General features: G+C 60.9%; 59 protein-coding genes, 1 tRNA gene and 2 pseudogenes (1 of these 62 running past the window's edge). 13 read left to right on the top strand and 49 right to left on the bottom strand.

The genetic code is table 11. The features are described 5' to 3' along the window. Both P3C29_RS13400 and P3C29_RS13405 read left to right on the top strand, forming a co-directional pair. Window positions 1-192, top strand: a pseudogene (locus tag P3C29_RS13400) (peptide ABC transporter ATP-binding protein); the annotation flags it as partial. Window positions 193-218: 26 nt separating this feature from the next. Next, window positions 219-431, top strand: a pseudogene (locus tag P3C29_RS13405) (IS3 family transposase); the annotation flags it as partial. On the opposite strand, the gene P3C29_RS13410 reads toward P3C29_RS13405, so the two are convergent. Together P3C29_RS13410 and P3C29_RS13415 are read right to left on the bottom strand one after the other, a co-directional pair. Beyond that, window positions 367-735, bottom strand: a complete 369-nt coding sequence (locus P3C29_RS13410) for a hypothetical protein (RefSeq protein ID WP_275964797.1) — start codon at window positions 733-735, stop codon at window positions 367-369. The pseudogene P3C29_RS13405 and the gene P3C29_RS13410 sit on opposite strands and share 65 nt — an antisense overlap. A gap of 254 nt (window positions 736-989) precedes the next feature. Beyond that, window positions 990-1079: transfer RNA gene (locus tag P3C29_RS13415), tRNA-Ser, on the bottom strand. Window positions 1080-1412: 333 nt separating this feature from the next. On the opposite strand from P3C29_RS13415, the gene P3C29_RS13420 reads away from it, so the two are divergent. The 3 genes from P3C29_RS13420 (at window position 1413) to P3C29_RS13430 (ending at window position 4117) form a co-directional block, all read left to right on the top strand. Further along, a complete protein-coding gene (locus tag P3C29_RS13420; RefSeq protein WP_275964699.1) occupies window positions 1413-2102 on the top strand; it encodes a crotonase/enoyl-CoA hydratase family protein in 690 nt (229 codons plus the stop codon). A 215-nt stretch (window positions 2103-2317) separates the two neighbouring features. Beyond that, complete coding sequence (locus P3C29_RS13425; protein WP_275964700.1) at window positions 2318-3073, top strand: 1-acylglycerol-3-phosphate O-acyltransferase; 756 nt, start codon at window positions 2318-2320, stop codon at window positions 3071-3073. Window positions 3074-3145: 72 nt separating this feature from the next. Then, a complete protein-coding gene (locus tag P3C29_RS13430; RefSeq protein ID WP_169385988.1) occupies window positions 3146-4117 on the top strand; it encodes a magnesium and cobalt transport protein CorA in 972 nt (323 codons plus the stop codon). A gap of 151 nt (window positions 4118-4268) precedes the next feature. Here P3C29_RS13430 and P3C29_RS13435 read toward each other — a convergent pair whose 3' ends face one another. The 3 genes from P3C29_RS13435 to P3C29_RS13445 form a co-directional block, all read right to left on the bottom strand. Continuing rightward, window positions 4269-4997: an amidotransferase gene (locus P3C29_RS13435; RefSeq protein WP_275964701.1), complete on the bottom strand. Its 729-nt coding sequence runs from the start codon at window positions 4995-4997 to the stop codon at window positions 4269-4271. A gap of 95 nt (window positions 4998-5092) precedes the next feature. Further along, window positions 5093-7237, bottom strand: coding sequence for a 3-hydroxyacyl-CoA dehydrogenase NAD-binding domain-containing protein (locus tag P3C29_RS13440; protein WP_275964702.1), 2145 nt, complete (start codon window positions 7235-7237; stop codon window positions 5093-5095). 16 nt (window positions 7238-7253) lie between these two features. Continuing rightward, window positions 7254-8459, bottom strand: coding sequence for an acetyl-CoA C-acetyltransferase (locus tag P3C29_RS13445; RefSeq protein WP_169385991.1), 1206 nt, complete (start codon window positions 8457-8459; stop codon window positions 7254-7256). Between the two features lie 681 nt (window positions 8460-9140). On the opposite strand from P3C29_RS13445, the gene P3C29_RS13450 reads away from it, so the two are divergent. Further along, window positions 9141-9944 carry a cytochrome c gene (locus P3C29_RS13450; protein ID WP_275964703.1) on the top strand — a complete coding sequence of 268 codons (804 nt, stop codon included), beginning with the start codon at window positions 9141-9143 and terminating at the stop codon, window positions 9942-9944. 207 nt (window positions 9945-10151) lie between these two features. Here the strand turns inward: P3C29_RS13450 and P3C29_RS13455 are convergent, their stop codons facing one another. From P3C29_RS13455 to P3C29_RS13520, 14 genes are all read right to left on the bottom strand, one after another. Beyond that, window positions 10152-10955, bottom strand: coding sequence for a transglutaminase family protein (locus P3C29_RS13455; protein ID WP_010165966.1), 804 nt, complete (start codon window positions 10953-10955; stop codon window positions 10152-10154). After that, complete coding sequence (locus P3C29_RS13460) at window positions 10952-11902, bottom strand: alpha-E domain-containing protein (protein ID WP_010165965.1); 951 nt, start codon at window positions 11900-11902, stop codon at window positions 10952-10954. The genes P3C29_RS13455 and P3C29_RS13460 overlap by 4 nt, the downstream gene beginning before the upstream one ends. A gap of 3 nt (window positions 11903-11905) precedes the next feature. Continuing rightward, window positions 11906-13315, bottom strand: coding sequence for a circularly permuted type 2 ATP-grasp protein (locus P3C29_RS13465; RefSeq protein WP_010165963.1), 1410 nt, complete (start codon window positions 13313-13315; stop codon window positions 11906-11908). A 425-nt stretch (window positions 13316-13740) separates the two neighbouring features. Further along, entirely contained in the window at window positions 13741-14082 is a 342-nt protein-coding gene (locus tag P3C29_RS13470) for a ribonuclease E inhibitor RraB (RefSeq protein WP_003193463.1), read from the bottom strand. Between the two features lie 213 nt (window positions 14083-14295). Beyond that, window positions 14296-14532: a hypothetical protein gene (locus P3C29_RS13475; RefSeq protein ID WP_029615722.1), complete on the bottom strand. Its 237-nt coding sequence runs from the start codon at window positions 14530-14532 to the stop codon at window positions 14296-14298. A 103-nt stretch (window positions 14533-14635) separates the two neighbouring features. Then, window positions 14636-15241: an START domain-containing protein gene (locus P3C29_RS13480; RefSeq protein WP_275964704.1), complete on the bottom strand. Its 606-nt coding sequence runs from the start codon at window positions 15239-15241 to the stop codon at window positions 14636-14638. A 44-nt stretch (window positions 15242-15285) separates the two neighbouring features. Beyond that, window positions 15286-15540: a YkgJ family cysteine cluster protein gene (locus P3C29_RS13485; protein ID WP_201125060.1), complete on the bottom strand. Its 255-nt coding sequence runs from the start codon at window positions 15538-15540 to the stop codon at window positions 15286-15288. Window positions 15541-15702: 162 nt separating this feature from the next. Next, window positions 15703-16203, bottom strand: a complete 501-nt coding sequence (locus P3C29_RS13490) for a translation initiation factor 2 (protein ID WP_275964705.1) — start codon at window positions 16201-16203, stop codon at window positions 15703-15705. A gap of 104 nt (window positions 16204-16307) precedes the next feature. After that, window positions 16308-17747, bottom strand: a complete 1440-nt coding sequence (locus P3C29_RS13495; RefSeq protein WP_008434911.1) for a PLP-dependent aminotransferase family protein — start codon at window positions 17745-17747, stop codon at window positions 16308-16310. Window positions 17748-17938: 191 nt separating this feature from the next. Next, the gene (locus tag P3C29_RS13500; RefSeq protein WP_201125061.1) at window positions 17939-18751 is read right to left on the bottom strand and encodes an OmpA family protein; all 813 of its coding nucleotides are present in this window, start codon (window positions 18749-18751) and stop codon (window positions 17939-17941) included. Continuing rightward, window positions 18748-19110 (bottom strand): DUF4398 domain-containing protein, encoded by a 363-nt coding sequence (locus P3C29_RS13505; protein ID WP_010165943.1) that lies wholly within the window; start codon window positions 19108-19110, stop codon window positions 18748-18750. Before P3C29_RS13505 ends, P3C29_RS13500 begins: the two co-directional genes overlap by 4 nt. A gap of 9 nt (window positions 19111-19119) precedes the next feature. Beyond that, on the bottom strand, window positions 19120-19935 hold the full coding sequence (locus tag P3C29_RS13510) for a transporter substrate-binding domain-containing protein (protein ID WP_201125062.1): 816 nt from the start codon (window positions 19933-19935) through the stop codon (window positions 19120-19122). A gap of 83 nt (window positions 19936-20018) precedes the next feature. Next, window positions 20019-20948, bottom strand: a complete 930-nt coding sequence (locus tag P3C29_RS13515) for an FAD-binding protein (protein WP_169385996.1) — start codon at window positions 20946-20948, stop codon at window positions 20019-20021. A gap of 2 nt (window positions 20949-20950) precedes the next feature. Continuing rightward, window positions 20951-21700, bottom strand: coding sequence for an electron transfer flavoprotein subunit beta/FixA family protein (locus P3C29_RS13520; protein ID WP_004371224.1), 750 nt, complete (start codon window positions 21698-21700; stop codon window positions 20951-20953). Window positions 21701-22232: 532 nt separating this feature from the next. On the opposite strand from P3C29_RS13520, the gene P3C29_RS13525 reads away from it, so the two are divergent. After that, window positions 22233-23897, top strand: a complete 1665-nt coding sequence (locus tag P3C29_RS13525) for an electron transfer flavoprotein-ubiquinone oxidoreductase (RefSeq protein ID WP_008434918.1) — start codon at window positions 22233-22235, stop codon at window positions 23895-23897. A 54-nt stretch (window positions 23898-23951) separates the two neighbouring features. Here P3C29_RS13525 and P3C29_RS13530 read toward each other — a convergent pair whose 3' ends face one another. After that, window positions 23952-24842 carry an AraC family transcriptional regulator gene (locus P3C29_RS13530; RefSeq protein WP_201125063.1) on the bottom strand — a complete coding sequence of 297 codons (891 nt, stop codon included), beginning with the start codon at window positions 24840-24842 and terminating at the stop codon, window positions 23952-23954. 181 nt (window positions 24843-25023) lie between these two features. Here P3C29_RS13530 and P3C29_RS13535 point away from each other — a divergent pair, with 181 nt between their 5' ends. Further along, complete coding sequence (locus P3C29_RS13535) at window positions 25024-26076, top strand: NAD(P)-dependent alcohol dehydrogenase (protein ID WP_201126224.1); 1053 nt, start codon at window positions 25024-25026, stop codon at window positions 26074-26076. On the opposite strand, the gene P3C29_RS13540 is transcribed toward P3C29_RS13535, so the two are convergent. From P3C29_RS13540 to P3C29_RS13565, 6 genes are all read right to left on the bottom strand, one after another. Then, window positions 26077-26880 (bottom strand): IclR family transcriptional regulator, encoded by an 804-nt coding sequence (locus P3C29_RS13540; protein ID WP_010165930.1) that lies wholly within the window; start codon window positions 26878-26880, stop codon window positions 26077-26079. It abuts the gene before it with no gap. 240 nt (window positions 26881-27120) lie between these two features. Continuing rightward, complete coding sequence (gene araH / locus P3C29_RS13545) at window positions 27121-28086, bottom strand: L-arabinose ABC transporter permease AraH (protein ID WP_169385998.1); 966 nt, start codon at window positions 28084-28086, stop codon at window positions 27121-27123. A gap of 19 nt (window positions 28087-28105) precedes the next feature. Then, a complete protein-coding gene (gene araG, locus P3C29_RS13550; protein ID WP_275964792.1) occupies window positions 28106-29614 on the bottom strand; it encodes an L-arabinose ABC transporter ATP-binding protein AraG in 1509 nt (502 codons plus the stop codon). Continuing rightward, window positions 29611-30600 (bottom strand): substrate-binding domain-containing protein, encoded by a 990-nt coding sequence (locus P3C29_RS13555; RefSeq protein ID WP_275964706.1) that lies wholly within the window; start codon window positions 30598-30600, stop codon window positions 29611-29613. The genes araG and P3C29_RS13555 overlap by 4 nt, the downstream gene beginning before the upstream one ends. A gap of 36 nt (window positions 30601-30636) precedes the next feature. Then, window positions 30637-31458 (bottom strand): SDR family oxidoreductase, encoded by an 822-nt coding sequence (locus P3C29_RS13560; RefSeq protein ID WP_201125065.1) that lies wholly within the window; start codon window positions 31456-31458, stop codon window positions 30637-30639. Between the two features lie 149 nt (window positions 31459-31607). Continuing rightward, the gene (locus P3C29_RS13565) at window positions 31608-32087 is read right to left on the bottom strand and encodes a GNAT family N-acetyltransferase (RefSeq protein WP_275964707.1); all 480 of its coding nucleotides are present in this window, start codon (window positions 32085-32087) and stop codon (window positions 31608-31610) included. A gap of 112 nt (window positions 32088-32199) precedes the next feature. On the opposite strand from P3C29_RS13565, the gene P3C29_RS13570 reads away from it, so the two are divergent. From P3C29_RS13570 to P3C29_RS13585, 4 genes are all read left to right on the top strand, one after another. After that, window positions 32200-32844, top strand: coding sequence for an HD domain-containing protein (locus tag P3C29_RS13570; RefSeq protein WP_275964708.1), 645 nt, complete (start codon window positions 32200-32202; stop codon window positions 32842-32844). Window positions 32845-32957: 113 nt separating this feature from the next. Further along, window positions 32958-34151 carry an MFS transporter gene (locus P3C29_RS13575; protein WP_275964709.1) on the top strand — a complete coding sequence of 398 codons (1194 nt, stop codon included), beginning with the start codon at window positions 32958-32960 and terminating at the stop codon, window positions 34149-34151. Window positions 34152-34236: 85 nt separating this feature from the next. Then, complete coding sequence (locus tag P3C29_RS13580) at window positions 34237-34584, top strand: hypothetical protein (RefSeq protein WP_010165919.1); 348 nt, start codon at window positions 34237-34239, stop codon at window positions 34582-34584. 48 nt (window positions 34585-34632) lie between these two features. Then, complete coding sequence (locus tag P3C29_RS13585; protein WP_017475797.1) at window positions 34633-34899, top strand: hypothetical protein; 267 nt, start codon at window positions 34633-34635, stop codon at window positions 34897-34899. A gap of 5 nt (window positions 34900-34904) precedes the next feature. Here P3C29_RS13585 and P3C29_RS13590 read toward each other — a convergent pair whose 3' ends face one another. The 21 genes from P3C29_RS13590 to P3C29_RS13690 form a co-directional block, all read right to left on the bottom strand. Then, the gene (locus tag P3C29_RS13590; protein WP_275964710.1) at window positions 34905-35633 is read right to left on the bottom strand and encodes a class I SAM-dependent methyltransferase; all 729 of its coding nucleotides are present in this window, start codon (window positions 35631-35633) and stop codon (window positions 34905-34907) included. A 38-nt stretch (window positions 35634-35671) separates the two neighbouring features. After that, window positions 35672-36592, bottom strand: coding sequence for a PfkB family carbohydrate kinase (locus tag P3C29_RS13595; protein WP_275964711.1), 921 nt, complete (start codon window positions 36590-36592; stop codon window positions 35672-35674). After that, window positions 36585-38051 (bottom strand): cytosine permease, encoded by a 1467-nt coding sequence (locus P3C29_RS13600; protein ID WP_010165912.1) that lies wholly within the window; start codon window positions 38049-38051, stop codon window positions 36585-36587. Before P3C29_RS13600 ends, P3C29_RS13595 begins: the two co-directional genes overlap by 8 nt. 108 nt (window positions 38052-38159) lie before the next feature. After that, window positions 38160-39161: an ADP-ribosylglycohydrolase family protein gene (locus tag P3C29_RS13605; RefSeq protein WP_275964712.1), complete on the bottom strand. Its 1002-nt coding sequence runs from the start codon at window positions 39159-39161 to the stop codon at window positions 38160-38162. Continuing rightward, window positions 39158-39871 carry a GntR family transcriptional regulator gene (locus tag P3C29_RS13610; protein WP_201125070.1) on the bottom strand — a complete coding sequence of 238 codons (714 nt, stop codon included), beginning with the start codon at window positions 39869-39871 and terminating at the stop codon, window positions 39158-39160. Before P3C29_RS13610 ends, P3C29_RS13605 begins: the two co-directional genes overlap by 4 nt. Window positions 39872-39941: 70 nt before the next feature. Then, window positions 39942-40502 (bottom strand): DUF1285 domain-containing protein, encoded by a 561-nt coding sequence (locus tag P3C29_RS13615; protein WP_201125071.1) that lies wholly within the window; start codon window positions 40500-40502, stop codon window positions 39942-39944. Between the two features lie 17 nt (window positions 40503-40519). Then, on the bottom strand, window positions 40520-41125 hold the full coding sequence (locus P3C29_RS13620) for a DUF4823 domain-containing protein (RefSeq protein WP_010165905.1): 606 nt from the start codon (window positions 41123-41125) through the stop codon (window positions 40520-40522). A gap of 75 nt (window positions 41126-41200) precedes the next feature. Then, complete coding sequence (locus P3C29_RS13625; protein WP_010165903.1) at window positions 41201-42169, bottom strand: radical SAM protein; 969 nt, start codon at window positions 42167-42169, stop codon at window positions 41201-41203. Window positions 42170-42283: 114 nt separating this feature from the next. Then, window positions 42284-42940 (bottom strand): TetR/AcrR family transcriptional regulator, encoded by a 657-nt coding sequence (locus tag P3C29_RS13630; RefSeq protein WP_010165901.1) that lies wholly within the window; start codon window positions 42938-42940, stop codon window positions 42284-42286. Between the two features lie 437 nt (window positions 42941-43377). Then, entirely contained in the window at window positions 43378-44163 is a 786-nt protein-coding gene (locus P3C29_RS13635; protein ID WP_017475806.1) for a TatD family hydrolase, read from the bottom strand. A 63-nt stretch (window positions 44164-44226) separates the two neighbouring features. Next, complete coding sequence (locus P3C29_RS13640; protein ID WP_275964714.1) at window positions 44227-45216, bottom strand: DNA polymerase III subunit delta'; 990 nt, start codon at window positions 45214-45216, stop codon at window positions 44227-44229. Beyond that, complete coding sequence (gene tmk, locus P3C29_RS13645) at window positions 45209-45841, bottom strand: dTMP kinase (protein ID WP_275964715.1); 633 nt, start codon at window positions 45839-45841, stop codon at window positions 45209-45211. The genes P3C29_RS13640 and tmk overlap by 8 nt, the downstream gene beginning before the upstream one ends. Before the next feature lie 19 nt (window positions 45842-45860). Next, window positions 45861-46985 (bottom strand): endolytic transglycosylase MltG, encoded by a 1125-nt coding sequence (gene mltG / locus P3C29_RS13650; protein ID WP_275964716.1) that lies wholly within the window; start codon window positions 46983-46985, stop codon window positions 45861-45863. A gap of 1 nt (window position 46986) precedes the next feature. Next, window positions 46987-47802, bottom strand: a complete 816-nt coding sequence (gene pabC / locus P3C29_RS13655) for an aminodeoxychorismate lyase (RefSeq protein ID WP_275964717.1) — start codon at window positions 47800-47802, stop codon at window positions 46987-46989. Then, window positions 47802-49046: a beta-ketoacyl-ACP synthase II gene (gene fabF, locus P3C29_RS13660; RefSeq protein WP_010165889.1), complete on the bottom strand. Its 1245-nt coding sequence runs from the start codon at window positions 49044-49046 to the stop codon at window positions 47802-47804. Before fabF ends, pabC begins: the two co-directional genes overlap by 1 nt. Before the next feature lie 110 nt (window positions 49047-49156). Then, window positions 49157-49393, bottom strand: coding sequence for an acyl carrier protein (gene acpP, locus P3C29_RS13665; protein ID WP_010165887.1), 237 nt, complete (start codon window positions 49391-49393; stop codon window positions 49157-49159). A 192-nt stretch (window positions 49394-49585) separates the two neighbouring features. Beyond that, the gene (gene fabG, locus P3C29_RS13670) at window positions 49586-50329 is read right to left on the bottom strand and encodes a 3-oxoacyl-ACP reductase FabG (protein ID WP_004371297.1); all 744 of its coding nucleotides are present in this window, start codon (window positions 50327-50329) and stop codon (window positions 49586-49588) included. Window positions 50330-50356: 27 nt separating this feature from the next. Continuing rightward, entirely contained in the window at window positions 50357-51295 is a 939-nt protein-coding gene (gene fabD, locus P3C29_RS13675) for an ACP S-malonyltransferase (protein ID WP_177131013.1), read from the bottom strand. 126 nt (window positions 51296-51421) lie between these two features. Then, a complete protein-coding gene (gene plsX / locus P3C29_RS13680; protein ID WP_081480041.1) occupies window positions 51422-52432 on the bottom strand; it encodes a phosphate acyltransferase PlsX in 1011 nt (336 codons plus the stop codon). Window positions 52433-52436: 4 nt separating this feature from the next. Continuing rightward, window positions 52437-52619 carry a 50S ribosomal protein L32 gene (gene rpmF, locus P3C29_RS13685; RefSeq protein WP_004371305.1) on the bottom strand — a complete coding sequence of 61 codons (183 nt, stop codon included), beginning with the start codon at window positions 52617-52619 and terminating at the stop codon, window positions 52437-52439. A 13-nt stretch (window positions 52620-52632) separates the two neighbouring features. Continuing rightward, window positions 52633-53160, bottom strand: coding sequence for a YceD family protein (locus tag P3C29_RS13690; RefSeq protein WP_010165880.1), 528 nt, complete (start codon window positions 53158-53160; stop codon window positions 52633-52635). A 105-nt stretch (window positions 53161-53265) separates the two neighbouring features. On the opposite strand from P3C29_RS13690, the gene P3C29_RS13695 reads away from it, so the two are divergent. Continuing rightward, on the top strand, window positions 53266-53844 hold the full coding sequence (locus P3C29_RS13695; protein ID WP_275964718.1) for a nucleoside triphosphate pyrophosphatase: 579 nt from the start codon (window positions 53266-53268) through the stop codon (window positions 53842-53844). Window positions 53845-53974: 130 nt separating this feature from the next. Here P3C29_RS13695 and P3C29_RS13700 read toward each other — a convergent pair whose 3' ends face one another. Together P3C29_RS13700 and P3C29_RS13705 are read right to left on the bottom strand one after the other, a co-directional pair. Further along, window positions 53975-54967, bottom strand: a complete 993-nt coding sequence (locus P3C29_RS13700) for a S49 family peptidase (protein WP_010165876.1) — start codon at window positions 54965-54967, stop codon at window positions 53975-53977. A 21-nt stretch (window positions 54968-54988) separates the two neighbouring features. Further along, window positions 54989-55415 carry the 3' portion of an HAD-IA family hydrolase gene (locus P3C29_RS13705; protein WP_275964719.1) on the bottom strand. The gene runs 236 nt beyond the window's last position, so the window shows 427 of its 663 coding nt (coding positions 237-663); its start codon lies off the right edge, out of view; it ends in the stop codon at window positions 54989-54991.

Genomic DNA, 55415 nt, shown 5'->3' on the forward strand with positions numbered 1-55415 from the left:
GTAATGAAGACCCTGGCCCTGGAAGGCATGACCATGGTCTGCGTCACCCATGAAATGGGCTTCGCCCGGGAAGTGGCGGATCGGGTGCTGTTCTTCGATCACGGCAAACTGCTGGAAGACGCCGCCCCGGCACAATTCTTCGATGCGCCGAAGGATCCCCGGGCCCAAGCCTTTCTGCGTCAGGTTCTATAAAACGCTTCTTGTGGCGAGGGAGCTACTGTCATGACAACGCCGTGGCCGAGAGCTTTTTCCAGCTTCTGAAACGGGAACGGATCAAGCGAAAAATCTACACCACGAGGGAAGATGCTCTGAGTGATGTGTTTGATTACATCGAGATGTTCTACAACGTAAAACGCCGCCATGGTTTCAACAATCAGCTGTCACCGGTAGAGTTTGAAAAGCGTTACGCAATGAGCTTGCAAGGTGTCTAGAGAATCCGGGGCGATTCAATAACACCAGAGAAAGCACAGCAAGAAGCCCACAGAGCGCATACAACCTGGGCGGTAGCTTCGGGGAAAGCGTGGACCAAAGCCCAAAAAAACCTGCATAGCCCGCTACTAAGATGAGATTGATATAGGTTCCTGCACTAGCCATCTGCCTTTCGTGCATCTCCATCAGTGCGTTAGCGCCCTTATCTCTTTCCAAATGAAGCTGAAAATCTTTGAGTTCATCAATAGCTTCCGAATGCGTATTCACCACGGTTTCCACCTGCTCATTCCATCGCTGCTGATTCATCTCGCTCCGCTCCATTAGAGAGTTTTTACAGCTGAGGCCCGTGGACGCACATATCGACCGGCGTCGAGCTCAATATGCGCTAGATGATTTGACGTGAAAACCACCCTAAGCTCCCGGGCGCCGCACGCTCAGTTTTTCGCACCAATATAGAGCACCAGTCCCATGGTGGTCCCATGAAGCTATTTTTTTGGATACCAAAAACCACAAACCCCCGGCTTTCTCTAGGAAAACCGGGGGTTTGTGTTTACTTAATGTGGCGGTGAAGGAGAGATTCGAACTCTCGATACAATTTCTTGTATACACACTTTCCAGGCGTGCTCCTTAAGCCACTCGGACACTTCACCGTATCTCGTCAAACTGATTCAGTCTGTCGAGGCGCGCTAATGTAGTCGAAAGCTTTTCCGATGGCAAAGGTTTTTTTCAGAATTTTCATGCGCTTAGGCGGTTATGCCGTTACAGCCCTCTGCGGCGCCATGCGCACCACGGCGATTCTGCCATTCTCGGGCACTCGCGGCGGTTGTCTATAGTAGCTGCTGCGCCGTGCCGAAGGCCGCCTGCGGGTGGGCATGCGGGAAAAGTCTGACTGGGTAGTCAGTCACGGCGCTTTACCAGGGCGGGCGCGGTGGGTAACGTCTGCCGCCTGTCCTTCTATTACAAGCATTACAAGGAATCGCGTCATGAGTGAGTTGATTGCCTACCACCTCGAAGACGGTATCGCGACCCTGACCCTGAGCAACGGCAAGGTGAATGCCATTTCGCCGGCAGTGGTCAGTGCGTTTAATCAAGCGCTGGATCAGGCCGAGAAGGATCGGGCGGTGGTGATCATCACGGGCACGCCGGGGATTTTGTCCGGTGGCTATGATTTGAAGGTGATGACCGCCGGCCCTAAAGAAGCAGTGAGTCTGGTGACGTCGGGTTCCACCCTCGCCTGCCGCCTGTTGTCGCACCCGTTCCCGGTGATCGTGGCGTGCCCAGGGCACGCGGTGGCCAAGGGTGCGTTCCTGTTGCTGTCGGCGGATTACCGGATTGGTGTGGACGGGCCGTTCAGCATTGGCCTGAATGAAGTGATGATCGGCATGACCATGCACCACGCCGGGATCGAGCTGGCACGGGATCGTCTGCGCAAGTCGGCGTTCCAACGTTCGGTGATCAATGCCGAGATGTTTAACCCGCAGGACGCATTGGGCGCCGGGTTCCTGGACAAGGTGGTCGCACCGGAAGAGTTGCAGGCCGCAGCGCTGGAAGCGGCTCGCCAGTTGAAGAAGATCAATATGAACGCCCACAAGCACACCAAGCTGAAGGTGCGTAAGGCGCTGCTGGAAGCTCTGGATGACGCGATCATTCAGGATCAGGGTCACTTGGGTTAATCAAACCTGCGCCTGCTGAATCGAAGCCCGACCTTGAGTCGGGCTTTTTCTTACAAAGAATTCTGGATTGCCTACAACCGCTCTAGACAGTGTCTGTCACGTCTTGTTGAAACATGCGCTTAAACATCGCCTATCTCCTGACTCTATAGGGGCAATTGCCGAATACAGTGCACATCCGTACACTGCGCCACCTTTTGTCCCGATGGGCTGTGTCGATGCTTTTTTTGTTACGCATGTTGTTGATGGGCCTGCATTTTATGATTGCGGGCGTGCTGGGCGTGCTGCTGGGGATCTGCCGGCCGTTCAATCCGGACAACAGCCGTTACTGTGCGCGCCTGTATGCCGTGCCGGCGATGTGGCTGTTGCGCCTGCGGGTGAAGGCTGATGTCGACTCGCTGCGCAACAAACCCAGCAGTTGCGTGATCATTGCCAACCATCAGTCCAACTATGACCTGTTTGTGTTCGGCACCGTGGTGCCGTACCGCACGGTGTGTATCGGCAAGAAGAGCCTGAAGTGGGTGCCGTTGTTCGGCCAGTTGTTCTGGCTGGCGGGCAATGTGTTGATCGACCGGGGCAACGCGCACAAGGCCCGGCGCTCGATGCTGACCACCACCCACACGTTGCAACACGCAGACACCTCGATCTGGGTGTTCCCCGAAGGCACGCGTAACTTCGGTGAGACGTTGCTGCCGTTCAAGAAGGGCGCGTTCCAGATGGCAATCGCCGCAGGCGTGCCGATTGTGCAGGTGTGTGTCAGCACCTACGTGAAGCAGATGAAGCTCAACCGCTGGAACAGTGGCGATATTCTGATTCGCTCGTTGCCGCCGATTCCTACGAAGGGGCTGACGATGGATGACATGCCGCTGTTAATGCAGACCTGCCGCGAGCAAATGCGCGACTGCATCGAGGCGATGGATCGCGAGTTGCAAACCACACCTGCAGTCACGGCTGAACCCCGCCGAATTTGCTGACTCTGATTGGGCAGGGCAGGCTAAGCTGCCTGACAGTTGTCATCTGCCATTCAAGAAGAAGCGATCAGCACTATGGGTAGAGTTGTTGCGGCCGCCGTCTATAGCGCCGGAAAGAAAGTCACCGATATCACCCTCGACGAAGGCGCCGCCTGGGCCGCCAAGCCGGACCACTTTGTGTGGATCGGCCTGGAAGAGCCCAGCGCCCTGGAACTGGCCAACCTGCAGCGCCAGTTCAACCTGCACGAACTGGCCATCGAAGATGCCCTGGAAAAACACAGCCGGCCCAAGCTTGAAACCTTCGGCGATGCGCTGTTTATCGTGACCTATTCGCCGGTGCGCGATAACGGCAAGCTGGAGTTTATCGAGACCCATATCTTTGCCGGCAACGGCTACATCATTACTGCCCGCAACGGCCATTCGGCGTCCTACGGCTATGTGCGCCAGCGCTGTGAGGCGCGGCCGCTGCTGCTGGAGCATGGGGAAGATTTCGTACTCTATGCGCTGCTGGATTTCGTCACCGAGAACTACCAGCCCGTGAGCGAGGCGATTCATGCCGAGGTCGATGAGTTGGAGCGCAATGTGCTGTGCAACTCCCTGAATGAACATGACATCCAAAAACTCCACGGCCTGCGCCGCGATGTGCTGCGGCTGAAGCGTTATGTGGCGCCGATGGTGGAGATCAGTCAGGAGCTGCAGAAGCTGAGTTTTCCGTTTATTGACAAGAACATGCGTCCGTACTTTCGCGACGTGCAGATTCACGTCACCCGGCAGATGGAAGACCTGACCACCCTGCGGGATATCGCCAGCCAGACCATCGAGATTGGGGTGTTGCTGGAAGCCCAGCGCCAAAGCGTGGTGCAGCGCAAGTTTGCCGCGTGGGCGGCGATTCTGGCGTTCCCGACGGCAGTGGCCGGGATTTACGGGATGAACTTCCAGAACATGCCGGAGCTGCAATGGCACTACGGCTATTTTGCGGTACTGGGGTTTATTGCGGTGGGGTGTTCGGGGTTGTGGGCCAGTTTCAAGCGCTCAGGCTGGCTGTAGAAAACTGCTCTTGTGGCGATTGCTGTTGTGGCGAGGGAGCTTGCTCCCGTTCGGCTACGCAGCAGTCGTGCTTTTAAAAGCGGGGGCGCTTCGCACCCCAGCGGGAGCAAGCTCCCTCGCCACAAAAAGCTAATCAATCAACCCGAATTGATTAGGCCACGTCCGCTTCTGGTTTGTGCGCCACAAACCGCATCATCCATTCCGCCACGGTGACGCCGTGGTGGTCTCGTTCCAGGCTGGCCACGCCATTGGTGTAGACCTTTTCCCCCAGGGTTGTCTGAAGAATCTCCAGCAACTCGCGGGAATAGTCGTGGATAAATTCCGGGTGGCCCTGGAAGCACAGCACCTGGTCTTCGATGTGGTACGCCGCAAACGGGCAGAACTCGCTGGAAGCAATCACCGTGGCGTTTTCCGGCAAGGTGGTGACCTGGTCCTGATGGCTGATCAACAGCGTCAGTTCTTCCACCACCGGGCTCATCCACGGGGCCTTGGCGTTCAGTTTGTAGTCATGGATGCCCATGCCCCAGCCTTTGGTCGCCCGCTCTGTCTTGCCGCCCAGCAGCAGTGCCAGCAACTGATGGCCGAAGCAGATGCCGATCAGCTTGTCGCCGCGTGCATGGCGGTCCAGCAGGTAGGTCTTGAGGGTCTGGATCCATGGATCGGTGCCAAAGGAGTCGGCCTTGCTGCCCGTCACCAGGTAGGCGTCGAACACTTCGTCATCCGTCGGGTATTCACCCTGCACCACGTTATAGACGACGAACTCGGCGGCAATCGGCTGCTTGGAGAACAGGCGCTTGAACATCTGCCCGTACCCTTGGTACTGATCGATCAGCCCGGGACGCAGGATATCGGTTTCCAGGATGCACACGCGTAACGACATAAAAAATACCTGACACGGCGATGGGAATAATGAACACCCCCAGAGCCTGCCTTGAAATACCCTTCCAAGGCAAGCCCCGCACATGCCCAAACCCGTCAGAAGGTCGCGTTCTGTGCAGCGTTCTCCAACAACAGAGCCGGAGGCGTGAAGCGCTCACCATATTGCTCGGCCAGGTAACGCGCCCGGGCGATGAAGTCGTTCAGGCCGTACTGGTTGATGAACTGCAGCGCCCCGCCGCTCCAGGCGGCAAAGCCGATACCGAAGATCGAGCCGACGTTGGCATCGGCCGTCGACATCAACACGCCCTCCTCCACACAACGCACGGTTTCGATGGCCTGAATAAACAGCAGACGGTCGCGCACGTCCTGCGCCGAGATCCGTTGGCCGGGCCTTTCAAAGCGGCTTTTCAGTTGCGGCCACAGGTGTTTCTGCCCGCCCGCCGGGTAATCGTAGAAGCCCCCCCCCGCCGCCTTGCCCGGACGCTTGTATTCGTTGAGCAACAGGTCGATTACGGCAAACGCCGGATGCTGGGGTAACGGCTTGCCCTCGGCCTGCAGGTCCTTGGCCGTCTGCTGGCGGATATGGCTCATCAGGCTGAGGGAAACTTCGTCAGAGACCGCCAGCGGCCCCACCGGCATGCCGGCCTTGCGCGCCTCGGTCTCGATCATCGGCGCGGCCACGCCTTCGCCGAGCATGGCGATGCCTTCGTTGGTGAAGGTGCCGAACACCCGCGAGGTGAAGAAGCCGCGGCTGTCGTTGACCACGATCGGGGTTTTCTTGATTTGCAGTACGAAATCAAAACCCCGAGCCAGGGTTTCGTCGCTGGTGCGGGCGCCCTTGATGATTTCCACCAGGGGCATCTTGTCCACCGGGCTGAAGAAGTGCAGGCCGATAAACTTGCCCTGGTCGGGGACCGCCGTGGCCAGGCCGCTGATGGGCAAGGTGGAGGTGTTGGAGGCGATCACCGCTTCGGCACCCACCACACTGTGTGCGGCAGCCGAAACCCTGGCCTTGAGCTCACGGTCTTCGAACACGGCTTCGATGATCAGGTCGCAGCCAGCAAGATCGGCATCGGATTCGGTAGGAACAATCCTCGCGAGGATGGTTTCCCGCTGCTCAGCGGTCAATTGCCCACGGCCGACCTTCTTGTCCAGTAACCCTGCCGAGTGGGCCTTGCCCTTCTCCGCCGCCGCCAGGTTGACGTCCTTGAGCACCACCTCAACGCCTGCCGAGGCGCTGACGTAGGCGATACCGGCGCCCATCATCCCGGCGCCGAGCACGCCAACCTTGCGTGTCACATACGGCGCACAGCCCTTGGGCCGCGAGCTGCCGGCGTTGATTTCATTGAGCTGGAACCAGAAGGTGCCAATCATGTTCTTCGCCACTTGCCCGGTGACCAGCTCGGTGAAGTAGCGGGTCTCGATCAGGTGCGCGGTGTCGAAATCCACCTGGGCACCTTCCACGGCGGCACACAGGATTTTCTCCGGGGCCGGGAAGCAGCCGTTGGTTTTGGCGCGCAGTATCGAGGGTGCAATGGCGAGCACTTGCGCGACTTTCGGGTTGGACGGTGTGCCGCCAGGGATCTGATAACCCTTGATGTCCCAACGCTGTTTCGCCTCCGGATTGGCCAGGATCCACGCCCGGGACTTGGCCAGCAGCTCGTCGCGGTCGGCCGCCAGCTCGTCAATCAACCCGGCTTGCAGCGCCTGCTGCGGCGTAATCTTTTTACCTTCCAGTAAGTAGGGCAAGGCCTTTTCCAGCCCCAGCATGCGCACCATGCGCACCACACCGCCGCCGCCCGGCAACAGGCCAAGGGTGACTTCCGGCAGGCCGATTTGTACCGATTTATGATCCAGCGCCACGCGGTGCTGGCACGCCAGGCAAATCTCCCAGCCACCGCCCAGCGCCGCACCATTGATGGCGGCCACCACCGGTTTGCCGAGGGTTTCCAGGGTGCGCAGTTGCGCCTTTAGCAGCAACACGCTGTCGTAGAAATCCTTGGCGTGGGGCTTGTCGACCTTGATCAATTCATTGAGGTCACCGCCGGCAAAGAAGGTCTTTTTTGCCGAGGTGATAATCACACCGGCAATCGAATCCCTCTCGGCGGCCAGCCGGGCGACGGTGGCCGCCATGGCCTCGCGGTACACCCCGTTCATGGTATTGGCGCTCTGGCCGGGCATGTCGATGGTCAGCACCACAATCTGGTCCTGGCCTTTTTCGTAACGAATGGCGTCGGTCATGATGGGTTCCTTAGGCTCAGAGGCGTTCGATGATGGTGGCGATACCCATGCCGCCGCCGACACACAGGGTGGCCAGGCCGTACCGCTGCTGGCGCACCTCCAGTTCGTCGAGCAACGTGCCGAGAATCGCGCAACCCGTGGCGCCCAGCGGGTGGCCCATGGCGATGGAGCCGCCGTTGACATTGACCCGGGTGGCGTCAATGCCCATGTCCTTGATGAACTTGAGCACCACCGAGGCAAACGCTTCGTTGACCTCGAACAGGTCGATGTCTTCCACTCGCAGGCCCGCCTTGGCCAGGGCCTTGCGGGTGGCCGGCGCCGGGCCGGTGAGCATGATGGTGGGTTCGGTGCTGGTGACCGCCGTGGCAACGATGCGCGCCCGGGGTTGCAGGCCGAGCTCGCGGCCCTTGGCTTCGGAGCCGATCAACATCAACGCCGCACCGTCGACGATCCCGGAACTGTTGCCCGGTGTGTGCACATGGTTGATGCGCTCGACGTGGCTGTAGACCCGCAAGGCCGTGGCGTCGAAGCCCATCTGGCCCATCATTTCGAAGCTGGGCTTGAGTTTGCCGAGGCCTTCCAGGGTGGAGTCGGCGCGGATGAACTCATCCTGATCCAGCAGCACGATGCCGTTCTGGTCCTGCACCGCGATCAGCGACTTGTTGAAGGAACCGTCTGATCTGGCCCGTGCCGCTTTCTGCTGGGAGTGCAGGGCAAAGGCATCGACGTCCTGGCGGGTGAAGCCTTCCAGCGTGGCGATCAGGTCGGCGCCGATGCCCTGCGGCGTGAAGTGACTGTGCATATTGGTTTGTGGGTCAAGCACCCAGGCGCCGCCGTCGCTGCCCATGGGCACGCGGGACATGGATTCGACACCGCCCACCACGACGAGGTCTTCAAAGCCGGAACGCACTTTCATCGCGCCGAGGTTCACGGCCTCCAGGCCCGAGGCGCAAAAGCGGTTGATCTGCACACCGGCGACGCTGACGTCCCAGTCCGCCACCAGGGCGGCGGTCTTGGCGATGTCAGCGCCCTGGTCGCCAATCGGTGTGACGCAGCCGAGGACGATGTCATCCACTTGCCGCGTGTCGAGGCCGGTGCGCTGTTGCAGCGCCGTCAACAACCCGGCCACCAGGTTTACCGGCTTGACGCTGTGCAAGGCGCCATCAGCCTTGCCTTTGCCCCGGGGCGTGCGTATCGCATCAAAGATCAAAGCTTGGGTCATGATGTCCTCGAATGACTGCGCAACGAATCGTGCCCTTACCTTAGGCGCCGGGGCGCCGGATTCAATGACCGAACCGCTCATTGACCTTGACGCTCACGCTCAGACGAACGGTAGGAAGCTACGGGAATCGGTTGATTAATCGTTTTAGCTGTCTAGCCGGAGGGCTGGCGTCTGGCTGGCAATTGGCCTCATGCGTTTTTAATAAGTTTTCCGCATTGAATGAGATGAAATGGATCTAAGCCATGTAGAACGAGGGCTCTAAGGTTGAATCTGTAGGAGAGGTAAAGGGTTGCTGCCGGGTTTTGCTGGAGCACCTGTAGGAACTGTAAGAAAAGAGTCATGCAGCACCGTCATAGTTAAATCGACCGGCACGCATTTGACGCTCAGGAATAACAACAAAAGGCAGTCAGCCATGTTCAAGCATTCGAAAGTACGGCAGGCGGGACTTATTCTTTTCGCCACCACCCTGATTCTGATCTTGCCCAATCTAACCAAGGTTATTGGGTGACCACTCGCACTCCACATTCTGCGCACACACAGCGCCAGGATCGCAGCCTTTGGCAGCGCCTTTCGGGATATTGCGCATAGCGATCCCGTCAGGAGCTGCCGTTTTGCGCGCCGAAATTTTGTGATTTTGCGGTATCGTGAGCTCCACCGCCTTTCCCGATATGTGGCCCTTCCTTGAAACAGATCATCGTCCTCCTGACCCTGCTGCTGGCCCTGCCGGCGCACGCCGCGCAATTGACCGTCGAGCTGGATCACGCCAGCAAAACCTGGGAAACAACCGAACTGCTCAAGCGCCCGGATGTGCAGACGGTGCAGGTCGTTGATGACGTTTCCTACAAGCGCAACATGACTTATCGCGCGGTGCCGCTGGCGGCGCTGTTGCCGGGCCTCAAGCCGGAAAATCATCTGCAGGCGGTGGCCCTCGACGGCTTTGCCGCTGAACTGACGGCGGCGCCGCTGCTGTCAAAAAGCGGTGCACGGGCATGGCTGGCCGTGGAAGATCCGGCGCACCCATGGCCGCCGCTGGCAGACGGCAAACCCAGCGCCGGGCCTTTTTATCTGGTGTGGACGGACCCGCAGGCGGGAAATATCAGCCCTGAGCAATGGCCGTTTCAGGTCTCCGGGATCAAGCAGTTGAAGACAGTTGCGGAGCGCTTTCCAGCGTTACTGCCGGACCCGAAGCTGGCGGCGAATGACCCGGTAAATCAAGGTTTCGCGCTGTTCCAGAAGAACTGCCTGGCGTGTCATCGCCTGAACGGTGCCGGCGATGCGCAAGTGGGGCCGGACCTGAATATTCCTTACAACCCCACCGAATATTTCGCCGGGGATTTCCTCAAGCGCTACATCCGCGACCCGCAAAGCATGCGGCATTGGCCGCAGGCGAAGATGCCGGCGTTTGCTGCCAGTGTGCTGCCGGATGCGGACCTGGACCTGCTGGTGGGTTATTTGAAGCATATGGCAGGCAGAAAGCAGCCTTAAGGCTCCGGCAAACCTGTGGCGAGGGAGCTTGCTCCCGCTGGGCTGCGCAGCAGCCCCCCATCAGACGATCGCATTTCTCCAGATAGAACTCGGGGGCAGGTTTTGGGGCCGCTTCGCTGCCCAGCGGGAGCAAGCTCCCTCGCCACAAAAAGCTTTCCTGCCACAGGGAGCTCTCCGGCCAAGAAAAGCTCTCTCTCCCCCGGAATCCTACTGCTGCTGCACCGAAATCACCGGTGTCGGCGCCACAAATACCTTGGCATGCATCTGCTCATGCCCTCCCCCACGGCGCATGCCCCGCACCGGGCACGCGTCCAGGTAATCCAGGCCCACCGCCAGCTTCAAATGCCGCTCCGGCCGCGCCAGTTGGTTCGTCACGTCAAAGCTGTACCAGGCGTCATCCAGCCAGGCTTCGGCCCAGGCGTGACTGGCCAGGTGCTCGCAATCTTCGCTGTACAAATACCCCGACACATAACGCGCCGGAATGCCCAGGCTGCGGGCGCAGGCGAGGAAGGCGTGGGTGTGGTCCTGGCACACCCCGGCGCGCCCGGCAAAGGCCTTGGCGGCGCAGGTGTCGACTTCGGTGGAGCCCGGCGAATAGGTCATGTACTGGTTCAGCGCGTGCATCAGGTCGATCAACGCACTGCGGTCGCGACGCTGGTGGCAGTGCTTTTCGGCAAAGCTGCGCAGGGCGTCGTCCGGCTCGGTCAACCGGGTGCAGCGCAGGAACGGGAAGGCCGACTGGCTTTCATGCTCAGCCTCGCGCAATTCGTCGATATCCACCTGGCCACGTGCGCCAATGATGATGGCTTCATGGGGCTCGTCCAGGGTCAACACGTGCAGGATATTGCCGAACGGGTCCAGTTGCGCCCGCACCGGCCGAGGCAAGTCCAACTGCCAGCTGAGAACGTGCTGGCGCTCGCTGTCATGGGGCGTGAGGCGCAGGTACTGGATGCTGGCACGCACCTGGTCTTCGTAGTGGTAGGTGGTTTCGTGGCTGATGGAAAGTCTCATGCCGCCTCCAGATAGGAACTGTAAATAGCGTCACCCAGCTCGCGCACGAGTGGGATGAAGTCGGTCAGCCAAGCGTGCAGGCCTTCCTTGAGAATTTCGTCGATGGCGGTATAGCGCAGGCGCGCGTCCATCTCGGCCGCCAGGCGCTGGGCCGGGCGACCGTTGATGCCGGGCAGGCTGCCAAGGATCTGGTCGATCTCTTCACTGCAGGCCCGCAGCGAACGCGGGACGTCAGCGCGCAGCAGCAACAGCTCGGCGACTTGGCGGGCGCCGGGGGCGTCACGGTAGATTTCGGTATAGGCCTCGAACGACGACAAGGCCCGCAGCAATGCACTCCACTGATAGTAGGCGTGGGCGGTGCCATCGGTGACCGCTTCGGCCTGGTCCCCGGCCATCTCGTAGCGGGCATCCAAGAGGCGCAAGGTGTTGTCGGCCCTTTCGATAAAGGTGCCCAGACGAATGAAGCGAAACGCGTCGTTACGCATGATGGTGCCGTAGGTGGCACCCCGAAACAGGTGGGACCGCTCCTTGACCCATTCGCAGAACCGGCTCATGCCGTAGCGGCTCAGGCCTTGCTGGGCGATGTCGCGAATTTCCAGCCAGGTGGCGTTGATGTTTTCCCACATGTCGGCGGTGATTCGCCCACGCACGGCATGGGCACTGGCGCGTGCAGCGCCGAGGCAGCTGTAGATGCTGGCCGGGTTGGCAGCATCCAGGGCGAAGAAGTGCAGCAGGCGTTCGGCATGCAGTTCACCGTGGCGCTCGCGGTAATCGTCGAGGGTGCCGGTGATCAGCAGCGGCATCGCCAGTTCATGCAGGCCATCGCCGCGCCCGTCCTGGGGCATCAGCGACAGCGAATAACTGACATCGAGCATGCGCGCGAGGTTTTCCGCGCGCTCCAGGTAGCGCGACATCCAATACAAATCCGAGGCAGTTCTACTCAACATATTTCAATCCTCGACCACCCAGGTGTCTTTAGTGCCGCCGCCCTGGGACGAGTTGACCACCAACGAGCCTTCCCGCAGCGCCACACGAGTCAGGCCGCCGGGGACCACACGGGTTTCCTTGCCTTGCAGCACGAATGGGCGCAGGTCGATATGGCGTGGGGCGATGCCGTTTTCGACAAAGGTCGGGCAGGTCGACAGGCACAGCGTTGGCTGCGCGATGTAGGCATGGGGCTTGGCCTTGATGCGTGCACGGAAGGCTTCGATTTCCGCCGCCGAGGCTGCCGGGCCGACCAACATGCCATAGCCACCGGAACCCTGGGTTTCCTTCACCACCAGTTCCGGAAGGTTGGCCAGCACGTGGGACAGTTCGCTGGGATTACGGCACTGGAACGTCGGAACGTTCTTCAGGATCGGCTCTTCATCCAAGTAAAAACGGATCATCTCGGTGACGAAGGGGTACACCGATTTGTCATCCGCTACCCCGGTGCCGATGGCATTCGCCAGTACCACATTGCCCGAGCGATACGCCGCCAGCAGGCCCGGCACACCGAGCATGGAATCCGGGTTGAAGGCCAGCGGGTCGAGGAACGCGTCGTCGAGGCGGCGGTAAATCACGTCGACCGCCTTGGGCCCGTCGGTGGTGCGCATGAACACACGGTCATCGCGCACGAACAGGTCGGCGCCTTCCACCAGTTCCACGCCCATTTCCCGAGCCAGGAACGCATGCTCGAAGAACGCGCTGTTGAAACGCCCAGGCGTCAGCACCACCACACTGGGGTTATCCAGCGGGCTGGAGCTTTTCAGGGTGTCGAGCAACAGGTTGGGGTAGTGATCGATCGGCGCGATGCGCTGGGCGGCAAACAGTTCGGGGAACAGGCGCATCATCATCTTGCGGTCTTCGAGCATGTAGCTGACGCCGCTGGGGGTGCGCAGGTTGTCTTCGAGGACGTAGTAAGTGCCGTCGCCATCGCGTACGAGATCGACGCCGGAGATGTGGGAATAGATGTCGCGGTGCAGGTCCAGGCCCTGCATCGCCAACTGGTACTGCTCGTTGGCCAGTACTTGCTCGGCGGGGATGATCCCGGCCTTGATGATGCGTTGTTCGTGGTACAGGTCGGCGAGGAACATGTTCAGCGCCTTGACCCGCTGGATGCAGCCGCGCTCGACGATCCGCCATTCACTGGCCGGGATGCTGCGGGGGATCGTGTCAAAGGGAATCAGGCGCTCGGTGCCTTGCTCGTCGCCATACAGGGTGAAGGTGATACCGGCCCGGTGAAACAGCAAATCGGCTTCGCGCCGGCGCTGGGCCAGTAATTCAGGGGGCGTCTCGGCCAACCAGCGGGCGAACTCGCGGTAATGGGGGCGCACCTGCCCTGCCCCGTCGTACATCTCATCATAATAAGTGCGGATCATGCCGTACTCCTTGTCACCCGGACGCAAGAACCATCGCAAGGCCCGTGCCAGCGGCATAAATACTTAAGTATCAATCAGTTGGATATAGGTCCAGCCCGCACCGCACCGTCCCGGTGCAGCAAATGCCCGCTGTCATGGGCGGCGCCTCATTGCAATGCAGGCCCTGACTATCAACAGCATAGTCAGAGTTGATTTCACTGCCCGGCAAACCCTGGGGATAATCACCCCCATCAGCTGAACAGGACGCGTCCTACAGCCTCATCCATTGCGCACTACCGCTTGTACCGAATCGCTCTCCTCCTTTGCGATCTTCCCTTTGGCCACCCTGCTCGGGTGGCTTTTTTTTGCGCAGGATTTTTCCCGCGCCAGAAACAAAAACGGCCGACCCAAAGGTCAGCCGATACGCTGTGTTGTTGCTCATGTCGCTACATGGGTAACCCACGCACCTCCTGTTTCACGCCCCATCCCTCAATGATCCCGCCCAAGGGCTCGACCACCGCCTCAAAGTCCTGCTCGAAGTCTCCTATGCCGTCGTAGGTGGCGAACATGATTTTGCTCAGTTCCAGGTACCAGGCGCCGTCATCCCGCGCGCTGACCTGGGCATTCAGGGATTCCCCACGAAACCGACCCGCAGCCCGCCGCGCACGTTCCTCATCCGGGAAAATGGCGTAGAACTCGATGGGGTGGAAACGCGAGAAGTCAAAGCCGCCCTCTTTCATGCGGCGCAACACGTTGGTGCTGATGTCTTCTTGATAGGCTGTGCTCATGAAACGTCCTCCTCAAACCGATGGATAGACTTTCCGTGCTTCCCAAGGCCCGCGCTGCAAGGGCGCGGGTGTTACGGCAATGAAGTCGCCGCCGGGAGACAAGCATGTAGCTGACAAGACCAGACCTTAGCGATTCATTCGCTGATCTCCCTTGCAGAGTAGCGCGAAGCTATCAGCTCCACCAGAGGCTGTTTAAAGACGTACAGGGAATGTTCAGGCGGCGGGAGAAATGTCGAGGATTTGAATACTGTTCTGGTCTTTCAGGCTTTTTACCGTGGGCTCGGCCGTGCGGCCTTCCAGGTCGTTGAGGTCCAGTTCAGCGGCCACTGGGAGCAACTTTGCACGGATCATATGGGCAGCCTCTTCCAGGCTGGGTCTTTCGCCGCAGACGAACTGCTCCACGGACTGCACGCCATGATCATCAACGAAGGTAATTTTCCACGTTTGCATCAGTGCCTCCTCGATAAAACCCATGGGTGGGCTTACCTCTATCTGGACCTTGAGGGCTTGGAATTCGTTCCACTCAAGGCCGGAGGCACCTGATCAGCTGCAGTTACTTCTCAGCGTGTTCTTTCAGGGCTTTCAAGGTGTTGAACGGTGCGTCCACCACAAACTTGTTGGCCAACCACGACGGTACGCTGCCACCTGGCTCGGTGTGCACCTGGTAGGTCACTTCGGTCAGGTTGTCGCCTTTAGGCACCAGTTTCCAGTAGCCGTCGACCTGGGCCACACGCACATAGCCTTTGACTTCGGGCTGATAGGTCGGCACTTCCAACAGCTTGCGGGTCACCGTGCCGTCGGCGGCCTTGGTGGTGGTGATTTCCAGGATCGAGTCACGATCGGTCACCGGGAACGGTGCCTTGAACTGGGTGTAGGTCCAGCTCTTGTCGCCTTCCTGCTTGAGGAGTTTTTGCGACTTGCATTCGTGGATCCAGGAACAGGCCCCCGCCACGTCTTCCTGCAATGCCTGGATCTTGGCCAGCGGTGCCTTGATGGTGGTCACACCGCGATAAGCCTTGTACTTGGAGCCGGCGATTTCACTCAAGGAGATTTTGATACCGTCTTCATCCTTGGCGGTCTGCCAATCTTCAGCGTGTGCAGCAGCAGCAAACAAAACGGTAAAACCGCACAACACCGCAACTCGTTTCAGTGAACCCATGGTCTTATTCCTTATTGTTGAAGTTCAGTACTTTGAACAGCCCACTAAGCCGCCGTCATCTGTTCCCACCAGCCGATCAACCTGATCGCTTCTTCCTGGCTGTTGCCACAGACCTCGAGATCCGCCTGGAACGAACTGCACACCGCCGGCCGCTCAGGCTGGCCAAACAACTGGCACAGTTGTTCGACCGACAGATGCAGGCAGCGTTCGCCGGCTGGTTTGCCGGCAGGCATTCCCGGCAATGGAGAGCTGATGGATGGGGCAATGCAGCAAGCGCCACAGCCTTCACGGCATTTCATGACGAACAGATCCTCGACAACTCAGTGTTGATGGCCACGTAAGACTACGCCCTTAAACAGACGTTTTAAATTGGCTTAACAGGGGTTTTTAACCGAAAACAAAAGTGACTGACCAGTCTGCGACAGAAGGTCAGGGGTACGCGTCACTTTTACTCGTCGGGTTTATTGCTTGAACTGGAAATCCAGCGCCGCGCCTTCCACTTCGCGCCGTTCTTCGTTGCGCAGTTGCAGCTGCATTTCATTGCTGAGCAGGCGCCCGTTGATCTGGAACGCGCTGTTATCGGTGGGCTTTTCGGCAAACATCGGCGGCAACAGCGGCACATTCTTCGGTTGCGGCATGGTGCCGAGGGGCTGCAGATGGCGAACCATGTTCGACGGCAGGCTCAAATCCAGATCTGCAGGTGGCAACTGAGTCTTGGCGACTTCGTGGGCTGATTTTGATTTGCTGGCGATAGGCGCACGCTTTTTGGTCGGTGCGGCTTTCTTTGCCGGTGCTTTCTTCGCCACCGGCGCCTTCTTGGCCGGGGCGGCTTTTTTCGCCGGCGCCTTTTGCTGGGTGCTGGCAGCAGGCGCTGTTTCACTGGCAGGCGCCGCCAGGACGGCACCCGCGTTACACAGGCTTAACACGCAAATCAGCAGTGCAGCAGGAAAGGTATAAGTCATATCGCCAGCAGCATTAACGGCAGAAGGCCATATGCTCGCTTGTTGGGGCCAGCATGACAAGCATGCTAAATAGCCAGCTACCCTTTATGTCCCCTTTCCACGCCTCAAAAGCCTGCCGCAGTCTCCTGGCACAACTGGCTCGCCAGCATGCCGAGGGTCATCAACGCGCGCTCGGCCTCGCGGTTCCACGGTGTACCGCAGTTCAGGCGAATACAGTGGTTGAACTGTTCCGTATTACTGAAGATCAGCCCCGGTGCAATGCTGATGCCCTGCTGCAAGGCGCGCACGTGCAGTTCCTGGGTATTGACCCGCCCGGGCAAACTGACCCACAGGATAAAACCGCCGGTCGGACGGGTCATCTGCGTGCCTTCGGGAAAATACTGCTGCACCGCCAACTGGAAGGCGCTGAGATTTTTGCGGTATTCCTGGCGGATATAGCGCAAATGCCGGTCATAACCACCGTTTTCCAGGTAGGCCGCCGTGCCCATCTGGGTCACGCTGCAGGCCGAATGGGTGCTGAACATTTGCAGGCGCTGGATTTCCTGCTGGTACTTGCCGGCGATCATCCAGCCGATGCGGATGCCCGGTGACAAGGTCTTGGAGAAGCTCGAGCAGTAGATGACCCGGTCGAGGCGGTCGTAGGCTTTCAGGGCCTTGGTGCGGCCCAGCTCGAACATCAGTTCGCCGTAGATATCGTCTTCAACCACCTGGATATCGAAATCCGACGCCAGGCGCAGCAGCTGTTTCTGCCGCTCTTCGGGCATGGTGCCGCCCAACGGGTTGCTCAGGCGTGTGGTCAGCACCAAGGCCTTGATCGACCATTGGTTGGCCGCCAGTTGCAGGGCTTCCAGGCTCATGCCGGTGGCCGGGTCGCTGGGGATTTCGATAACTTTGAGGCCGAGCAGATCCGCCAGTTGCAGCAGGCCGTAATACGTTGGCGACTCGGCGGCGATCAAGTCGCCCGGCCGCGTCAGCACCCGCAACGACATCTGCAACGCGTCCACGCACCCGTGGGTGATCACCACTTCGGACGGGTCGACCACCACACCGGCATCGCGCATGCGGATTGCCACCTGGCGCCGCAGCGGTTCAAAACCGGGGCTGAACATGTAGCTGAACGCCCGCGGGCTCTGGAAGCGTGTGACCTTGGCCAGTTGCTGGTGCAGCGCCCGTACAGGCAAATAGTCGACACTGGGCACGGCGGCGCCCAGTGGGAACACGCCTTCGCGGCGGGATTCCACCAACACCTGTTGAATGATGCTGCTGCGGGTGACCAACCCTGGACGCTCGACCCGTGCGATGTCCGGCGTGGGCGCGGTAAGCGCCGGCGTCTGGTGCACGTAGTACCCGGACTGCGGCCGCGCGCGAATCAAGCCCTGGTCTTCCAGGTTCGCGTAGGCCTGCAACACGGTGGCGTGGCTGACGTTGAGCTGGGAGCTCATTTTGCGCACCGAAGGCACGCGCTCGCCCGGTTGATAGACACCGCGGCGAATATCCTCAGCCAGTTGCTGGGCGATACGTTGGTAAAGCAACAGATTGGTCATGACGCAGCACTCGATTTCACGGGTATTTTATTTTTGTGTGAAACATACCGGCACAGTTTAGAAGTGTACGGGGACAGTTGCCACAATAGTCGAGCGCGGGCGGCAGTGATAGAAAAAACTGTAAGGGTGGCGAACTGAATCGCAGGCACAAAAAACCCGGGAGATTCCCGGGTTCCTGTGACACTGGGTGTTCAGCGGGCGGCGCCCAACTGGCCTTTCTCATCGGAGAACACAATCTCCACCCGGCGGTTCTGTGCCCGGCCACGCTCCGAAGCGTTGGCTTCAACCGGGTACTGATCGCCGTAGCCCTCGACCTGGATGCGTTTTTCATCGATGCCCAAGTCGTTCAGCACATCCGCCACGGCCTGCGCGCGGTCCCGGGACAGTTTGAGGTTTTCCGGCTCGCCACCGGTATTGTCGGTGTAACCCTCGATGCGCACTCTGCGCTTGGGGTTCAATTGCAGGAACTGTACGACTTTCAGCACCGTGCGGTTGGCCGAGTTTTGCAGCTCTGCCTCGCCGGTGTCGAACAGCACGTCACCCAAGGTCATCACCAGGCCACGATCGGTCTGGACGGTGGTCAGGCTGGCGATCTGTGCCTCCAGCCATTTGCCCTGTTGCTGCACGCTGCTCAGCTTGGCTTCCCGCAGGGCCAGTTGCAGGCGCTGGCGTTCCAGCTCCAGCTTGACCCCGCGTTCCTGATTCAACGCCTGCTCGGTGTGTTCCCGGGCAATCGCGCTGTAGCGCTGGCTCAGGTAAGCGTAATGCGCCACATCGGCGCCGCTGCCCCAGAAGCTGGAAAAACGCTCGGCACGGGCCAGGGACTCACCGGCGCGGATCACGTCCTTGGGCGCGATACGCAGCACATTCGAATCTTCCTTGACCTTCTGGAAGTCACTGCTCGCCTGTTGCAACGCGACGTTACTGTCAGGATGGGTCGCGCAACCGCCGAGCGCGCTGCCCAGCAACAGCACACAGCTCAACCCTCGGATCAACGGGCTCATTGGGCATCTCCCAACTGCAGTTGCTTGCGCAGGCGGGTGATACGGGTGTTGAGCACGTTCAGTTGCTCCTGGCTTTTGCGGGTCAGCACCCGGGCTTCTGCCAGGCGGGCGTCCAGCTCGGCTTCTTCAGCCTGCATGCGGGCGTCCTTGTAGGATTGATCGGCCATGTCGGCCTGGGCCTGGGTGAACTTGTCTTCAGCCAGCTTGAGCTCGGGCGAGTCATCGGCGACGGCGCCCACGGCGTTGGCTTGTTCCAGCGCTTGCTGGGTCAGGCGTATTTGTTCATTCGGCGCAGGATCGGCTGCACATCCCGCCAGAGCTACAACGGCGAGGGCCGCGAAAAGAGGTCGAATAGTCACTGAAAATCCCTACTTTGTTGGGGTGCCGACGGGTTGCTGCAACTGCGCTTTCCAGCGCGCAAGATTGCTCTGCAGCGCGGTTTCCGCCAGACCGGACGCGGGCAATTCTGTCATCTTTTTGGCGAGCTGTCCGCGCAACCACGGATCGTTGCACGCCGAGTTGTGGGAAATGGCCAGGTACAGGCCCGGCTGGTCGATGGGTATTTCGCGCGCCACCAGGTCGTTGCTCATGCCCAGGGTCTGGGCCATGGCCATGCCGGAATAACGCCCGGCGAGCACGTAGTCCACTTCCCCCAGCAGCAGCTTCTGGAACGCCGGGGTCAGGCTGGGCAGGCGTTGCAGGGTCAGTTGCTCACCGGCGAAGGTTTCGAAGTCGCGGCTCAGGCGCGCCCGCTCCGACACCGCGCCCTTGTGACCCTGCAGGTCGCTGGCCTGGTGGTAGGCCAGGGCCGAATCCTTGCGGGTCCAGACCAGGTAATCGGTTTGCACCAGCGCCGGGTGGATGTAGTCGAGGGCGTCCAGGGCGTCGAGGGTCAATGGCGCGTCGGCGAGGATGTCCATGCGCCCGCTGCGCACCTCTTCCAGCGCCAGAGAGCGCTTGCCGCCGTACAGCAGGTCGATTTTCACCCCGAGGTCCTTGGCCACTTGCTGCAACATGTCGGCGGTGGCGCCGATCAGGTGCGTGGGGTCCTGGGGATCACGCCACAGGTAGGGCGGTGCGTCCGGGCTGCCGGTGATCACCAGGCGATCACACTTGCCGGCCGCCAGCGACACGGTCGGCAGCAGTGACAGGGCCAGCAGTACAGCCCAGGGGCGCAATTCCATGGCTTGGTTCTCCCATTCAAAAATTGCCGGGCAAAAAAAAGCCCGGTCAAAAGACCGGGCTCTTTATAAGTGAAGCGGCTGGATTAGACCAGCTTCTCCAACTCGGGTACGGCTTCGAACAAGTCCGCCACCAGGCCGTAATCAGCCACCTGGAAGATCGGTGCTTCTTCGTCCTTGTTGATCGCAACGATCACTTTGGAGTCTTTCATACCGGCCAAGTGCTGGATCGCGCCGGAGATACCGACCGCGATGTACAGCTGTGGCGCAACGATCTTGCCGGTCTGGCCGACCTGCATGTCGTTCGGTACAAAACCTGCGTCGACGGCAGCGCGGGAAGCGCCGACCGCAGCGCCCAGCTTGTCGGCCAGGGCGTACAGGTGCTTGAAGTTGTCACCGTTCTGCATGCCACGGCCGCCGGAAACGACGATCTTGGCAGCGGTCAGTTCCGGACGATCGGACTTGGCCAGTTCTTCGCCAACAAAGCTGGAAGTGCCAGCGTCGTGAGCAGCCGCAACCGCCTCAACCGCAGCCGAGCCACCTTCAGCAGCCACCGGGTCGAAACCGGTAGCACGCACGGTGATGACTTTTACCGAGGCAGTGGACTGCACGGTAGCGATGGCATTACCGGCGTAGATCGGACGCTTGAAGGTGTCGGCGCTTTCTACCGAAACGATCTCGGAGATCTGGTCAACGTCCAGCTGCGCAGCAACGCGCGGCAGGATGTTTTTGCCGTTGGAGGTAGCGGCAGCCAGGATATGGCTGTAGCCAGCGCCCAGCTCTGCCACCAGCGGGGCAACGTTTTCCGGCAACTGGTGAGCGTAGGCCGCGTTGTCGGCGACCAGGACTTTGCTCACGCCAGCGATTTTTGCAGCGGCTTCAGCCACGGCGCCAACGTTTTGGCCGGCGACCAGGACGTGGACATCACCACCGATTTTGGCGGCAGCGGCCACGGTGTTCAGGGTGGCCGGGGCCACAACCTTGTTGTCGTGTTCTGCGATTACCAAGATAGTCATGATTAGATTACCTTCGCTTCGTTTTTCAGTTTCTCGACCAGTTCAGCCACCGACTTGACCTTGATGCCCGCGCTGCGTGCAGCCGGCGCTTCGACTTTTACGGTCTTGTTGGTGGAGGCGGTGGAAACGCCCAAAGCATCCGGAGTCAGCACTTCGAGAGGCTTCTTCTTGGCTTTCATGATGTTTGGCAGGGACGCGTATCGCGGCTCGTTCAAACGCAGGTCGGTGGTGACGATGGCTGGCAGTTTCAGGGAAACTGTTTGCGCGCCGCCGTCGATTTCGCGGGTCACGGCAACCTTGTCGCCGCTCACTTCGACTTTCGAAGCGAAGGTGCCCTGGCCGTAACCGGTCAGTGCAGCCAGCATCTGGCCAGTCTGGTTGTTGTCGCTGTCGATGGCTTGTTTGCCGAGGATCACCAGCGATGGCTGTTCCTTGTCGACAACAGCTTTCAACAACTTGGCAACGGCCAGGGAAGTCAGCTCTTCAGCGGATTCGACGAGGATGGCGCGATCGGCACCCAGCGCCAGGGCGGTACGCAGCTGCTCTTGAGCAGTGGTCGGACCGATGGAAACGACGACGATTTCAGTCGCAACGCCTTTCTCTTTCAGGCGTACGGCTTCTTCCACGGCGATTTCGCAGAACGGGTTCATCGACATCTTGACGTTAGCGAGGTCGACGCCGGAATTGTCCGCCTTGACGCGAACTTTCACGTTGTAATCGACAACGCGTTTGACAGCTACAAGAACCTTCATGGATTCCTCGTTACTCTCCGGTGAAAAGAAAGTCGCCTAGGCGAACCTGGCGGTTGATGCTCATCGGCACACAAGGGCACCTCCAAAAACGGCACGGACTCACACAACAATGGGATAGCGATGACCGTTCGTCAGTGGTGACCAAGAAGTCATTCTTTATCGCAGCGTGTAAACTGCGCGCCATCGTTTGGGCGCGCGTCACCTGTCTTGCTTTTGGACGTGCTCTTGAAACCTGCAGTCTGCCTACGGTAAGCGCAAAACCGACCGTATATTGACCGGAACACCTATTCTGGTCAATACGGCAAAATAGCCAGTCATAAGCCGCGCCTCTTTGATTTACCTAGCCTGCGGGCAATTCAAACAAACGTTTGTATTGGACGCTGAGAGTGGTGTAGATATAATGCGCCACCTAGAGAGAAAGGTGGGTCGTCCCCTGCCCCTTGCATGAGATTTCTGCAGGCATTGTGGGACGAATTACCGAACCTCCACCCATTAGAAAAAAAGCCGTTGAGCCTTGAGTAGGAGATAGCCTGTGGAACGCGAATACATGGAATTCGACGTGGTCATCGTCGGCGCTGGCCCGGCAGGCCTGTCTGCCGCCTGCCGATTGAAGCAGAAGGCCGCCGAAGCCGGTAAGGAAATCAGCGTCTGCGTGGTCGAAAAAGGCTCCGAAGTCGGCGCTCACATCCTGTCCGGTGCGGTGTTTGAACCCCGTGCCCTGAACGAATTGTTCCCGGACTGGAAAGAACTCGGCGCCCCGCTCAACACACCTGTTGTGCGTGATGACATCTATGTACTGCGCTCCAGCGAAGCTTCCACCAAGGTGCCTGACTTCTTTGTGCCCAAGACCATGCACAACGAAGGCAACTACATTATCTCCCTGGGCAATCTGTGCCGCTGGCTCGCCCAGCAGGCCGAGAACCTGGGCGTGGAAGTCTACCCGGGCTTCGCCGCCCAGGAAGCGCTGTTCGACGAGAACGGCGTGGTGCGCGGGATCATCACCGGCGACCTCGGCGTCGACCGTGAAGGCAACCCGAAAGAAGGCGTCTACACCCCGGGCATGGAGCTGCGTGGCAAGTACACGCTGTTCGCCGAAGGCTGCCGCGGGCACATCGGCAAGCAACTGATCCAGCGTTTCAACCTGGACAGCGACGCGGACGCCCAGCACTACGGCATCGGCCTGAAAGAAATCTGGGAAATCGACCCGGCCAAGCATCAGCCTGGCCTGGTGGTACACACCGCCGGCTGGCCGCTGGACATCATGAGTGCCGAAAACACCGGTGGTTCGTTCCTCTATCACCTGGAAAACAACCAGGTGGTCGTCGGCTTGATCGTCGACCTGTCCTACAGCAACACCTTCCTGTCGCCGTTCGACGAGTTCCAGCGCCTCAAGCATCACCCGGTGCTGGCCCAGTACCTGGAAGGCGGCAAGCGCATCAGCTATGGCGCCCGCGCTATCTGCAAAGGCGGCCTGAACTCGCTGCCGAAAATGGTCTTCAAAGGCGGCGCGCTGATCGGTTGCGACCTCGGCACCCTGAACTTCGCCAAGATCAAGGGCAGCCACACTGCCATGAAGTCCGGCATGCTCGCCGCTGACGCCGTGGCCGACCGCCTGTTCGCCGAATCCGAAGGCGGCGATGAACTGACCGCTTACGTCGACAGCTTCAAGAACAGCTGGCTCTACGAAGAACTGTTCGCCAGCCGTAACTTCGGCCCGGCGATGCACAAGTTCGGCCCGATCATCGGTGCCGGCTTCAACTGGTTCGACCAGAATATCCTCGGCGGCAAAATGCCGTTCACCCTGCACGACACCAAGCCTGACTACGCCTGCCTGAAGCTGGCCAAAGACAGCAAGAAAATCGACTACCCGAAACCCGACGGCAAGCTGAGCTTCGACAAGCTGAGCTCGGTGTTCATCTCCGGTACCAACCACGAAGAAGAACAGCCGTGCCACCTGAAGCTGAAAGACCCGAGCATCCCGATCGGCACCAACTTGCCGCTCTACGATGAACCGGCGCAGCGCTACTGCCCGGCCGGCGTGTATGAAGTGATCACCAAGGAAGACGGCGAGAAGCGCTTCCAGATCAACGCCCAGAACTGCGTGCACTGCAAGACCTGTGACATCAAGGACCCTTCGCAGAACATCACCTGGGTCACACCGGAAGGCGCGGGCGGGCCGACTTACCCGAACATGTAAGTCACTGGCTTGAACAGAAGGCTCCCGAATGGGGGCCTTTTTATTGCCCGATGATCAGGCCGCCCGCTCATCCCCAGGACTGCGCTCGAAGTAGCGCTTGTATTCCCGGCTGAACTGCGACGTACTCTGATACCCCACGCTATGCGCCGCCTGTGCCACGCCCATGCCTTCCACCAACAGCAACTGCTGGGCCTTGAGCAGCCGCAGGCGCTTGAGGTACTGCACCGGCGACAACAGCGTGCAACGCTTGAAGTGCTCATGAAACGTCGACGCACTCATGTGCGCATAACCCGCCAGCGTCTCGATATTCAGCGGCTCGGCGTAATGCGCATGCAGGTGGTTCAACGAGGTCGCCACCCGTGAAAACTGCCCCTGCTGCTCCACCAGCGCCCGCAGTACATCGGCCTGTGGCCCACGCAACGCCGTGAACAATAATTCCCGCACCCGCGCCGGGCCCATGATCCGGCTCTCCAGCGGATCGTGCAGGCACTGCAGCAGCCGTTCGACACAGCCGCGCATGGCGTCATCCAGCACCACCGAGCTCATGGACTCCAACGTCTGCGCCGCCGGCGGTGGCCCGCTCTGGATACCCATCGCCATCACCAACTCACCCAGCACCACCCGGTCAATGCCGACCGTCACGCCTAAAAGCGGCGCATTGGGCATGGCAAAGGTCTCGCATTCGAACGGCACCGGCATTGCCTGGATCAGGTAATGCCCGGCGCCATATTCCAGGGTACGCGGGCCCAGGTAGGCGACCTTGCTGCCCTGGGCGACGATCATCAGGCTCGGCTCATAAATCTGCGGGCCCCGCGCCACGTCGCAACTGGCGCGCAATACCTGCACGCCGGCCAGGTTCGTGGGCGAAAAACCATCGCGGGGCGTCAACGGTTCGATCAGGGCAACCAACGCGGCATTGGCGTCGACATGGCGGGTCAACAACATGGCAAAAACTTCGCGAAAAAGGGGATGTGACCATCATCGCAGGTCTGGCGCCACAGTGATCCAATCCAGGGGCACTCCCGGACGAATAGGCATGAGACTCGGAGCAATCGCCATGGCCGCCCCCAGGCACGGCGCGGAGAATGCGCCACCTCACCTGTCACTGCTCCTGCGAGGTTTCTCCATGTACACCGCTATCGGTTACGCCGCTCAATCGGCCACCACTCCCCTCGCCCCCATGTCCTTCGAACGTCGCAGCCCGCGCGCCGATGACGTGGCGATCGAAATCCTCTACTGCGGCGTCTGCCACTCCGACATCCACCAGGCCCGCAACGAATGGGGCATCGCCGTGTACCCGCTGATGCCGGGCCACGAGATCGTCGGCAAAGTCACTGCCGTCGGCGCCAATGTCACCGCGCATAAAATCGGCGACCTGGTCGGCGTTGGCTGCATGGTCGACTCGTGCCGTCATTGCGACGCCTGCCACGCGGACCTTGAGCAATACTGCCTCGAAGGCCCGACCATGACCTATGCCACCCCGGACCGGGTCGACGGCAGCAACACCATGGGCGGCTACTCCGACAGCATCGTCGTCAGCGAGCACTTCGTGGTGAAGATCCCGGCCACGCTCGACCTGGCCAGCGCCGCGCCGATCCTCTGTGCCGGCATCACCACCTACTCGCCGCTCAAGCACTACGGCGTGAAGGCTGGCGACAAGGTTGGGGTGCTGGGCATGGGCGGCTTGGGCCACATGGGCATCAAGTTTGCCAAGGCCATGGGCGCGGAAGTGACGCTGTTCACCCGCTCCGCCAGCAAGGCTGAAGAAGGCCGTCGCCAGGGCGCCGATCACGTGATCGTGTCCACCGATGCTGAACAGATGAAAGCCGCTGCCGGCCACTTCGATTTCCTGCTGGACACCATTCCGGTGCAGCACGATTTGAACCCCTACCTCGACGTGCTGCGCTTTGATGGCGTGCACATCCTCGTGGGCTTGATCGAGCCGGTCGACCCGCCCGTGAATGCCGCCAAGCTGGTGCTGGGCCGCAAGGTACTGGCTGGTTCGCTGATCGGTGGCATTGCCGAAACCCAGGAAGTCCTGGATTTCTGCGCTGAGCACGGCATCACCTGCGACATCGAAATGCTCGACATCCGCCAGATCAACGAAGCCTACACCCGCATGATTGCCGGTGACGTGAAGTACCGCTTCGTGATCGACATGGCGACCCTGAAGGCCTGATCAGGCCTTCGCGCCCAACTCCGCTGAAAGCCGCGCTGCGACCTGTTTGATCACAGGGATCAGCTCGGCCATTTTTTCCAGCGGCATGTAGGGCACGGTACTGGCGATGCTGATGCCGGCGACGATTCGCCGGCTGGCATCGCGCACCGGTGCCGCGACACAACGGATCGACGGTTCGTTGTCTTCCAGATCGAACGCATAACCGCCCGCCACGTACTCCTGCATGCGTTGTTCAAACTGCGCCCAGGACTGCTCGGGGTGCTGCGGCCACTGCAGGTTTTTCCCGCCCGCCGGCAGGCTGACCTCATACAGGCGCTGCCACTCTTGCACGCTGTCATCCAGCAGCAACGCCTTGCCGATCCCGGTGCGCGCCAACGGCATGCGATGGCCCACACGCGAGCGCATTTCCGGGCCGTTGCGGCCAGGATTTTTGTGCAGGTACAGCACGTCGTCGTATTCGCGAATGGCCAGGTGGATGGTGTCGCCGGTCAACGCCGACAACTCATCCAGATACGGCACCGCCAGGCTCACCAGCGGCAATTCTTCCCGTGCCTGGAAACCCAGCTCGATCAGTTTGGGCCCCAGCAGGTAGCCGACTTGCGGCACCACGCGCAGATAGCGCTCTTCCACCAGGCAACTGGCCAGGCGGTGGGTGGTGCTGCGGGTGGTACCGATGCGCCTGGCGATTTCCTTGAGATCCCGCGCGCCGGCCGCCACGGCCTGCACCACGCCCAGGCCACGCAGCAGGGTCTGGGTGCCGGTGGGCGCGGCTTCTTTGACGGGAGTGTGGGCGTTTTCCTGCATATCGGGCCTATTGGGAAGTACGAAAACGGCGCCATTATGGGCGGTCACGGTAACTGTGGCGAGTGGGCTTCTGTGGTGAGGGGGCTTGCCCCCCGTTGGGCTGCGTAGCAGCCCCAAGAGAGTCACCCCATTTTTCCAGACAGATCAGAGTTGCATGGCTTTGGGGCCGCTTCGCAGCCCAACGGGGGACAAGCCCCCTCGCCACAAAAAGCCCGCTCACCACAAAGAACCGGCTGCCCCTTAACGCTGTTTCATGCGGTCGATAATGACCGCCAACAACAGGATCGACCCACGAATCACGTACTGGTAGAAGGTGTCGATGTTCTTCAGGTTCATCGCGTTCTCGATGATCGCCAGAATCAGCACCCCGGCAATCACATGCCGGATCATCCCGATCCCGCCGCTCAGCGACACCCCGCCCAGCACGCACGCCGAGATCACCGTCAGCTCGAACCCCTGGCCAATCATCGGTTGCCCCGAGGTCATGCGCGACGCCAGGATCACCCCGGCCAACGCCCCGATCACCCCGTGCACGGCAAAGATGATGATCTTGGTCCGGTCAACATTCACCCCGGCCAACAGCGCCGCTTCCTGGTTGCCCCCAATGGCCATGGTGTTGCGCCCGTAGGTGGTGTAGTTCAGCAGCCAGCCAAAAAACACAAAGCACAACACGGTGATGATGATCGGCACCGGCACGCCAAACAGCTGGCCGTTGCCGAAGACGAAGAAACCTTCGTCCATCACGCCCACCGCCTTGCCGTTGGAAAAGATATACGCCAGCCCGCGCACGATCTGCATCGTCGCCAGCGTCGCAATCAACGCGTTGATCCGCAGCTTGGCGATCACGATGCCATTGATCAGCCCCACCACCAGGCCCATGGCCAACGCCGCCGACACGCCGAAGAACACGCTGTCGGTGTCGCGAATCACGATCCCCGCCACCACACCTGAACAGGCGATCACCGAGCCCACCGACAAGTCGAAGTGCCCCGACGCCAGGCAGAACAGCATGGTGCAGGCTGCAATCCCGACCGTTGAAATCGCCAGCCCGAGGCCGCGCATATTCAGCGGTGAAAGGAAGTTGTCGATGAAAATGGCACTGAGCACAAAGATGCTCAAGGCCGCCAGCAGCATGACCCAATCATCGAGAAACTTGCGCTGGTTGAAACCCGGCCAGAAGCTTCTCGCGGTTTTTACCTGTGACATACCCTACCCCTCGTATTCTTCAATCCCGCGTACGCGGAAGAGCCAGTTGCAGCAGCCGTGCTTCGTCCGCTTGATCGCGGGTCAATTCGCCGGTCAGGGCGCCTTCGCTCATCACCAGGATGCGGTCGGAGATGCCCATCACTTCCATCAGGTCGCTGGACACCACGATCACCGCAATACCGCTGGCCGCCAGGTTGTGGATGATCTGGTAGATCTCCGACTTGGCACCGATATCGATGCCGCGGGTCGGCTCGTCCAGCAGCAAGACTTTCATCGGCATCGACAACCAACGACCCAGAATCGCCTTCTGCTGATTACCGCCCGACAGGAACAGAATCGGTTGGTCGGCCGACGGTGTGCGCACGTTCAGCGCGCTGATTTGCCGCTGGGCGTTGGTGCGTTCCCAGCCGCCCTGGATCAGCCAACCGAAGCGCGCATGGTCACGGCGTGCACTGATGTTGATGTTCTCCGCGACACTGGCGCGGGGCACGATGCCTTCCTTCTTGCGGTCCTCGGGGCACAGCAGCACACCGGCCGCAATCGCATCCCGTGGGGTCTTGAACGTCTGCGCCTCACCGTGCAACACCAGCGCACCCTGGGTGCTGCGCGACAGCCCGGCCAGCAGGCGCAACAGCTCCGTGCGCCCTGCCCCGACCAAACCGAACAGCCCGAGAATCTCGCCTTTGTTCACCTGCAAACTCACCGGTTCCTGCAACCCCGGCCCAAGCAAACCTTCTACCCGCAACGCTTCACCGGAGTGTTCGCGCGGCCGGTAGTTATAGATGTCCTGGATGTCGCGCCCGACCATGCAGTTAACCAACTGGTCGACGTTCAACTGCGCCATGTCTTCAAACGTGCGCACGAAACGCCCGTCCTTGAACACCGTCACCGCATCGCAAATCCGGAACACTTCTTCCATGCGGTGCGACACGTAGAGGATCACCCGGCCTTCATCCCGCAGCCGGGCGATGATCACCATCAGCCGCTCGATCTCACGGGCCGAGAGGCTGCTGGTGGGTTCGTCGAAGGCAATCACATGGGCGTTGCRCGACATGGCCTTGGCGATTTCCACCAATTGCCGCTGGCCGAGGGACAGGCTGCCCAGGCGCATGTTCGGATCGATTTCATCCGCCAGGCCCTTGAGCAGTTCCCGCGCCTTGCGCACCATCGCGCCGCGATTGACCACGCCGAAGCGCGACGGCATATGGCCCAGCAGCAGGTTCTCGGCGACGGTCATTTCCGGCACCAGTTGCAGCTCCTGGTGAATCACCGCGATGCCGCTGGCGATGCTGTCGGCCGCCGACTTGAAACTGACGCTGCGTTCGCCCAACTGCAGACTGCCGCTGTTGGGCGGATAAAAACCGCCGAGGATTTTCAGCAAGGTCGACTTGCCCGCGCCGTTCTCGCCCATCAGCGCATGCACCGAATGGGGCCGCGCTTCAAAGCTGATCTGCGCCAGGGCTTTCACCCCGGGAAACTCCTTGCCGATGCCGTTGAAGCGCAGGCTCTCTGTGGCGGCGCAGTTCATTTCCACAGACCGATCTTGCTCAACTCTTCCTTGAAGTTGGCGCGGGTGATCAGGGTCACGTTATCCAGCGCGGTGAACTTGGCTGGCTCCGTGCCTTTGGTGACCCACTCGAACATCGAGGTAGCGGTTTTATAACCGGAGGCATCCGGGCTGAGCAGCATCGAACCGTAGAAACCGGTGTCGGATTTTTTCAGTTCTTCGATAGCGTCAGTGCCGTTGATGCCCACGCCGATCACATTCGGCGCCTTGAAGCCGGCGCTTTCGGTGGCGCGCACGCCGCCCAGTACGGTGCTGTCGTTCATGCCGCCGATCAGCAGGTTTTTCGCGCCGCCGGGCAGTTTCACCAGGGCCGAGTTGGTGGAGTCCATGGCGCCCGGCACGTCGAGGGTTTTCTGTGCAGTGAACAGGATATGGTCGACCGGCAGACCGGCGGCCTTGAGGCCTTCTACCGAACCGTCGGTGCGTTTCTTGCCGGTTTCCAGCTCGTCGAAGGTGTTGATGACGGCGTAGGTGTCCTTCCAGTCCCACTTGCGATTTTTAGCCTCGGTGGCCATGGCTTCGCCTTGTTTCTGGCCAATCTTGTAGGCGTCCAGGCCGACATAAGGCACGTCTTCCATGGGCTTGCCCTTGGCGTCGACGAAGCGGTCGTCCACCGCCAGCACTTTCAGATTATTGAGCTTGGCCTTGGCCATGATTGCCGGGCCGAGGGACACGTCCGGCGGGCAGATCACGAAACCCTTGGCCCCGTTGGCGGCCAGGGTGTCGATGGCGGAAAGGGTTTTCTCGCCGTCGGGCACGGCGATCTTGATCACGGTGAAACCAAGGTCCTTGCCGGCTTTTTCGGCGAACGCCCATTCGGTCTGGAACCAGGGCTCTTCAGCTTGCTTGACCAGGAAGCCGATCTTTACTTCTTCAGCGAATGCGAAGGTGCTGAGACTGCTGAGAGCAACGGCGACCGCAAGGGTGCGCACTGTCTTCTTGAACATAAACCACCTCTTGTTGTTATTGGAGAGTTGTTCGGCTTAATCGTGGTACATCACCGACCGCCCGCCATCGATCATCAGGCAGGTGGCATTGATAAAGGGCGCCTCATCGGTCGCCAGAAACAGTGCAGTCATCGCCACTTCAATCGGCTGGCCGATGCGTTTTGGCGGGTGCAGGTCGAAGGCGCGCTGACGCTCGGCGTGGGGGTCGTCGAAGCCGTTCCAGTAATCGACGTTGAGTTGGGTTTCGATATAGCCCGGCGCAATGGCATTCACGCGGATGCCCTTGGGCGCGTATTCAATGCCCAGGGCACGGGTCAGCCCGAGCAGCCCGTGCTTGGCCACCGGATACGGGAAGCAACCGGGAATGATGTGGCTGGAGTGGGTGGAGGCGATGTTGATGATGTTGCCGATGCCCTGCTCGATCATGTGCGGCAACACAGTGCGGCAGCCGTACCAGGCGCCGTCGAGGTCGATGGCGAAGCAGCGGCGCCAGTCTTCGTCGGTCATTTCCAGTGGGTCACGGAACACGTTGACGCCGGCGCAGTTGACCAGCACGTCCACGCGACCAAAGCGTTCGATGGCCACGTCCACCAGGGCGCGCCATTGGTCCTTGGAGGTGATGTCGACGGGTTGCGCGTAGATCTCGGCGCCGCGTTCGCGCCAGTGGGCGGCAACTTGCTCGACCTTCTCGCCCTGGATATCACCGATCACCAGCCGCGCCTGCTGGGCCTGGAAGCAAGCCACGATGGCCTCGCCAATGCCCTGGGCAGCGCCGGTGATGACCACGACTTTGTGCTTCAGTCGCTCGCCGTAAGTCGGCTCGGGCACCGGAGGTAACGACAACGGTTGTGCCTGCATCGCTTCACCTGTTTTGTTTTTGGTAGTGAGTGCTGATGCGCAAGACTATAAACCCAGAAACCGGAACATCTCAATATATAAATTATCATCCCATATATTGAGCAAAATCATAAAAAAACCGGCTGTGATCGCCGGTCCTTTATGCGCGTTTAACCCTGGGCAAAATCCCTCAGGGCGTCGCCTTCCATGCGGTAGCGCACCCATTCTTCCTGGGGCTGGGCGCCGATGGATTTGTAGAACGCGATGGCCGGTTCGTTCCAGTCCAGCACGCTCCACTCGAAACGCCCGCAACCGTTGTCACAGGCGATTTTCGCCAGGTGGCGCAGCAGTTTCTTGCCCGCCCCGCCGCCGCGCTGCTCCGGGTTGATGTACAGGTCTTCGAGGTACAGGCAGTTGCTGCCGAGCCAGGTGGAATAGCTGAAGAAGAACACCGCAAAACCGATCGGCAACCCGTCCCGCAGGCAGATCAGGCCGTGGGCCGTGGCGCCTTCGCTGAACAGGCTGCGCTCGATGTCCACCACGCTGGCGATCACCTCGTGGCGAGCTTTTTCGTAGTCGGCAAGCTCGGTGATGAAGGCCAGGATTTGCGCAGCATCGCTGGGCAAGGCGGGGCGAATCTCGATGGTCATGGACTGGCCTTGTCAGGAAAAGAAAGCACACATACTAAGGCGGTTTAATGACCGATTGCAGTGCAATTTCATTCGCGACTAACCTGCAGGCTATCGACCGTTGAGAATCCCCATGCCCTTCACGCCACTGACCGACCTCGCCGCGACTTTATTGCCCTACGCCCTTGAGCCTTCGGAAGATGGCGCCCACGACCTGTCCCACTTGCAACGCGTGTGGCACAACGTGCGGTCGATCCAGGCCGAGGAAGGCGGCGAACTTGAAGTGCTGCTGGCGGCGGTGCTGCTGCATGACTGCGTGGCGGTGGAGAAGAATTCGCCGTTGCGGTCCAAGGCATCGAAACTGGCGGCGGACAAGGCCGGGGAGATTTTGCAGGGATTGAAGTGGCAGCCCGGGACGATTGCTGCGGTGACCCACGCCATCGAGACTCACAGCTTTTCGGCGGGCCTGACGCCGCTGACCCTTGAGGCGAAGATTGTGCAGGACGCCGACCGTCTGGATTCCCTCGGCATGATCGGCGTGGCCCGCACGTTTTATATCGCCGGGCGCATGGGCAGCGGGCTGTATGACCCGGCAGACCCAACGGCAAGGCACCGCGAGTACGACGACAAGCGCTTTTGCCTCGACCATTTCCAGACCAAGCTTCTGCACCTGGCGGACGGGTTTCAGACCCCGACCGGGCAACGCCTGGCGCGGGTTCGGCATGAGCGTCTGAAGGGATTCATGGACCTGTTTATCGAGGAAATCGGCACACCCTGAAAGCGCCGTTACTCCGCTGCGGGCTAATGCAAAAACCGCTAACCACAGAACAAACCCGCAAGCCGTGCATGGTAAAAAGTTGGGCATAAATCCAACAAACTCCAGGCACCTTCATGCACTCCTCACCTGCGGTCGGCGGAAAACTGTTCGGCCTTTTCTGCCTCGCCAGCTACTTGCTTTCCCTGTCCTACGGCTCGACGTTTTTGCTGTCGCTGCTGATCCATTCCCGCGGTGGTAACGAACACGACGCCGGCAGCGTGATCTCCATGGCAATGCTCAGCACCTTTGTGGCGGTGTTGGTTTCCGGGCATCTGGCTGACCTGTTGGGGGCGGCCAGGTCGATCGCCCTGCTCGGTGTGCTGCTGGTGGTGGCGTGCCTGGGCTTTGCGCTGGCGCCGGGGTTTGGCGAAGGGATGATGTTCTTTGGCTTGTCGCTGGGGTTGGGCTGGGGCGTGTTCTACACACTCGGGCCGATCATCGTGGCGATGCTGGTGGAGCCGGCGCAGCGTGCCAAATATTTCGCCCTGCTCTCGGGCAGCATGATGACCGGGATCGGCTCCGGGCCGCTGCTGGGTCGGGCGGCCAGTGCCCTGGATTTTTCCCTGACGGCAGCGTTCCACATCGCAGCGCTGGCGAGCCTGGTCGGTGTGGTAATTTTCTGGCGGCTGGGTGCTGCACTCAGTCAGCACACCGCGCCGGTGTCGAAGATTTCCTGGTCGGCCACGCGCAAGGTGCTGTCGTCGAGGGCGGTGTTCGCGATCATCATGGTGGGCCTCGGCGGGTGCGTGTTTGGCGGGCTGTCGAGTTTCCAGACGAGCTACGCGGCGGTGCACGGGCTGGACTATTCGCTGTTCTTTCTGGGCTTTATGAGCGCGGCGATTACCAGCCGCCTGTTGATCGCCAGCTTCGTGGTCAAGCGTGATCCGTATTGGGCGGCCTGTGTGTTGTCCGGGTTGATGCTGGTGTCGATTTTCCTGTTCGGGTTCAAGGTCAGTAGCAGCTTCAGCTACCTACTGGCGGCGGTCACCCTGGGCGTGGGTTATGGCCTGACGTATTCGGTGATCAACGGCCTGGCCGCCAACGAGGCACCGGCGGGCACCACGTCCCAGGCGTTGCTGCTGTTCAGCCTGGCGTACTTTATCGGGGTGTTCGGCTTCCCGTTGCTGGCGGGCAAAGTCATCGTCGAATACGGCATGCCGACCCTGTTGATGAGCGTGCTGGCCGTGGCGTTGCTCAACTGGCTGATCACGGTGGCGCGATTGATCTGGCGGCGAGTCGCGTCACACAAAATCTTACAAGCGACGTAACACCGTTCGTCGGTATCGAGGCACGAATCGCAAACAGGGGCGGACCAATATCAGGTAAGGACATTAATCATATGGAGACACCATCATGACGACTTCCAAATTTGCCGCCCTCGCCCTCACCGGTTTGCTGTCTGCCGTTTCGCTGAGCAGCTTTGCCGCCACCACAGGCTCCAGCACCGGCCCCACCGACCCTGTCGGCAGCCCGCCCAACCCGGCGACCCAGGAGTCGAAAGACTCGATGGGCACCGGCATGGACACCAACGGCGGCGCCATCATCGACAACAGCAAAGACCCGCGCACCCAGGGCGACGACACCAACCGCAACAGCGGTGCGGTGCCAAACGGCAAAATGGGCCCGGGTGCCACTTCGCCCTCGATCAACAAGGGTGACGACTCCAACATCCCCGGCGCGCCAAAACAGCCAGCGCCTTAACGCGCGGCACAGACGAACACCCAACCATTTCCCAGTGAAGAGGTATGCATGAACGTCGATCACAACCTTGAAAAAGAAGTCCTTACCCGCCTGCTCCATGCCCACCCGAGTGGGCTGGGCAAGGAAGTGCTGGACAACTACCGGGGTGAAAAAGTGGTGGCCAGCGCCCTGGCCACCTTGCAGGACCGCGGCTGGATCAAGGAAGGCCATGTGACCTGCAACGATGCCGGTGAACACGCGCTGAACCTGCCGATCAAGCTCACCGCGTCCGGCGTGGAAGCGGCTCGCAAGCTGGAAAGCGAAGCGGGCCAATAGCGGTGTCAGCGGTGAGCGGCGGCCAATAGCATCATCGGTCGTTCCAGCTCTTCGGCCAGTGCCGGGCGGGCCTTCAGGTCCGCCTCGCTCGGGCCCCACTCGTCGACATGGCTCAAGGTAAAACCCGCCTCGATCAACAGCGTCAGCAATGTGCCCAACGTGCGGTGCTGCTTGATCACGCCCTCCGCCAACCAGTTGGTGACCCGCGGCCCCTCCAGTTGATAGCTGTCCACCGGCCAGCTCTTGCGCCCTTGCTCATCATTCAGCCAGCCCGGTTGCCGGGGCGCCATGAAGATCGGGTGCTCGATGGAAAACACTAACCGCCCGCCTGGCACCAACGCCTGATGGATGCGCGCGAACAGGCCTTTCAGATCGACGATGTAATGGAAAGCCAGCGAGCTGTAGGCCAGGTCGAAGGTAGCGGCAGGAAGGTCAAGGTGTTCAATGTCGGCGATGGCGTAGGTGATGGCCGACGAGGATGTCATCTCTTTCGCCCGCGTCAGCATCTTGTGCGAGACATCCAGCCCCAGCACCTGCTCGGCGCCCTGCTCCTGGGCCCAGCGGCTGAACCAGCCGTAGCCGCAACCCAGGTCCACCACTTTCAACCCCGACATGGGCGGCAGCATCGCCTGCAACGCGGGCCACTCCGGGGCGCCGGCGAGGCCTTCCACAGAGCGGCCCATTTTGCTGTAGCCCTCGAAGAAAACCTCGGTGTCGTAGATGTTCTGGGTCATGACGCTGCTCCGTGCTGAATGGCGACCATTCTGCCGAATCAGCCCGCGCTCAACAACGCATCCACTTCTACCGTACCCGGTGAGGTCGCCGGGCCCCAGCGCGTGACGGCGAGTGCCGCCGCCGCATTCGCGCGACGCGCGGCCACCGCCGGCGCCAGGCCATTGGCCAGGCCTGCGACAAACACCCCGGCGTGGGCGTCGCCGGCGCCGTTGCTGTCCACCGCCTTGACCTTGAACCCCGGCACATGCTCGGCCTTGCCGTTACGGCTGACCCAGCAGCCATTCGGCCCGTCGCGTACCACCAGCAAAGTGTCAGCGGGCAGGTGCTCGTTGAGCTTGAGCAATGCGCCTGCAAGATCGCCGGCGCCGGTGAATGCCAGCGCTTCCGGGCCGTTGCTGGTCCAGATGTCGATGCGCGGCAACAAAGCGACCATCAAAGCCGAGTCCGGCGCCTTGACCAGCGGACCCGGATCGAACACCACCGTGATCTGGCGCGGCAATGCCAATAGCCAATCGAGCAACGCGTGGGCCTTGCCCTCCAGCAGCAAGCTGTAGCCGCTGACGTACACATAGTCGTCGGCGTGGGGCACGGCATTCGCCAGGTCTTGCGCCAGCAAGTCACCTTCGGCGCCGATATGGGAAATGAAGGTGCGCTCGGTGGTGGCTTCGGTCAGGGACACGCACAGGCCGGTGTCCTTGTCGTCGCTGGCGGCCAGGGCCATTTCAATGCCCTCGGCCTGCATCGCCGCGCGCGCCAGGTCGCCGAAGCGACCGGTGCCATGGCGGCCCAGATAGACCACCGGCAAGCCGTTGCGCCGGGCGGCGGCCATCACGTTGAAGCCGCCGCCGGCTTCGAAGCTGGCGGAATTGGCCAATACATCGCCGCCAGTGGCGGGCAACGTGTCGAGGGACATGACCAGGTCAACGATGACCTGGCCGCTGTGCAGCAATCTAGACATTAGCGCTCTCTACCAAAGCCGGGCGACGATCAGCCGCGCCACCCAGTACCGCATAAATCCCGCCGGCCACCAGGAAGGTGACGATCCAGCCCAGGCCGTTGTGGCCCAGCCACGAATCGGACAGCGGCCCGGCGAACCAGATGTTCTCGGCCGTGGTGCCGATGGTGGTGAAGCTGAAGCCCAGCACAATCGCAATCGCCCAGGCGCCAAATGCGCGCCACTCAACCCCGCCGCGGTACCAGTAGGCACTGCTTGGCGTCACGTCGAGCAGGTCTTTGGGGCTGTAGTAGTGGCGATGAATCAGGTCGACCACAAAGATCCCGACCCAGGCGGTGATCGGTACGGCCAGCAACGAGATGAACGTGATGAACGGGCCGTAGAAGCTGTCGGCGATCAGCATGAAGTAGATCGAGCCGGCGAAGATCGCGACGATGTCGACGATCACCGCGTGCACACGCTTGACCTTCAAACCGAGGGTCAAGGTGGTGAGACCGGCCGAGTACACCGACAGGTTATTCGACAGCAGCAGCCCGCCAAACGCGGTGATCAGGTACGGCACCGCCATCCAGGTCGGCAGCATGTCGCGGATCGCGATGATCGGGTCGGTGGCCGACGCCAGGTCGTTGTTGCCCACCGACAGCAGGCCGCCGAGGGTGATCAACAGCACCAGCGGAATCCCCGCACCAAAGGCCGCCGACGCCACCAGGCGCACGGCCTTGACGCTGCGATGCTGGTAGCGCGACATATCCGCGCCGGCGTTGGCCCAGCCGATACCGGTACCGGCCGCCATGGTGCCGATGCCGATGATCATCGCGCTCATCGGTGCAGGCGTGGCGTTGAACACCGCACTCCAGTCGATGGTGGCGCAAAGGAAACCGCCCACCAGGATATTCAGTGCGCCGAACACGTAGGTGGCCCACTTCTGGATCACCAGCAAGGTGGCATGGCCCAGGCCGGAGACGGCCAGGGTCAGCAGCACGAATAGGCCGATGAACAGCAGGGTCAGTACCGGTGCACTTTTGGCCGCAACCGGCGAGTTGAACAGGATCGAGCACAACGACAGCAGCACGAATGCGGCGGTGGTGGTGTTGACGGTTTCCCAGCCCAGGCGTGACATCAGCGACACCAGCGTAGGGCCGATATTGCCGCGTACGCCGAAGATCGCCCGGGACAGGGTCAGGCTAGGCGCACGGCCACGACGGCCGGCGATGGAGATGATGCCCACCACCGCAAACGAACCGGCGGCGCCGAGGATCGCGACGATGATCGCCTGCCAGATCGCCAGGCCGCGAAACGCCACGAGGGTCGCGCCCAGGGGCAAACCGAGAATGCTGATGTTGGCCGCAAACCAGACCCAGAAGAGTTGCAGCGGATGGCCGTTGCACTCGCCTTCCGGGACCGGCTCGATGCCGCGTGTTTCCAATTGCCCGGCGCTTTGGCCGGAAGAGGACGTACTCATGGTGGGGTGCTCCTGATGCCTGTTTTTTTGTGGTTGTGGCAGGTTGGCAAGTTGAATCTGTGTTCCGGTCTTCCTGACTCGACTGGATCAATGTGGGAGCGGCGGTGCTCAGCGCAATGCGAGCAGCCCCTGAACCAGCGGCTCCAGGTCCAGGCCATTCACCTGTTTGACCTGCTCGATCATCGCCTCAGGCCAGCACTGCATCCCCAGGCACGCGCCGAGCATCGCGCCGAGAATCGCAGCGATGGTGTCGGTGTCGCCACCCAGGCTGGCGGCCATGCACAGGGCCTCGAAGGCGTTCACTTCACCCACCGCGACTTGCTGCGCGAGGGCAAACGACACCACCACCGATTCCTGGGATGCGACGGAGGTGCCGATCAATTCGTAGAGCAGGTCGGTAAACAGGGCCTTGTCGCCGCTGTCGACGCTCAAGGTGCGGGCCCAACTGATGCGGGTGGCGATGCGCCCGCCGGCAATCCAGTGGCCATGGCTTTCAGCCTGCTGGGCGATCTGGGTGCCAATGTGCAGCGCTTCGCCCAGATCGACACCGTTGATCCCGGCAGACACCACCGCCGCCACCGCCGCGGCGCTGGAAATGCCCAGGTTGGTGTTGTGGGTGACCTGGCACGCCTGGATCACCGCCTGGATGAACTGCGCCGGGTCGTTGACGTCGGCCGCGATGCCCACCGGGGTGATGCGCATCGCGGCGCCGTTGGTGGTGCCGTAGCGCCCGGATTCTTCCGGCGTGTGGCCGGCCAGGATCATGTCGATCGCGCGTTTGGTCGACGGGCCCAGCAAATCCTGGGAGCCCTTGGCGCGCATCATCGCTTCCCAGTCGATCAGGCGCTGAGCGAGTTCGGTGGGTTCAATCTTGCCCTGCCCGTCGACCAGCAACTGGCCGACCAGGATCGCCTGTTCGGTGTCATCGGTGATCGAGCCCTTGGGCATGTTCGGCGCGATCGGCTGATCGGCGTCGGCATCTTCCAGGGCAGTGATCGCGCCGAAACGCGCCTTGACCTGCTCGCGGCTCAGGGACTGGGTGGGCATGCCCAATGCATCGCCCAGGGCCAGGCCGTAGAAGGCGCCGAGGGCACGGGTAGTGGCGGTCATGTCGGTGTTCCAAATTGAAGGTGCAGGCGGAAATGCAGAGGATCGAGCAGGCTTTCGACGGATTCCATGAACCGGTCCTGCCGATCGTAGGTGGTGCGCAGGGCCTTGAGAAACACCGTGCCCACCGGGCGGCCCAGCAATTGGGCGTCTTCCTCGGTCAACGGCTCGGCACCGATCCATTGGCTGCCGGTGGCGCCGACGAAGCCGTAAGCCGCCAGGGTGATGGTCAGGGAGTTATCGATCAGGCCGACGTGCGGCAGGCTTTCCAGGCCACCGGAGGCCGGCATCAGCGAGCGCTCCAGGGACACGAACGTGCCGTCGGCGGCGCGACGGCGGCGGTCGAGGGCGATGAATTGGTCAGTGCCGTGGCTGCTGAGCAGGTCTGGCCGGGTGACCGCTTCCAGGCGCAGGATTTCGGAGGTCACCACCGCACCAGTGTCAGCCAGGGCCTGGGCCCAGCCGCTGCGCTGGTCCAGCACCATGCCGTCGAAGGTGACGATGGAGCCGACGCCGCTTTGGGTGGCGATGTAGCTGCGGCGCTTGAGTTCGGCCAGGGCTTCACGCAGGGTGCCACGGCTGACGGAAAACTCTTCGGCCAACTGGTGCTCACCCGGCAGCAGGACACCGTCGGCCATCACTCCACCCTCAATCCGGCGGATCAGCTCGTCGACGACGCGTTTTTTCTTATCAAATCGGACATGTCTAATCATGTACAAATTGATAACCGAAAGCGCCCGGCTACAGCAAGCGAATTATTTCAGGAGAAGGGAAAATTCAGCCTCAGGGTTCCAGGCCGATGGGGAAAAATACCCCGCCGCTCCAGACGCCAAGCCAGTTCTTACCGTTGATCGGACGGGTCACCGCCAGCTCCACCAACTGATAGAACGCGTTGCGGTGAACCAGGGCTTCGAGGTTGGTGCGCACCCGCAGGTACGGCGAGGGTTCCTGGGTGTGCGGGTCTATCACCACTCGCAGCGGATGCTCGATACCGGCCTCGACCTGTTCATCCACGTTGGTGGTAAAGCGCAGGACCTGGCTTTCGCCCTGCCCTTCGACTTCCAGGGTGACGGCGACGAAGGGCGCATCATCGACCTTGATCCCGACCTTTTCCACCGGCGTGATCAGGAAATAATCATCGCCATCGCGGCGGATGATATTGGAGAACAGCTTGACCATCGGCTTGCGGCCAATCGGCGTGCCCATGTAGAACCAGGTGCCATCGCGGGCGATGCGCATGTCGATATCGCCGCAAAACGCCGGGTTCCACAGATGCACCGGCGCGGGCCCCTTGCCCTTGGGCAATTGCGCCAACAACTCATTGGCCTTGGCCGAATCGGTCATGCGGTACTCCTTGTGTCTTACTGATCGCTCATGCCCAACAGGCTGCGCGCGTAGTGCGCCAGGGGCTTGCCGATCAGATCTTCAGGCTTGTTGTCGTGGAACGTCAGTAAACCGCCACGACTGCGAATCCGCACAGTATCAATCAAATACTGGGTGCTGGTCTCGATCAACATGACCTGGATGGTCCCGGTGTCGATACCCAGGCGATCCACCGCCTCCTGGTCAGACCATTCATCGGCGTTGCCGATACGGTCATCCGCCTGGGCGAAACGGCAGTACAGCAGATAATGCGCGCCGGCCGCGCGGGCTTCCGACATCGCCTGTTCCAGGCCTTCGGGCTTGCGGGCGCGGCGGACCATCGGGAAATATTCGACAAACCCGTTGAACGCTTCCTCGGCCACCACGTTAGGCCGCGGATACGCGCTGCCCGGCGGGGTAAATGCGCCCTGGGCGATGAAGACGAAGGAGTCCGGTTGTATGCGAACCGAATTGACGCGGCGGGTATCGCTGTGGTCCAGCAGGCCGGCATCGCTCATCTGATAGCGCGTGCCTTCGGCCATATCACTGACGGTCATGCAGCCACCCAGCGCGAGTGACGCCAGCACCAAAACCAGACTACGCATCCTAATTCTCCAGAAGCCGGTGACGGAAAACCGGCGAATGGGCACGAGATGCAGATTTTGCGCCAGCTTGCGGGACTAGCCGCCGATGATCTTCATGATGGTGGCGCCGCCGGAGAATGCCACTTCCTGCTTGTCGCCCAGGGCTTTGACCAGCAAGCGCTGCAAGGCCGGCAGGGCCTGGTGGCGGGGTTTGTCCAGCAGGTCGCCGACATAGTGGCGGTTGCTCGACGACAGGCAGCCATGCAACCAGCCGGTGGACGACAGGCGCAAGCGCGAGCAGGTCCGGCAGAACGGCACGCTTTCATTGGCAATGACGCCAAAGAAACCCTTGCCAGGCACTTCGTAGCGAACCGCAGTGGCGTCCACCGGGGCATTGGCTTGCAGGTATTCATGATGCTCGCCGATCAGGCTGAGCAATTGCTGGAGGCTGACGAACTGCTGCAGGAACGCGTTGGAATCGGTGGCCAGGTGGCCCATGCGCATCAATTCGATAAAGCGCAGCTCGTAACCACGCTCCAGGCAATAGTCGAGCAGCGGCATCACCTGGTCGAGGTTCTGGCCGCGCAACGGCACCATATTGACCTTGATCTTGATGCCGGCGGCGCTGGCCTGGTCCATGCCATCAAGCACGGTGGCCAGGTCGCCACCCCGGGCGATGCTGCGGAAGGCGTCGGCGTCCAGGGTGTCGAGGGACACGTTGATGCGGCGAATCCCGGCGTCCACCAGCAGCGGCAATTTGCGCGCCAGCAACTGGCCGTTGGTGGTCAGGCTGATGTCACTCAGGCCCATCTGCCCCACCGCGCCCATGAAGGCTTCCAGCTTGGGGCTGACCAGTGGCTCGCCACCAGTAATGCGCAGGCGCTCGATGCCCGCGGCCTCGATCAGGTACTCGACGCCACGCGCCATCGCCTCAGCCGAGAGTTCATCCTGCGCAGCCACCAACCGCTTGCCGTTGGGCACGCAGTAGGTACAGGCGTAATTGCAGGCTGAGGTCAGGCTGATCCGCAAATTGCGGAATCGCCTGCCTTGACGATCAACGATCATGAACCACTCCGGCAGAGGATAATTTGGGGGCGCGCTAAAACCTGACTGAAAAATCAAGTTTTAGCAAGAGTCCTTGCCTGAGTATATTCCTGGGTTACTGCGCAAGGCAGTAAATCATTGGGCAGCTGGGGTTTCGGCGTTCGGCAGATCGGTGCTGTGCTTGCGCTTGTTGCCCATGCGCACGCCGATGTCCATCAGGAACTGGAAGAAACCTTCCTGGTCTTCCAGCACATTGCTCCAGAACGGCGAGTGATACAGCGCCACGGCGCCGTGCACCAACGCCCAGGCGGCGCAGTAGTGGAAATACGGCGGCACGTCTTCGAGCTTGCCTTCGCTGATGCGGCCCTTGATCAGCAGGGTCAGGCGTTCGAAGTTCGAGGCACGGATCTTGTGCAACTCCTCGACCATTTCCGGTACCTGATGGCCCTTGACCACTTTTTCTTCCAGGCGATCAAACAGGCGGTAGCGCTGCGGGTCACGCATGCGGAACTCGAAGTAGGCGCGGGACAGCGCCTCCTTGTCCTTGTCGACATCGGCCGAATGCAGCAGCTCGTTCAGGTCGCGCTCGTAGTCGAGCATCAGGCGCAGGTAGATCTCGGCCTTGGACTTGAAGTGCTTGTAGATGGTGCCTTTGCCGATACCCACGGCATCCGCAATCATCTCGACGGTGACGCTGTCTTCACCCTGATCGAGGAACAGCTTGAGTGCGGTGTCGAGAATTTCCTGCTCGCGGCGGCGAAACTCACGGACCTTGCGGGGTTCTTTGTGCATAAGAAAAAGGTCTGCAGAGGTGGATATTGGGAGGGTGGTGTGCCCCAAGCCGTGCTTGTGGGAACGTTTTACCCGGTGCGCGGGATTATCCCGACTGAACGGTCGCTGGGCAACGCCTATATGAACAACCTTTGCACTTAACTTACAGCATGCCAACGAACAAGCCGATTTGAGTCAGAAATAAAACAGCCCGCTGCCGCCTGTGCATCGCAATCAATGAGAACTCAACCGAAGCGGGCGTATTCCAAATCTGTTTAAAAAACGATCAGATGTGGCTGGACTGAATCGGATACTGATCAATACTTGAAATGTCGGCGTGGCATCTCCCCCAAGTGACGCGTCGACCTGGGTACCGACGGACTGCGTGCCCTTGTTTTACTCCTAATGGTCTTAGCCCGGATTCACCCCCCAGAACCCGGGTTTTTTTTGCCTGCGATTTAGTGACCGACGTGGGCCAGCGGGAACAGGCGCTTGAAGTTTTCGGTGGTCTGTTCGGCAAAACGCTCGTAAGACTCGCCCCGCAGCATCGCCAGGTAATCCGCCACATCCCGCACGTATTCCGGCAGGTTGGGCTTGCCGCGATGGGGAATCGGCGCCAGGTACGGCGAATCGGTTTCCACCAGCAGGCGGTCTGCCGGCACTTGGCGCGCCACATCGCGCAGGGCGTCGGCATTGCGGAAGGTGACGATGCCCGACAGCGAAATGTAGAACCCCAGGTCGAGCGCGGCCTTGGCCATGTCCCAGTCTTCGGTGAAGCAGTGCAGTACACCGGCTTGGGGCAACGCAGCTTCGCGCAACAGGGTCAGGGTGTCGGCACGGGCACCACGGGTGTGGACGATCACCGGCTTGCCGGTTTGCTGTGCCGCTTGCAGGTGCAGGCGGAACGACGCCTGCTGCAACTCGGCGGCTTCCGGTTCGTAGTGGTAATCCAGGCCGGTCTCGCCGATGGCCACCACGCGCGGGTGATTGAGCTCGCCAAGCAGCCAGTCGAGGGCCGGGGCTTCGCCGGGCTTCAGGTCCAGCGGATGAATGCCCACCGAGCAGTCGACGTCGGCATAACGATCGGCCAGGGCTTTGACGTCGGCGGCGTTTTCGGCGCTGACGCCGATGCACAGGAAATGCCCTACGCCGCGCTGGCGCGCTGCTTCGAGGGCGGCATCAAGGGAGCCACCGTGCTGGGCCAGGTCGAGGCGATCAAGGTGGCAATGGGAATCTACGAGCATAGAGGTCTACAACTTGAGTCACGGGAAGTGTCTGGCCAACGATACACCCGTCGGCCACTGAAATTAACGCCGGCCGAGCAAGCCGACCCACTGCACCAGCAAGGCCTCAAGCAACAGCACACGGTTGAGGTTGGCCTTGCCCAGTACTTTCTGGCGTTGGGCGAGGATCCAGTCCTGAATGTTCATGACCTTGTCCTGGGCACTCTTCTGCGCCAGGTATTGCACCACCTTGCGCATGTCCGGAAGGCCCAGGCCGCTTTCGTCCTGGGTCAGTTGGTAGCGCAGGACCAAGCTCGACCAGTCGCAGAACCAGTCGAACAGCAGCAGCAAGGGAATGTCTTTCCAGGCGGTTTCGGCCAGTTGCGTGGCCGACACTTCCTGCTTGAGCAGTTTCTTCACGCCGTCCACCACCAGCGCACGCTGTTCCCGCACGCCCTGGGCATGGAGCTTAACGGCGGCCAGGGGCGAACCGGCGGCCAGGGTCAACAGCTCGACGCGCTCGGCCTCGCCGCACTCCGGCAACGCCTGGGCCAGCCACTGCAGGCTCATGGCTTCGCTCGGCAACGGGCAAGCCTGTTGCACGCAGCGGCTGCGGATAGTCGGCAGCAGGCGGCTGGACTGGTGGCTTACCAACAGCAGCACGGTATCGCCGGACGGTTCTTCGAGGCTCTTGAGCAAGGCGTTGGCGGCGTTGATGTTCATCGACTCCACCGGCTCGATGAGTACCACCTTGCGCCCACCCATCTGCGCGGTCTGCACCACGAAGCTGACCAGATCACGCACCTGGTCGACCTTGATCGCCTTGTCGGCTTCTTCGGGTTCCAGCAGGTAGTTGTCCGGGTGGCTGCCGGCCTTCAGCAGCATGCAGGATTTACATTCGCCGCAAGCCTCCAGGCCGTTGGGCCGCTGGCACAACAAGCTGGCCATCAACCGCTCCGCCAAGGCGCGCTTGCCGATGCCCGCCGGGCCGTGAAGCAAGTAGGCATGGGCGTGCTGGGCACGGCCCGCCAGTTGCTGCCAGAGACTGTCCTGCCACGGGTAGGCTTCAGCCACGGACACGCTCCACGAGTTTCGGCAACAGGGTGTCAATCGCCTGTTGTACGTGAGTCAGGGGCTGCGCGGCGTCCAGCAGGTAATAACGGGCGGGGTCGGCTTCGGCGCGCTTGAGAAACGCACCGCGCACGGCCTCAAAAAACACTCGGGTTTCAAGCTCGAAACGATCCAGGCGACCACGGGCCGTGGCGCGGGCCATGCCGACTTCCACCGGCAGATCGAACACCAGGGTCAGGTCGGGCCGCAGATCGCCCTGGACGAAGGTTTCCAGCGTCGCAATGCGCTCAAGGGATAAGCCACGACCGCCGCCTTGATAGGCGTAGGTGGAGTCGGTAAACCGGTCACAAATCACCACGGCGCCACGGGCCAGGGCCGGGCGAATGACTTCGGCCAGGTGCTGGGCGCGGGCGGCGAATACCAGCAGCAGCTCGGTGTCGGGATTCATCTGTTCGTCGCCCGGGGTCAACAGCACTTCACGGATACGCTCGGCCAGGGGCGTGCCGCCGGGCTCACGGGTCAGCAGCACCTCGATACCTTCGGCGCGCAGGCGCTCGGCCAGGTATTCACGGTTGGTGCTTTTGCCGGCGCCTTCCGGGCCTTCCAGGGTAATAAACAAGCCAGTCACAGGCAGTCCTTAGTCAGAGTCATTGCGGGCTTTGCGGTGCTGCGTCGTCAGGGGCTGGAGTTGGCTCGGCGGGCGTATCCACCGGCGCGTCCCCAGGTTTTGCCGCCGGCGCGGGCGCCGGGCTGGAACGGTAGTCAGCGCGGCGCTTCATCTGGAACTCACGCACCGCAGCGTTATGCGCATCCAGGTTGTCCGAGAAAATATGGCTGCCGTCGCCACGGGCGACAAAATACAGGCTGCTGCCCGCCACCGGGTTCAGCGCGGCATGGATCGCCTCACGCCCGACCATGGCAATCGGCGTCGGCGGCAGGCCGGCGATCACGTAGGTGTTGTAGGGTGTGGCTTCCTTGAGATGGGCACGGGTCAGCTTGCCGGTGTAACGCTCGCCGAGGCCGTAGATCACGGTCGGGTCGGTTTGCAGCAGCATGCCGATCTGCATGCGCCGTACAAAAACCCCGGCAATCTGGCCGCGCTCTTCCGGCACGCCGGTTTCTTTCTCCACCAGCGAGGCCATGATCAGCGCTTGATAGGGCTCGGTGTACGGCGCGTCGGCCGCACGCTTGCTCCACTCCTGGGCGAGGACATCGTCCAGACGGTTGTAGGATTTTTTCAGTAACTCGACGTCGCTCATGCCGCGCACGAAGCGGTAGGTGTCCGGGAAGAAGCGGCCTTCGGGGAACACACCGGGGTGGCCAAGTTTTTCCATGACTTCGCTGTCAGTCAGGCCCGACAGGGTTTGCTCGATCTTTTCATGTTTGGCCAAGGCTGCACGCACTTGGCGGAAGTTCCAGCCCTCCACCAGCGTGATGCTGTACTGCACCACTTCGCCACGCTGCCACAGGCCGATCAAGCCTTCGGCGGTGAGGCCCGGGGTCATGCGATATTCACCGCTGTGCAGCGGCTGGCCGTCGAGATTGAAGCGCCAGTAGAGACGCAACCAGAACGCATCCTTGAGCACGCCGTCATTTTCCAGGCGATTGAAGGTGCCGGTGGGCGTCGCGCCGGCCGGTACGTCCAGCAATTGCTCCTGGGTCAGATTCAAGGGCTGCTCAAGGGCCGAGTTGAGCTTCCAGGCCGAAGCGCCCAGCAGCAAACCCGCCAGGACCAGACCGATCTCCAGCAGCAATACAAATTTACGTCTCAAATCAAATATCCAATAGTGCGCGAACAATGCCCTGCAGTTTACGGGTGAGCGGCCCAACCGGCCAGCTCATCGCAGCACATCCGCGCACCGGCCAAATGCCATATACGCTGTTGCACACAAACACTTCGTCGGCCTGTTGCAACTGTTCAACGCTGATGTCGGCCACGCTCGTGGGGATGCCCAACACCTGCGCCTGGGCCAACACCTCGGCCCGCATGACGCCGGCGACACCGCAGCGATTCAGATCAGCGGTCAGCAACACGCCGTCACGCACCAGAAACAGGTTGCTGAAGACGCCTTCGACGACTCGACCGGACATATCCAGCATCAAACCTTCGGCGTGATCGGCGTCCTGCCACTCGTTGCGGGCGAACACCTGTTCCAGGCGATTGAGGTGCTTGAGGCCGGCGAGCAAGGGCTGCTCGGACAAACGGGTGGTACACGCAAACAGGCGAATGCCTGAAGCTGCATGTTCCGGGGGATAAGTGGCAGGCGGGCTGCCTTGCAGAATGCGCCGCGCGAGAGCGCCAGCGCTGATGCCATAACCGCGCTGGCTGTCGCCACGGGTCAGGATCAACTTGAGTACACCGTCACCGAGGGCGGCGGCATAGGCCAGCAATTCGCTGCGAATCAACGGCTGATCCGCAACAATCGCCAACCGCCTGCAACCCTCTTCAAGGCGCTGCAGGTGGCGGTCGAGCAGCACGGGCTGCCCGGCCTTGACGGCAATGGTCTCGAACAGCCCGTCACCGTATGCCAGGCCACGGTCTTTCAGGGGCACTGCGCCCGCCGGCTGACCGTCGACCCAGCTTTCCATCACTCGGCGAACCGGCGGAACACCAGGGAACCGTTGGTGCCACCAAAACCGAACGAGTTGGACAACACCACGTCGATCGGCATCTTCTGCGCTTCGTGAGGCACGAAGTTCAGGTCGCAGCCTGCATCCGGCTCATCGAGGTTGATGGTCGGCGGAGCGACCTGATCCTTGATGGCCAGCACACTGAAGATCGCCTCGACCGCGCCCGCCGCACCCAACAGGTGGCCGGTCATGGACTTGGTGGAGCTGACCGCCAGCTTGTAGGCGTGCTCTCCGAACACCGACTTGATGGCCTCGGCTTCCGCCAGATCACCTGTCGGCGTAGAGGTGCCGTGGGCGTTGATGTACTGCACCTGGTCGATGTTGACCTTGGCATCACGCAACGCGTTGGTGATGCAGCGTGCAGCACCTGCACCGTCAGACGGTGGCGAAGTCATGTGGTACGCATCACCGCTCATGCCGAAGCCAATCAGCTCGGCGTAGATGGTAGCGCCACGGGCCTTCGCGTGTTCCAGCTCTTCGAGGACCAGTGCACCGGCGCCGTCAGCCAGCACAAAGCCATCACGGCCCTTGTCCCACGGACGACTGGCACGGGTCGGCTCGTCATTGCGGGTCGACAGTGCACGGGACGCGCCGAAGCCACCCATGCCCAGGCCACAGGCGGCCATCTCGGCGCCGCCGGCGATCATCACGTCGGCTTCGTCATAGGCGATATTGCGCGCCGCCATGCCGATGCAGTGAGTGCCCGTGGTGCACGCCGTGGAAATGGCGTAGTTAGGCCCCTGGGCACCCAAGTGGATGGACAGGAAACCGGAAATCATATTGATGATCGAGCCAGGCACGAAGAACGGTGAAATTCGACGGGGGCCGGAATCATGCAACGTGCGGCTGGTTTCTTCGATATTGGTCAGACCGCCAATACCCGAACCCATGGCCACGCCGATGCGCTCACGGTTGGCGTCGGTAACTTCCAGGCCGGCATTACGCACCGCCTGAAAACCGGCTGCCAGGCCGTATTGAATGAACAGGTCGAGTTTGCGGGACTCTTTGACCGAGAGATATTCCTCGACATTGAAGTCCTTTACCGAGCCGCCAAAACGGGTGGAATAGGCAGAAAGGTCCGTGTGTTCGATCAGACCAATACCACTGCGGCCAGCCAGAATGCCCTGCCAACTGCTCGGCACATCCGTACCCAGTGGCGACAACATACCCATACCGGTGACTACGACGCGTCTACGCGACACAGCACTCTCCTTTTTCTAATGACGACACTTTGCATCAGGCTTAAAGGAAAAAACCGCACGCCATAGGGCAGTGCGGTTTTTCCATCACAGCAAGCGACGATTACAAACTATTACGCCTGGTGGCTAGTAACGTAGTCGATAGCAGCTTGAACGGTAGTGATTTTTTCAGCTTCTTCGTCCGGGATTTCGGTCTCGAATTCCTCTTCCAGAGCCATCACCAGCTCAACGGTGTCAAGGGAGTCGGCACCCAGGTCTTCAACGAAGGAAGCAGTGTTGGTCACTTCTTCTTCTTTAACGCCCAGTTGCTCAGCAACGATTTTCTTGACGCGCTCTTCGATGGTGCTCATACCTTGTTTTCACTCCTAATGGACAAATTCAGGCAGCTGGCCAGTGGGTAAGTGTATAGAAAGGCTTTTCAGCTTTTCAACTGAAAGCTTCACCCTCGTACCCTATCGGCCATCTGCCTATAAATAGATTGCAGCTTTATAACGGATTTTAGACAGCTCGTATGACATTTTTTTGAAGCGATCCGTCACAATTTAACTCATGTACATCCCGCCGTTCACCGGGATTGTAGCCCCAGTCACGTATGCCGCACCGTCCGATGCCAGGAAAGCGACCACATTCGCGATCTCTTGAGCCTGGCCCAGACGGCCCAGCGGAATCTGCGTCAGCAACGCTTCACGCTGCGCTTCAGGCAGTTCGCGGGTCATATCGGTGTCGATGAACCCTGGGGCCACCGAGTTGACCGTAATCGACCGCGAGCCCACTTCACGCGCCAGTGCACGGCTGAAACCTTCCAGACCGGCCTTGGCGGCTGCGTAGTTTACTTGGCCTGCGTTGCCCATGGCACCCACTACGGAGCCAATATTGATAATTCGTCCCCAACGGGCCTTGGTCATGCCGCGCAAAACACCCTTGGACAGGCGAAACAGACTGTTCAGGTTGGTATCAACGACGTCATGCCACTCGTCGTCTTTCATGCGCATCATCAGGTTATCGCGGGTAATACCGGCGTTGTTCACCAGAATAGCCGGTGCACCGAATTGCGCCGTGATTTCAGCCAATACAGCCGCCACGGACTCATCGCTGGTCACGTTAAGCTCAAGACCGGTGCCCTGAACGCCGTTTTCCTTCAAGGTCGCGGCAATACGCTCAGCGCCAGCGGCGGAGGTGGCGGTACCGATGACAACAGCGCCCAGACGGCCCAGCTCCAGGGCGATCGCCTGGCCAATGCCACGGCTTGCGCCGGTAACCAGTGCAACTTTACCTTGCAGACTCATGCAGGCTTCTCCTAGGTTCGGAAATTATCAGGCCAGGGCTGCGCGAGCGGCAGCGAAGGCATCCGGGGTATTGAGGTTGGAAGTCGACACGCCTTCGGCGCAACGCTTGTTCAGGCCGGCCAGGACTTTGCCGGGGCCGCACTCTACCAATTGGGTGGCGCCGTTGGCAGCCAGGGTCTGCACCGACTCAACCCAGCGGACCGGCTTGTACAGTTGCTCCAGCAGGTCGCGCTTGAGGGTTTCCAGGTCGGGAGCCACGGCGGCACTCACGTTCTGCACCAACGGAATCTGTGGCGCCTGCCAGTTAATGGCGGCGACGGACTCGGCGAAACGCTCGGCAGCCGGGCGCATCAGCTCGCAGTGGGACGGCACGCTGACCGGCAGCGGCAATGCACGCTTGGCACCACGGGCCTTGCAGCCTTCGATGGCGCGCTCTACGGCGGCCTTGGCACCGGCGATCACCACCTGGCCAGGGGAGTTGAAGTTGACGGCGCTGACCACTTCGCCCTGGGCCGCTTCGGCACAGGCGGCGATCACGTCAGCATCTTCCAGGCCGAGGATGGCAGCCATGCCGCCCTGCCCGGCTGGAACCGCTTCCTGCATCAACTGGCCACGACGCTCCACCAGCTTGACCGCTTCACCGAGGGTCAGGCTGCCAGCGGCCACCAGGGCGCTGTATTCGCCCAGGCTATGACCGGCGACGTAGGCCGGACGCGCACCGCCTTCAGCCAGCCAGAGGCGCCACAGGGCGATGGAGGCGGTCAGGATGGCCGGTTGGGTCTTGTCGGTTTGGTTGAGCAGCTCTTCCGGCCCTTGCTGGGTCAGTGCCCACAGGTCGTAACCCAAGGCATCGGAAGCTTCCTTGAAAGTTTCCAGGACCAGCGGATGTTCCGCGCCCAGCTCGGCCAACATGCCGAGGGACTGCGAACCCTGCCCTGGAAAGACGAATGCGAGGGATGTAGACATGTAACAAGCCCCTAATGATCTGGTCGTCGGAAATTGGCGCCCCACATGTGGGAGCGCGAGAAACTGACAGATTGGATGGTCAATTGAACTGGCCGGTCACATTTAAGCATTTCCGGCCCGATTCGCCTAAGGCAACAGATCCTCAAGGCGGCCATGCAAGCGTTGCGGCAGGTTTTCCTGGATCTCGATCAAGGCCCGCTGGATGGCACTTTGAAAACCCTGCACCCCCGCCGAACCGTGGCTTTTGACCACGATGCCCTGCAAACCCAGGAAACTCGCGCCATTATGCCGCGCCGGTGCCAGGTCAGCCTGCAAGCGCCGCATCAAGGGCAGCGCCAGGGCGCCCACCAGGCGTGAAGCAAGGTTGCGTTTGAACAAGGCCTCGATGCGCCCGGCGATCATCGTCGCCAGGCCCTCGCTGGACTTGAGCAGGATATTGCCGACAAAACCGTCGCACACCACCACATCCGCTTCGCCGCGATACAAACCGTCACCCTCGACAAAACCGATGTAGTTCAAGCCTCGCGCGCCTTGCAGCAGCGTCGCCGCCAGCTTGACCTGCTGATTGCCCTTGATGTCTTCAGTGCCGATATTCAGCAACGCCACCCGAGGCCGGGCCACGCCCAGCGCTTCGGCCGCCACCGAGCCCATCAATGCAAAGTGCAACAGATGCTCGGCACTGCAATCGACGTTCGCCCCCAGGTCCAGCAACTGGCAATAACCTTGCTGGGTCGGGATCGCCGCAACCATCGCCGGCCGGTCAATGCCCGGCAGGGTCTTCAGCACGTGCCGCGACAACGCCATCAACGCCCCGGTATTGCCGGCGCTGACACAGGCCTGGGCCTTGCCGTCGCGCACCAGCTCCAGGGCCACCCGCATCGAAGAATCAGGCTTGCCGCGCAAGGCCTGCGCAGGCTTTTCATCCATGGTGATGGTTTCGCTGGCCGGTGTAATAGTCAGGCGCGCGCGATCCACCGCCGGATGGCTGGCAATCAGTTCTTCAAGTAAGGAGGGTTGACCGACGAGGGTCAGGTGCAGCGAGGGCGTGGCAGACAGGCAAGCAATGCAGGCCTGAACAATGCTGCGGGGACCGAAGTCCCCGCCCATTGCGTCAATCGCGATGACTTGAGCAGACAAGTGATTACTCGTCAGCGCCCTTGTCGATCACTTTACGGCCACGGTATACGCCTTCTGGCGATACGTGGTGACGCAGGTGAACTTCACCGGTGGTTTTTTCTACAGACAGAGTGCTTGCCGTCAGGGCGTCGTGCGAACGACGCATGTCACGGGCAGAGCGGGATTTTTTGTTCTGCTGAACAGCCATAATTGATTAACTCCTAAACGTTTGGGTCACGCTTTAACTGCGCCAATACACTGAACGGGTTGGACCGCGTTACCTCGTCCTCGCTCGGTTCGGGCTCATCGAGACCCGCCGGCTGCTGGCATTCTTCCGGATGATGAGCAGGCACAATGGGCAAGGCGAGCAAAAGCTCCTCCTCGATCAGTGACTGCAGATCCAAAGGATCTTCGCCCAGTTCCAGCACGTCATAACCTTTCGGCAACGACTGGGTATTCGCACCCTCTTTCACCACAGCATAACTGCATTCGCTGTGGATCGGCAGGGTGACCAGCTCAAGACAACGCTGGCAAACCATTTTGACTTCGGTGTCGATAAAGCTGTGGATTACCACAGACTTACGTTCATCTCGTTCAAAAATAAATTTAGCCTGCACCGTACCGACAGTGTCGGAAAGCGGGTCGCAGAGTCTCTCCAAATCGGCCAGGAGCAGCTCACCTTGAAGGGTGGTGCCACGATCAGCCAATTTGCGCGGGTCAACGTGAGGTGGAATCGGGTCATTCAACATAGGCGCAGCATTATAGGGATGCACCCGGCCATGTCAAAGGAAATTCAGCCCTGTCCGTCGCTGGACCTCCCCGCTAGAATCCGCGACTGCCTTGAGGAGACGCCCATGCTGCCTTTATTACTCGCTTCCAGCTCGGTTTATCGCCGGGAATTGTTGAACCGCCTGCACCTGCCGTTCATCTGCAGCTCGCCGGATATCGACGAAAGCCGCCGCCCGGACGAGTCCGCCGTGGAACTGGTCAAGCGCCTCGCCGAAGAAAAGGCCCGCGCCCTGGCCGGCAGCCATCCGGGGCACCTGATTATCGGCTCGGACCAGGTCGCCGCGCTCGACGACCAGATCATCGGCAAGCCCCACACCTTCGAGAAGGCCCGCGAGCAACTGCTGGCGGCAAGCGGCAAGCGCGTCAGCTTCCTCACAGGCCTGGCACTGCTGAACAGCGCCACCGGGCACTGCCAGGTCGACTGCATCCCCTTCACCGTGCACATGCGCACGCTGGACGCGGCACGCATCGAGCGCTACCTGCGGATCGAACAGCCCTACGACTGCGCTGGCAGCTTCAAGGCCGAGGGTTTGGGGGTGAGCCTGTTTCAAAGCACTGAAGGGCCGGACGCGACCAGCCTGGTGGGCCTGCCACTGATTAGGCTGGTGGACATGCTGCTGGCCGAAGGCGTGCAGATTCCCTGAGAACACCCCAAAACAAATGTGGGAGCTGGCTTGCCTGCGATAGCATCACCTCGGTACATCAGTCGCACCGAGGTGATGCTATCGCAGGCAAGCCAGCTCCCACATTTTGAGTCAAGCCGCTTTCAAGGCTTCAGCGCAGGGTCGGACCCTGGAAGCCCATGTACAGCGCCAGCTTCTCGGCCACGCTGGCACCCAGCTTCTTGGAAAAACGGTCAAACGGCGACTCCTGAACGGTGAAGTCCACCAGCTCTTTCTCGCCAATCACGTCCCGCGCCACCGAACTGGCACTGCCCAGGCCGTCGATCAGACCCAACGGCAGCGCCTGCTCACCAGACCAGACCAGGCCGGAGAACAGCTCCGGATGCTCTTTATCCTTGAGCCGGTCACCGCGACCCTGCTTCACGCTGGCGATGAACTGCCGATGAGTGGTGTCCAGCACACCCTGCCAGAACTGGGTTTCATCCGCCTTTTGCGGCTGGAACGGATCCAGGAACGACTTGTGCTCGCCGGACGTGTACGTACGCCGCTCAACCCCCAGTTTCTCCATGGTGCCGACAAACCCATAACCCGCCGCCGTCACACCAATGGAACCCACCAGGCTGGCCTTGTCGGCGTAGATCTGGTCGGCGGCGCTGGCGATGTAATAGGCGCCCGAGGCGCCCAGGTCGGAGATCACCGCATAGAGCTTGATGTCCGGGTGCAGCGCGCGCAGGCGACGAATCTCGTCATACACATAACCCGACTGCACCGGACTGCCGCCCGGGCTGTTGATGCGCAGGATCACGGCCTTGACCTTGGAGTCCTCGAAGGCGGCCCGCAGGCTGCTGACAATATTGTCGGCACTCGCAGACTCCTTGTCGGCAATCACTCCGCGCACTTCGATCAACGCCGTGTAGTTACCACTACGGGTGGCACTCTTTTCCATGTCCATCAACGGACTGAACAGCGCCAGCATGCCCAGCAGGTAAATAAAGGTCAGCAGCTTGAAAAAGATCCCCCAACGCCGGGAGCGACGCTGCTCCTGGACACTGGCCAGCAGGGTTTTTTCCAGCAACTTCCAGCTTTTGTCATCGCCATTGTTGTCGGAACCGGCCTTCTCAGGCGCTTTCCACTCATCGGTCATGCCATCTACCCCAGCAGAGACTTAATGGGCCCGGCTGAGCCAGGCCTGCAATTCAGAAAAACGGTCAATCGTCAGTCTCGGCTCGTACGCCTGCAACGCTTCGGCAGACTGGGCGCCGTAGCTGACCGCCACGGAGTCCATGCCAGCATTGCGCGCCATCATCAGGTCGAACGACGCATCCCCCACCATCAACGCCTGCCGAGGCGACACACCGCATTGAGCGAGGATCTGTTCGAGCATCAGAGGATGGGGTTTGCTGGCGGTTTCATCCGCTGCACGGGTTGCGTCGAAATAATCTTCCCAGCCATGGGCCTTGAGCACCCGATCCAGGCCGCGACGGGCCTTGCCGGTCGCCACTGCGAGGTGATAGCCGTCGGCGCGAAACGCCTCCATGGCCTGTGCCACACCCTCAAACAGCGGCGAAGGCTGGGCATCGAGCGCCATGTAG

This window comes from Pseudomonas sp. 1912-s, from assembly GCF_029269205.1.
Classification (GTDB): Bacteria; Pseudomonadota; Gammaproteobacteria; order Pseudomonadales; family Pseudomonadaceae; genus Aquipseudomonas.

What these genes read in the sequence shown, in the direction of transcription:
- P3C29_RS13410 (WP_275964797.1), bottom strand. Translation starts at nt 735, where the DNA reads ATGAATCAGCAGCGATGGAATGAGCAGGTGGAAACCGTGGTGAATACG.
- P3C29_RS13420 (WP_275964699.1), top strand. Translation starts at nt 1,413, where the DNA reads ATGAGTGAGTTGATTGCCTACCACCTCGAAGACGGTATCGCGACCCTG.
- P3C29_RS13425 (WP_275964700.1), top strand. Translation starts at nt 2,318, where the DNA reads ATGCTTTTTTTGTTACGCATGTTGTTGATGGGCCTGCATTTTATGATT.
- P3C29_RS13430 (WP_169385988.1), top strand. Translation starts at nt 3,146, where the DNA reads ATGGGTAGAGTTGTTGCGGCCGCCGTCTATAGCGCCGGAAAGAAAGTC.
- P3C29_RS13435 (WP_275964701.1), bottom strand. Translation starts at nt 4,997, where the DNA reads ATGTCGTTACGCGTGTGCATCCTGGAAACCGATATCCTGCGTCCCGGG.
- P3C29_RS13440 (WP_275964702.1), bottom strand. Translation starts at nt 7,237, where the DNA reads ATGACCGACGCCATTCGTTACGAAAAAGGCCAGGACCAGATTGTGGTG.
- P3C29_RS13445 (WP_169385991.1), bottom strand. Translation starts at nt 8,459, where the DNA reads ATGACCCAAGCTTTGATCTTTGATGCGATACGCACGCCCCGGGGCAAA.
- P3C29_RS13455 (WP_010165966.1), bottom strand. Translation starts at nt 10,955, where the DNA reads ATGAGACTTTCCATCAGCCACGAAACCACCTACCACTACGAAGACCAG.
- P3C29_RS13460 (WP_010165965.1), bottom strand. Translation starts at nt 11,902, where the DNA reads ATGTTGAGTAGAACTGCCTCGGATTTGTATTGGATGTCGCGCTACCTG.
- P3C29_RS13465 (WP_010165963.1), bottom strand. Translation starts at nt 13,315, where the DNA reads ATGATCCGCACTTATTATGATGAGATGTACGACGGGGCAGGGCAGGTG.
- P3C29_RS13470 (WP_003193463.1), bottom strand. Translation starts at nt 14,082, where the DNA reads ATGAGCACAGCCTATCAAGAAGACATCAGCACCAACGTGTTGCGCCGC.
- P3C29_RS13475 (WP_029615722.1), bottom strand. Translation starts at nt 14,532, where the DNA reads ATGCAAACGTGGAAAATTACCTTCGTTGATGATCATGGCGTGCAGTCC.
- P3C29_RS13480 (WP_275964704.1), bottom strand. Translation starts at nt 15,241, where the DNA reads ATGGGTTCACTGAAACGAGTTGCGGTGTTGTGCGGTTTTACCGTTTTG.
- P3C29_RS13485 (WP_201125060.1), bottom strand. Translation starts at nt 15,540, where the DNA reads ATGAAATGCCGTGAAGGCTGTGGCGCTTGCTGCATTGCCCCATCCATC.
- P3C29_RS13490 (WP_275964705.1), bottom strand. Translation starts at nt 16,203, where the DNA reads ATGACTTATACCTTTCCTGCTGCACTGCTGATTTGCGTGTTAAGCCTG.
- P3C29_RS13495 (WP_008434911.1), bottom strand. Translation starts at nt 17,747, where the DNA reads ATGACCAATCTGTTGCTTTACCAACGTATCGCCCAGCAACTGGCTGAG.
- P3C29_RS13500 (WP_201125061.1), bottom strand. Translation starts at nt 18,751, where the DNA reads ATGAGCCCGTTGATCCGAGGGTTGAGCTGTGTGCTGTTGCTGGGCAGC.
- P3C29_RS13510 (WP_201125062.1), bottom strand. Translation starts at nt 19,935, where the DNA reads ATGGAATTGCGCCCCTGGGCTGTACTGCTGGCCCTGTCACTGCTGCCG.
- P3C29_RS13515 (WP_169385996.1), bottom strand. Translation starts at nt 20,948, where the DNA reads ATGACTATCTTGGTAATCGCAGAACACGACAACAAGGTTGTGGCCCCG.
- P3C29_RS13520 (WP_004371224.1), bottom strand. Translation starts at nt 21,700, where the DNA reads ATGAAGGTTCTTGTAGCTGTCAAACGCGTTGTCGATTACAACGTGAAA.
- P3C29_RS13530 (WP_201125063.1), bottom strand. Translation starts at nt 24,842, where the DNA reads ATGTTGTTGACCCGCCATGTCGACGCCAATGCCGCGTTGGTTGCCCTG.
- P3C29_RS13535 (WP_201126224.1), top strand. Translation starts at nt 25,024, where the DNA reads ATGTACACCGCTATCGGTTACGCCGCTCAATCGGCCACCACTCCCCTC.
- P3C29_RS13540 (WP_010165930.1), bottom strand. Translation starts at nt 26,880, where the DNA reads ATGCAGGAAAACGCCCACACTCCCGTCAAAGAAGCCGCGCCCACCGGC.
- araH (WP_169385998.1), bottom strand. Translation starts at nt 28,086, where the DNA reads ATGTCACAGGTAAAAACCGCGAGAAGCTTCTGGCCGGGTTTCAACCAG.
- P3C29_RS13555 (WP_275964706.1), bottom strand. Translation starts at nt 30,600, where the DNA reads ATGTTCAAGAAGACAGTGCGCACCCTTGCGGTCGCCGTTGCTCTCAGC.
- P3C29_RS13560 (WP_201125065.1), bottom strand. Translation starts at nt 31,458, where the DNA reads ATGCAGGCACAACCGTTGTCGTTACCTCCGGTGCCCGAGCCGACTTAC.
- P3C29_RS13565 (WP_275964707.1), bottom strand. Translation starts at nt 32,087, where the DNA reads ATGACCATCGAGATTCGCCCCGCCTTGCCCAGCGATGCTGCGCAAATC.
- P3C29_RS13570 (WP_275964708.1), top strand. Translation starts at nt 32,200, where the DNA reads ATGCCCTTCACGCCACTGACCGACCTCGCCGCGACTTTATTGCCCTAC.
- P3C29_RS13575 (WP_275964709.1), top strand. Translation starts at nt 32,958, where the DNA reads ATGCACTCCTCACCTGCGGTCGGCGGAAAACTGTTCGGCCTTTTCTGC.
- P3C29_RS13580 (WP_010165919.1), top strand. Translation starts at nt 34,237, where the DNA reads ATGACGACTTCCAAATTTGCCGCCCTCGCCCTCACCGGTTTGCTGTCT.
- P3C29_RS13585 (WP_017475797.1), top strand. Translation starts at nt 34,633, where the DNA reads ATGAACGTCGATCACAACCTTGAAAAAGAAGTCCTTACCCGCCTGCTC.
- P3C29_RS13590 (WP_275964710.1), bottom strand. Translation starts at nt 35,633, where the DNA reads ATGACCCAGAACATCTACGACACCGAGGTTTTCTTCGAGGGCTACAGC.
- P3C29_RS13595 (WP_275964711.1), bottom strand. Translation starts at nt 36,592, where the DNA reads ATGTCTAGATTGCTGCACAGCGGCCAGGTCATCGTTGACCTGGTCATG.
- P3C29_RS13600 (WP_010165912.1), bottom strand. Translation starts at nt 38,051, where the DNA reads ATGAGTACGTCCTCTTCCGGCCAAAGCGCCGGGCAATTGGAAACACGC.
- P3C29_RS13605 (WP_275964712.1), bottom strand. Translation starts at nt 39,161, where the DNA reads ATGACCGCCACTACCCGTGCCCTCGGCGCCTTCTACGGCCTGGCCCTG.
- P3C29_RS13610 (WP_201125070.1), bottom strand. Translation starts at nt 39,871, where the DNA reads ATGATTAGACATGTCCGATTTGATAAGAAAAAACGCGTCGTCGACGAG.
- P3C29_RS13615 (WP_201125071.1), bottom strand. Translation starts at nt 40,502, where the DNA reads ATGACCGATTCGGCCAAGGCCAATGAGTTGTTGGCGCAATTGCCCAAG.
- P3C29_RS13620 (WP_010165905.1), bottom strand. Translation starts at nt 41,125, where the DNA reads ATGCGTAGTCTGGTTTTGGTGCTGGCGTCACTCGCGCTGGGTGGCTGC.
- P3C29_RS13625 (WP_010165903.1), bottom strand. Translation starts at nt 42,169, where the DNA reads ATGATCGTTGATCGTCAAGGCAGGCGATTCCGCAATTTGCGGATCAGC.
- P3C29_RS13630 (WP_010165901.1), bottom strand. Translation starts at nt 42,940, where the DNA reads ATGCACAAAGAACCCCGCAAGGTCCGTGAGTTTCGCCGCCGCGAGCAG.
- P3C29_RS13635 (WP_017475806.1), bottom strand. Translation starts at nt 44,163, where the DNA reads ATGCTCGTAGATTCCCATTGCCACCTTGATCGCCTCGACCTGGCCCAG.
- pabC (WP_275964717.1), bottom strand. Translation starts at nt 47,802, where the DNA reads ATGGAAAGCTGGGTCGACGGTCAGCCGGCGGGCGCAGTGCCCCTGAAA.
- acpP (WP_010165887.1), bottom strand. Translation starts at nt 49,393, where the DNA reads ATGAGCACCATCGAAGAGCGCGTCAAGAAAATCGTTGCTGAGCAACTG.
- fabG (WP_004371297.1), bottom strand. Translation starts at nt 50,329, where the DNA reads ATGAGTCTGCAAGGTAAAGTTGCACTGGTTACCGGCGCAAGCCGTGGC.
- fabD (WP_177131013.1), bottom strand. Translation starts at nt 51,295, where the DNA reads ATGTCTACATCCCTCGCATTCGTCTTTCCAGGGCAGGGTTCGCAGTCC.
- rpmF (WP_004371305.1), bottom strand. Translation starts at nt 52,619, where the DNA reads ATGGCTGTTCAGCAGAACAAAAAATCCCGCTCTGCCCGTGACATGCGT.
- P3C29_RS13690 (WP_010165880.1), bottom strand. Translation starts at nt 53,160, where the DNA reads ATGTTGAATGACCCGATTCCACCTCACGTTGACCCGCGCAAATTGGCT.
- P3C29_RS13695 (WP_275964718.1), top strand. Translation starts at nt 53,266, where the DNA reads ATGCTGCCTTTATTACTCGCTTCCAGCTCGGTTTATCGCCGGGAATTG.
- P3C29_RS13700 (WP_010165876.1), bottom strand. Translation starts at nt 54,967, where the DNA reads ATGACCGATGAGTGGAAAGCGCCTGAGAAGGCCGGTTCCGACAACAAT.